Below are 56,447 nucleotides of genomic sequence, written 5' to 3'. Positions count from 1 at the left end.
CCTCGGCGGCGGTCTCAGCACCGTCCACCAGTTTGTCGGTACTGGCATGCATCAGACGCAGATAGCCGTCAGGATTGATTTCGCCGGCCAGAATAAGGCTGCCGCTCGCTTCATCAATACCGAGAATGGTACGGATCAGACCGATCGCCGTGTGATCTTCGCCGAGCATGGCGAACGGGAAAAGCAGGCCCGATGCCGGCAGGCCCTTGGCGTGTTCGCCGAGATAGCGGCGGTATATTTCGAGGGCCGGTTCGCCATCCAGTTCGTACAGGATATTGCCCTCGCTGCGGGTCACCTTGCGGGCTGGGCCGAAAGGCTCCCAGCCGCCAAACGAGCCGTGGCTGAAGCAGAGTCCCTCGCCACTCAGTCCAACGGCGATGATCTGGTCGCTGGCGACGCCATCCGGGCCGATGGTGAAGGTTTCCTTGAAGGCGCCACCATCACCGGCCAGTCCGCCGGTAATGGGTATGTTGTCGCCAATGACGCTGCTAATGCCATTGACCAGCGCACTGCCATTGATCTGTACGCCGGGGCCGAAGACGAGAACGGCTTTGAGCGGGTCGGCGGCTAGCTGTTTCCCCAGCCGTTCGCCAGCAGCAAACGATTCGTCCATGCTGGCCAGACGGGTGCTCGCCTGCTTCAGGCGGGTCTGGTCGAACTTGATGGCAGTGACCGTGCAGGTTCCGTCATCGACGCCGTTTGCCGTGATTTCGCCCGCACTGGTACAGCCGAGCAACAAGGCATCCGGAAAGGCCTGGCGCAAGGATGCGTGAAACCCCGGGGCAGTGAAATGGGCGATGTCACCAAAAACCAGCAGGAGGTCTGCCGTGCTATTTTGCAGGGTGGCCAGCGTAGTATCGAGATCGGCCGGCTTGCGATTGACTAGTTGTTTGACGTACAAGGGGTGTCTCCTTCGTCGATGCAGAGTTCAAAAATAGCACAGGCAGCCAGTAATTTATCGCTTTAACCTTAAAATTGACAGTTTTTGCACTTGAAATGAATAACCTTCCGATTCCCGCACCTGAAGCGCTGGCGCACAGTCAATGCCTGCACGCTGCACTTGTCGACGAAATTTCTGCGGCCGGGGGCTGGCTATCCTTTGCGCGATTCATGGAACAGGTGCTCTATGCGCCGGGTCTGGGTTATTACACTGCCGGAGCGCGTAAGTTCGGGGCGGCGGGTGACTTCATCACGGCGCCTGAAATGACCGGATTGTTCGGCATGGCGCTGGCTCGCCAGATCGCCCAGATCATGTCCGCATCGCGACCGGTGATCCTTGAAGTAGGTGCCGGCTCCGGACGTCTGGCAGCCGATCTGCTGTTGGCTCTGGAAAAGGCCCAGGCCTTGCCGGAGCGCTATTACATTCTCGATCTATCGGCCGATCTAAGGCAGCGCCAGCAGGAAACCATCGCCGCCGCCGTGCCGCACCTGTTGGCTCGGGTGGAATGGCTGGATCACCTGCCGGAAGAGTTTTCCGGGGTGGTCGTCGCCAATGAATTGCTCGATGCCTTGCCCGCCCATGTCGTTGCCTGGCGGGAGGGTGGGATCTTTGAGCGAGGTGTCACCGTGGACGAGGCTGGCGGTTTCGCGTGGAATGAGCGCCCGGCCAGCGGCGCCCTGCTTGCAGCGGCCGAGGAAATCGGCTCCCAATGCAGCCTGCCGCCCGGTTTCGAGAGTGAAATCAGTATGGCAGTCCGGTCCTGGGCCGCGGAATGGGGACATCGTCTGGTCAAGGGCGCCTTGTTGCTGATCGACTATGGCTTCCCCCGTCGCGAGTTCTATCACCAGCAGCGCGGCCGGGGCACCCTGATGTGTCACTACCGTCACCATGCCCATCCCGACCCCTTCTATTTGCCCGGCTTGCAGGATGTCACGGTGCATGTTGATTTCACCTCGGTGATCGCTGCTGCCCACGCGACCGGGCTGGACTTACTCGGTTACGCGAGCCAGGGTCAATTTCTCCTCAACTGCGGGATTCTCGATAGCCTGGCGGCGATTCCCCAGGCGACCCCCGACTACCTCCGGGCCGCAGGTGCCGTCGGCAAGTTGCTGATGCCGCACGAAATGGGTGAGTTATTCAAGGTGATCGCCATGGGTCGTGGCATCGACCAGCCCCTGATTGGCTTCCTCACGGGGGACCAGGGCCACCGCCTGTAATTTCTATCGTTTCGCCAGATCGCGAAAACGGTTGGGCTGACCGAGGACGAGGCGGCCGAATTCTTCAAGGAGTGTCTTGTCCACGAGTTGTGGACGGATGTTGTAGAGGCCGCTGCCCAGGCGCTCCAGATTGCGGGTTTCGAGGACGATGAGGCCCTGCGAGAAATCGGCACGCCAGCGAGCACTGACACTGACTTCGCTGCGAATCTCGAATTCGGCCCTTTCCACATAATTGCGCTGGTTCTTGAATTCCTTGCAGGAGAACGGCAGGCCGAAGTCGAACAGCATGCATCGGAAACGCTCGACGGAAGGGCCGTCACGCTCGACGCGCAGAATACTGTCGGCGTTCAGGCGGTAAGTGAAGGTTACCAACTCGACCAGAGCACCGGCGCTCTGCGATTGGGTCCGGTAGTCAGCGAAGCCCTCCAGCCAGCTCAGCTGATTGAGTTGAAGCTGTTCGAGCAAGGTGTATTCGCGTGGCACTTCCGGCTTGATGATGTTCAGTTGCTGGATCAGCTCATGCAGGTAGAAAAAAATCCGTTTCAGCGACTGGTCGATGGCATCGTTGATCGAACTATGTTCAGCCATCGCGCTGTGGATTTCGCGCTGTCGCTGCTCGGCTTGCTGGCGTAGCTGGTCAAGGAGATTGCCGCTGGTGGCTGGTGGCGATTCCTTGCTTTCAGTTTTGGCGACGGGTTCAGCCGGGCTAACCTGGGCCGGCGTCGCTTTGGCCGGGGTTGCAGCGGGTCTGGCCGGAACGATCTCGGGGAAAACATGCAGCGGGTCGGTCATACCCTCCCCGGAGTTCGCCAGGTATTCGCGACGCGCCCGCCGTTCGGCCGCATCAAGGTCGAACGCCTCGATGTCAGCCAGCAGGGAGGCTTCCAGTTCGGCTATCGCCTTGCTCGTGTCGGTCTTTCGCTGATGTTTGGCTCGCATGGCTTCGACGGTGACAGATAGTTATCCGAGTTTTTCGGATTTTGTCATTGATTTGGCAAACAGTTCGACTACAGTAGAGTAATAATGTGTCCGAATCGGAGCGAAAGCAAGATGGAAGTATCTTCTTTAGGTGGTTTGAGTTCTGCGCTGTCGCAAGTGGATTCGAGAGATGCCGTGGGTACGGCGGTGCTCAAGAAGGCGATGGACATTCAGGCTCAGAACGCGATGCAGTTGCTGGAAGCCTTGCCGAAAATACCGAGCAACCCGCCCAATCTCGGTAATTCGGTAGACGTCAGGGTTTGATTTCTTCCAGCCAGTCGCGTAAGTGAGCAACGACGAGCGGCCATTCTTTCTCATGGGTCACGGCGTGGCCCATGTGGCGGAAAATGTGCACGGGCTCGCGATAGCTGTGTCCGGTTGACTGGACCAGAAAGGCTGGTACCAGTACGTCTTCCTCCGCCCCCAGGATGAGCATCGGCGGGCGGTGCATGGCGTAGAGATTGGGCAGGCTGAACATTGACATGTCCCATAGCGCGCGGTGCGACTCGGGTTGCATCCGGCTTAGCCAGGCGGCCAGCATGGTTTCATCGACCTCGCCGGCGAACAGCGCTTCGCGCAAGGTGCCGGTATCGGTGTATTTGCCGTCCATGATCTGATTGATTTCCTGGAACAACTGCGGCTTGTTGAACATCAGATGAAACTGTGACGCAATCAGGCCTTGTGGCGGCACGGAGCAGATCAGTGCGACGCCCGGTGCTTCCCGATGTTCCAGATATTTCTGGACGATAAAGCCACCCATCGAATGGCCGATCAGAATCGGTGGCTCGCCGAGCCAGTCGACGATCGTTTTGACGTCATCGACATAATCCGCGACGGAATGCCAGTTGATCTGCTCACGTCCGGCGCTCCCCCCGTGGCCGCGCAGCGATAGCGCGTAGCAGGGAAATCCGGCCTTGGCCAGAACCGGCATGAAGGTTTCGGTCCACATCCAGCCGCCGGCAAAAGCGCCGTGGACGAAGAGCAATGCCGGCTTGGTGGTCTTCCGTGAGGGCAGGCAGGAGTAGACTTCAAGTCCGTCGACAATTTGTGTTTTTAGCATGGGGCTCAGTTCAGGGTGAGGCGTGATTTAATGCGGCTTTCACCCTGCGGTGCAAGGCAAATGCTGAAGTGGATTCTGACGCTGGTGGTGGCCATTTTTCTGCTGGGCATCATCGGCCCGCATCTGGCGCGTTTTATACGGTTCGGCAAACTGCCGGGAGACTTTGCATGCCGCTTTCGTGGCCGAAATTACACCTTTCCGGTGGCCAGCACGATCATTTTTTCATTGTTGCTCTGGCTGCTCTCCCGGATCATTTAACAATACCCTGAGGGCATTGACCCGCGCCGCGTGAACGCGTTCGGGAATCTTCGCCTTGTCGGTACAGGCGAGCGCTATCTTGCCAGCCTCTACGGCATTTACGGCAGCCAGTGCGGCGAGCAGGTAATGCGGGCTGGCGTATGGGCGCTCCTCCCAGCCGAGACGGCCGGTAAAGTCGCACAGGCAGGCCTCAAGCAGTTGCCGAAAACGTTCCGGCCGGCGCAATGCATCGGTCTTTTCGAACAGGCTAACGATGGTGTTTGCCTTGAGGTCGGCCGAGCGATGGACGTTGCCGTGATAGCGGGCCATGAGTAAGGCCAGATCGCGACAGTCGCCGGGGACGCGCAGGCGGGCGCAGAGCTTTTCGCTGAGATCGACGCTACGCTCTTCATGGCCGATATGCCGGGGCAGGATGTCAGCGGGGGTCGTCCCTTTGCCAAGGTCATGGGTCAGGGCCGCAAAGCGTACGGGCAGGGTAAAGCCCCGTTTGGCGGACTGGTCGACGACCATCATGGTGTGAATGCCGGTATCGATTTCCGGGTGGTAATCGGCTCGTTGCGGCACGCCGAAAAGGGCATCGACCTCAGGTAACAGGCGGGCCAGCGCCCCGCAGTCGCGCAGCACGTCGAACATGCGGGATGGCGTTGCTTCCATCAGGCCGGTCGCCAGCTCCTGCCAGACGCGCTCGGCGACCAGATGGTCAACCTCGCCACTGGCGACCATGTGGCGCATCAAGGACAGGGTTTCCGGGGCCACCGTAAAATCGCTGAAGCGGGCGGCAAATCGGGCGATGCGCAGAATCCGTACGGGATCTTCAGCGAAGGCCGGTCCGACATGGCGGAATATTTTGGCGGCCAAATCCTGTTGGCCGGCGAAGGGGTCGATCAGGCTGCCATCTTCTGCCTTGGCCATGGCATTGATAGTCAGGTCGCGACGGGCAAGATCCTCTTCCAGCGTGACATCGGGTGCCGCGTGAAAGGTAAAGCCATGATAGCCGTGCCCGCTCTTGCGCTCGGTACGGGCCAGGGCGTATTCCTCCTGGGTCTGCGGATGAAGGAATACCGGGAAATCCTTGCCGACCGGACGGAAACCCTGTTTCAGCAGAGCTTCCGGGGTGGCACCGACGACCACGTAGTCGCGGTCGGCGTTAGGCCGACCGAGCAGTTCGTCACGGACTGCTCCGCCGACGATGAATATCTGCACGGTCGCGGACTGCGCCGCCTTAACGACCGGCGCGATAGCGGAAGCTGTCGAGCTTGCCCTTGGGCGTGTTGAGCGCGATGTAGGTCGGGGCAATGGCTTCGACAGCCGTCGGACGCCAGTTGGCGGGCTGCTTGCTGCCGGCTTCGGCCACACTGTCCTTCTCCATCGAGCGCAGGTTGTCCGGCGAGAGCATCGGGCTGGGGGCCAGCCACATCAGACCGGCCTGCAGGTAGGCCCAACCTTCGGAGAGCGGCAGGATGGTGGCAGAGCTGCCGGCCAGTTTCTTGGTGTAGTCGACCAGCTCGCGTAGCGAATAGGTCTTCGGACCGACCAGTTCATAGGTCTGACCGTAGGTCGACACATCGTGCAGGCAATCGACAAAGGCATCGGCGACGTCGGCCGCCCATACAGGCTGGAAGCGGGCGTGGCCGAAACCGAGCGGGAAGACCGGGAGTTTCTTGAGGAGGCTGGCGAACATCGACAGGAAAGAGTCGCCCAGACCGAAGATGACGGAAGGACGGAAGACCGTGACATCGAGTTCTCCCTGGGCTGCCAGCACGATGGCTTCGCCGTCGCCCTTGGAGCGTAGGTATTCGGACGGGCCCTTGGGGTCGGCGTTGAGGGCACTCATGTGCACCAGACGGCGGACACCGGTGGCCTTGCAGGCGGCGACGATCTTTTTCGGCAGTTCGACGTGGGCTTCAGCGAAATCCTTGCTGTAGGGCAGAATTACGTCGCGGCTGTGGAGGACGCCGACCAGGTTGATCACGACATCGTGACCGCGCATCAGTTCGGCCAGGGTCTTTTCGCAGCTGATATCGGCTTCCGGCATGGTAACGCCCGGCTGCATGATCAGCGCCTTGGTGCGCTCACGGCGACGTGTCGGTACGGTCACCTCGATGCCGTGTTGCGACAGACGGTTGACGATATAGGTACCGACGAAACCGCTACCCCCCAGCAGCAAGACCTTTTTGATGTCCATTTTGAACCCCGGAAACTGGATACGTAAAACTCGGATTTTAAGGCAATTTGCCCGTTTTCGGGCAGACCTCTGCCGTCAGTTCGCTGTTGTTTGTCGCAGGGCGAGGCTGGCAGCTCTTTCGAACAAGGATCTGGCCGAGGCAATGTGGGCCTCTCCGGCCCGTAACTGGCGGTCGAGAATGGCCGGATGGATGGCGATGACCAGACCAGAACCGACATCCGGGTTGAGCAGCAAGAGGCGTCGGCTGATCGGCCCGATGTAGCAGAGCCGGGCGACCCGCAACGTGCCATCGGCCAGTGCAAACTCGACCCAGTCGCCCTCCTTGCAAGGCAGCGAGCGGCTAGGGGCGGGCTGGAAATGGAGGTAATCGAGGGTGGTCAGCGTCTGCTCACCCAGTGTGAGCTCACCACTGAGCGGCGCCCCGGCATCGCCGGCAAAGCTGCCGGCGAACAGGTCGGTGCCCTGCTCTTCGCTGGCGGCGGGCGTTGCGGTAGCGCGTAGCGCCCGGGTTTGTAGCTCAAAACATTTGTCGAGGAAGTCCGTTTCGGCTTCCGGCGATACGCTGACGCGATCCATGCCGGTCTTCAGGCGTTTCAGGATGTCGGGAAGCCGGCGGGCCAGGGTTTTGCGTTCATCCGGGTCGGCTTTTGGTTGTATCGTCCACAACAGGTCGGTGATGATGGCCAGGCTTTCCTGCCACTCGCTGCTGGCTTCCCCGTGTTCCAGCCAGATCGTCTGGAGGAGTTGGCTCCAGGTGTTTTCGAGAAAGTTGCGGATAGCCAGGGGCGGCCTGGTCATGATGAACTTTTCCACGGCCAGCCCTGCTGCAATGGCCGCCGCGTCGCGCCGTTCGAGTGCATCGATTAGCGGCAGATAGGGGCTTGCGGCGGCGGCTATGGTGGCATTGCGCTCAGTGATCAGGGCATCCAGTTCAGCCTGAGCAGTGTCGAACGCACTCATCGCGCCACTGTGTTCGCTGCGCAGTTCGGCGGCGATTTCAAACAGGCGGGCGCACACCGCGTGGCGACCCGGCACGTCGCTGGGCAGGCCGAGAACAGCCAGCCCCATGCGGTCAATGACCAGGCGGGCCGGGTGCTGCTCATTGGCGAACAGCGAACTGTCCTTCATGGCGACCTTGAGCAGGGTAATTTGGAGGCTGGAGATGACGGCCTTCAGGGCATCGGGCAAGGCGGGATCGGCGAAAATTTCCTCGAAGATCATGGCCAGGGTGTCGATGGCCAGACCTTCGCTGGCGGTGCTGGGTATGCCCAGCTCGCTCGATTTGAGAACTTTGGGCTGGCTGATCGTTCCGTCTGCATCGAACAACCCGGGAATCAGGCTTTCCAGGGCCATGGCGGGTTGTGGCGAAGCAGGGCTACGGCGATCGAGTTCATCGAGGCGCTGCATGACGCGTTCAAGCATGGCCTGATTGAGGAGCGAGGCCGCCGCCCCACCGCTTCCACCACCACTCGGCTGAAACTGGATCGCCTCGCTCATGCCGGGGATTCGGGCGAGTAGTGTCTGCTGCAGCGCGAGCAGGGCATTTTCGCGAATTGTTGGGGCATCGGTTGTGACCGGGCCTTCCTGGCTACCGATAATGGTCGGCTGGGCCGGTTCGACGCCACCCCGGTCAAGAAAATCGTTGATTTCGGCATAGAGTGCCGGCAGTCCTTCGATCAGGCAGGCTTCGATACGGTCGAGCAACTCGAGTTTCTTGTCGATCGCGGCGGCCCCGGCTGCCTCGAACATGGCATTCAGGCCCTGAGCGATGCCTTTGGGCCCAATCGGGTTGGCGATTTTCGGCAGATCCGGGCGGCGCAGCAGGGTCACGAAGCGCAAATGGGTGCGCCACAGGCTGCCACCGGTCGATTCGTACAGCCGGGCACTCAGGTTGTCGAGGCGGATACCGAGTTCGAGATCGTCCTCGCCGACCAGGGTGATACGCGACGAGGTGAGTCCGTCGGCTTCTTCGGCAAAGGTGCCACGCCGGTCAGTGGTGGTCATTTCGTCGAAATAAGCCGCCGCGCCATCTTGAATGGCCTGGACGGCTCGGCCGGAGACCAGGCCGCTGTGTTGCAGCAAGGAGCCGAGATGCTTCAGGAAGAGCGCCCGAGTATCTTTCAGGAGATGGAAAGAGTCCGCTACCACTGCCATATCAGTTTCCTAGGGTAAGTCCGCATCCTTCATGCCGTCGGCGGTCTTGGCGCCGACCACGCCGAGGCGCGTTTTCAGGGAGTCTGCCTTGCCGTTGAATTGAGCCGAATAATAAACCGCATTGCTCATGACTTTCTTGACGTAGTCGCGGGTTTCGCTGAACGGGATGGTTTCCGCGTAGATTGCCCCTTCGAGCGGCCGGTCGGCCCGCCACTTCTTGGCCCGGCCAGGGCCGGCGTTATAGGCAGCCGAGGCAAGGACCGGATGGTTGTCGAGGTTTTCCATGACCAGGCGCATGTAACTGGTGCCAAGAAGGACATTGGTTTCGGTGTCGTGGACTTTGCCCTGGCTGAAATCACGCAGCCCGATCTTGCGGGCGACCCATTTGGCGGTGGCCGGCATCAGCTGCATCAGGCCAGAGGCACCGACATTCGACTTGGCGCTGGTGATGAACCGGCTTTCCTGGCGCATCAGCCCGTATACCCAGGCGTCATCGAGCGACTGGTTCTGGGCGGCCGGGCGAACGTGTTCACCGTAGGGGGCGAGAAAACGCAGTGAGAAATCGTGCTCCGCTTTCGTCTTGTCGGCAGTGTTGATGGCCCGGTCCCAGATCTGGTTCCGCTTGGCCAAGTTGGCAGCGGCCAGCAATTCACGGTCGTCCATGCCGCGTAGCGACCAGTTCCATTCCTTGACTGCTTCGGTGCGCAGGTCGATGCGGAAGAAAGCCAGAGAGCGACGGATGCCCGGGTTGTCGCGGGCGGCTTTTTCTTCGTCGGCTGTCGGTGCTTTGGCCTTCGGCGGGGGCAAGACTTCCCGGCCTAGTTCCTCGTCAGCGAGATTGCCGTAGAAATTAGTCTGGCCGGCGATTTTTTCAAACAGCGCATCGGCTTCTGTCGTCCGTCCTCCGGCCTTCAGTGACCGGCCGAGCCAGTAGGTCCACTCGGGTTTCGCGGCGAGTTCGACCGGCATGGCCAGGATGGTGTCGCGGACAACGCCCCACGCCTGGGCGCGAAGGGCGGCACGAACCTTCCATTGGGCCCCTTCATCCGATAAAAGTGTCTTGCCGGCACTGGCGTACCACTCGCCTGCTTCTGTCATGTGCTTTTTTGCGCCTTGCAGGGCAATCTGGCTGGACGCCCATTGGCGTTCGGAATCCTGCAACTTGCCCTTGATCTTTTCCAGCTCGTCGGCGGCAACGCGGGGATCGTTGGCGGCCAGACGGGCGATGGCGAAGGCGGCCAGTTCGCGCCCGGGCCGGCTGGCGGACCAGCCGTTGGGCAGGCGGGCAAGGTGGCTGGTTGCGCTGCTGATGGCGCTGTCAAAAGCACGGCTGTCGGGAATCTGGCTGTCCGGCAGGTAATTCAGCGTGGTTTTGGCCCAGCCGGGGCGGTTGGCTTCTACCTGGCGGCGGGCGCGGGCCCAGATTTCCTCTGGCGTGATCAGTGTGCTGGCAGCTAGTGCATCGATGATCGGCCGACAGGTTTCCGGTGGCTCGAGCATGGTTAGCCAGAGCTTTTCGGCTTCGGTCAGGACGTTACGGTCATCACGGGCAATCCGCGCCTGTTGGCCGAGGCAGATGATGTCCGGCTCGGGAGCGAGCATTTTCGGAAACTCGGCGTCGACCTCGGCCCACATCGAACGTCTGGCCAGCCAGCGAATCCATTCGGCCCGCAGCTTTTCGGCGACAAAGCTACCTTCATTGCGTTGCAGGAAGTCGCGCAGGTTGTTGGCGTTTCCCTGGTCCATCCACATGCGTAGCCGGTAGTTTTCGACATACGGTGCCAGTTCATGGTTGCCGAGCTGGCTGGAAGCACGCTCCAGCTTGTTGATGTCGCCGGCGCGGAAAGCATCGCGGGCGGTCAGGAAAGCGTTGTCGCCACCACCTGCCGCGACGAGTGAAAAGGGAAGCGCGAGGCAGACGAGGAAGATGCGAAACTTCATGCTAGATTAAGGCCATGGTTGAACCTGTTGAGGATAACACGGGCTGGCGCCGGGCATTGCGGCGTGAAATGGTGATGCGGCGCTCAACGCTGAGCGATGCCGCACATGCTGGCTTGTCGGCGCGCATCGTTGCCCATCTGCAGGCCGCTTTGCCGCGGCCCCGTATTGTCGCTTTTTGCTGGCCGATCAAACACGAGCCCGATGTCCGGGCGGTCATTGATGACTGGACCCGACTCGGGGCAATGGCGGCGCTACCGGTCGTGGTCGCCGAGAATTTGCCGCTGGCCTTTCGTGCCTGGACATCTGAAACACCGCTGGAACCGGATCGCTACGGAATCCCGACCCCAGTTGCTGGTGATTTCCTGCAACCCGACCTGATCCTGTTACCGCTTAATGGTTTCGATCGGGCGGGGTATCGCCTCGGCTATGGCGGCGGCTATTTTGACCGGACCCTGGCCGCGCTATCCCCTCGCCCGCTGGCTGTCGGCGTCGGTTTCGAGATTAATCGTCTCGACAGCATCCGTCCGGAAAGCCACGATCAGCGACTCGACTGGATCGTCACTGAGGCTGGTTGTTTCAGGGTTTCTGGCAGCTGAGCAGGTACACGGCGAAAGCCGTAGCCAGCCCGCCGAGCAAGGCCAGAACGGCCTGGCTAAAATCATAAAGTCCCGTTTTCGCCGCCAAACTGAGCGTATTGCTGTGGTGCAGGGCGAGGAGCAGTGCCCCGATGCTGAAGGCGATCCACATGCGCCGGCGGTTGCCGGGCAATTGCTGCTGCAGCGACCATTTCAGGGCAAATCCCCCGATCAGTGTCTGGCACAAGGCGGCAGCGAAGAGAAGGACAATGCTCAGGAGGTAGGTATTCATGCGGCCCGGCAGGCGATGCTGAAGCGTTTAAGTGCTTCTTCAAGGGTGCTGCGCGGGCAGCCGAAGTTCATTCGCAGCCAGCCCGGTGCCCCGAAGTCGGCACCATCGGAGAGGCCCAGGCCATGGGCTTCGAAATGCTCGGCGGGCTTGACCAGCCCGAGTTCGCGAACATCGATCCAGGCCAGGTAGGTGGCTTCGACCGGGGTCATTTTCACGCCTTTTTCCTGGCTGACCGTGGCAAATACCAGATCGCGGTTGGCGCGCAGATAATCAATCAATTCATGGTGCCAGTCCCCGCTGTCGCGGTAGGCGACTTCGCAGGCGGCCAGCCCGAGCACATTGACGTGCGGCACGATGCCGGCCATGGCGCGCTCAAAGCGGTGACGCAGTTTGGCGTCGGGAATGACAGCGAAAGCGCAACCGAGGCCGGGGATATTGAAGGTTTTTGACGGTGCCATTAACGTGATGCTCCGTTTGGCGGCCTGCGCCGACAGACTGGCAAACGGAATATGGCGCTTGTCCGCATCAAGGACCAGGCCGCAATGGATTTCGTCGGAGCAGACGACAAGGTCGTTGGCTTCGGCAAAGGCGGCGAGGTCGAGCAGTTCATCCCGGTTCCAGCAGCGGCCAACCGGATTATGCGGGTGGCACAGGAGGAAAAGCCGGGTTGCTGCGGTCAGTGCCGATTTGAGGGCGGCATGATCGAAACGCCAGCCGTTCTCGGTGCGAACCAGTTCGGCGCGGTGGAGTGGGCGGCCGGAAAAATAGGGTGCGGACAGGAAAGGCGGGTAGATCGGCGTCGCCGTCAAAACCTCGCCATCGACGGCCCGGCAGGCGATGTTAAGTCCGCTGACCAGACCCGGCAACCAGACGATCCATTCTGGCTCGATACGCCAGCTGTATTCAGTTTCAAGGTGAGCGAGTACTGACTCCGTTAACGATGGCCAGGGGCCGCCATAACCGAATACGCCATGTTCGATGCGCCGCTGCAGGGCCGCGATGACCGGCGGCGGGGCAGCGAAATCCATATCCGCCACCCACAGTGGCAGGATATCACGACCGGCGTACTTGCCCCATTTGATGGAGTCGGAGTCGCGCCGGTCGATCGGCGTGTCGAAGGTGCTCAAACCTCTAGATGCTGGAACAGCACGGTCGACAGATAGCGTTCGCCGCAGGACGGAATGATGACCACGATGTTCTTGCCGGCATTTTCAGGGCGGGCGGCCACTTCCCGGGCTGCCCAGCTTGCCGCTCCGGACGAGATGCCGACGAGCAGGCCTTCCTCGGTCGCCATGCGGCGGGCCATGGTCAGGGCGTCGTCATTCTTGACGCGGATCACTTCGTCGTAAATGGCTGTATTGAGCACGGCCGGGACGAAACCGGCGCCGATGCCCTGAATCGGATGTGGTCCCTTCTGGCCACCCGACAGCACTGGCGAGGCATCGGGTTCGACCGCGATGACCTGCACCTTCGGATTCTTGGCCTTGAGGGCCTCACCGACCCCGGTCACTGTGCCGCCTGTGCCGACGCCAGCGATGAAGATATCAACCTGACCATCGGTGTCGCGCCAGATTTCCTCGGCTGTCGTGCTGCGGTGCACGGCCGGGTTGGCCGGGTTTTCGAATTGCTGTGGAATGAAATAGCGGCTGTCGGTGGCAGCCAGTTCCTTCGCCTTGTTGATGGCCCCGCCCATACCGTCCGGGCCGGGGGTCAGAATCAACTCGGCACCGTAGGCCTTGAGCAGCAGCTTGCGTTCGCGGCTCATGGTTTCCGGCATGGTAAAGGCACATTTGACGCCGCGCGCCGCGCAAACCATGGCCAGTCCGATGCCGGTATTGCCGGAAGTCGGTTCAAGCACTACGGTATCCGCTCCGATTTTGCCGGCGGCCAGCGCCGCGTCAAGCATGGCGACCGCGATACGGTCCTTGACGCTGCTCCCCGGGTTAAAGAATTCCAGCTTGGCGAGCACGGTAGCATTACAGCCGTTGGTGACGCGGTTAAGGCGAACCAGCGGCGTATTGCCGACCAGCCCGGTGACATCATTGGCGATTTTCATGGGGGGCTCCGAAAGGCGATGCGTGATTGTAGGCGAGTCTGCGCTTGCCGTGGGTGGGGCGGCAATCCGGTTCGGGTGAGCCGAATAAGCTGCCTTGGCCAAGATCAACGCCGGCGGCACAGGCTTGTTCGTACTGTCGACCGCTGTCGATGCCCGTCAGTTCGAGCAGGATGCCGGCCGGTTGGGCTGACGGTAATGAATGGCGTGCCTCAACCGAGTCGCGTTGCACGATATCCGGTGCCAGCGCCAGCAGCGTCTCGGCCGGTAGTGGCCCGCTCAGGGCTAGCCGGTAGCCGCGCTGACGGTAACTGGTCAGCGCATTGGTCAGCCGGGTTCGTTCACCGCAGGCTGTGGTGTTGATCTGCAGCACGATGTCCTCGGGTGCCAGACCGCAGCGTTTCAAAATCGCCTCATAAACCAGCCCGTGCTGGTTTTGTACGGCGAGCAGGTGGCGTGGATGGACCGCCATCTGCAGGTAACCGCCGGCGACCTGCTGTTGGGCGAGAAAATTGAGGGCGTGGAGGGTGCGGCAGAGGCGGTCGAGATGGATGACCGAGGCGGGTGTTTCGCAGGCTGCATAGACCTCGGCTGCGCTGATCGCGCGGCCATCTTCGCGCCGGACGAGCAGGTGGGCCTGATGTCCGACGACGCGCTCCTGCCGCAGATCGACAATCGGCTGGAACAGCGAGCTCAGTCGGTAGCCATGGTGCCAGGCTGCTGCCCGCGGACCATCCAGATACAGGGTGCTTTCCCCGGTGGTGTCAGCGACATTGAAGTAGCGGATCAAGTCGGTCAGCGGCATGGCGCCTCCCTATTTTTTCAGATAAATCTGGTCGAAGGTGCCGCCGTCGGCGAAATGTGTCTTTTGCGCCTTCTGCCAGCCGCCAAAAGTATCGTCGATGGTGACCAGCTTTATCTTCGGGAACTGTGCTGCGTACTTCGCGGCCACCTTCGCATCACGCGGGCGGTAGTAGTGTTTGGCAGCGATATTCTGGCCTTCATCGGAATACAGGTAATCGAGATAGGCCTGGGCGGTGAGCCGCGTACCGTGCTTCTCGACCACCTTGTCGACCACGGCGACCGGCGGTTCGGCGAGAATCGACAGACTGGGGGCGATGATCTCGAACTTGTCCTTGCCGATTTCATTGACCGCCAGTTGTGCCTCGTTCTCCCAGGCGATCAGCACGTCACCGAGGCCCCGTTCGACGAAGGTGGTGGTCGAGCCGCGGGCGCCCGAATCAAGCACCGGGACGTTTTTGAAGATGGCGGCGACCAGTTCCTTCGCCTTCTGCTCGTTGCCACCCGGCTGCTTGAGCGCCCAGGCCCACGCGGCGAGATAATTCCAGCGCGCCCCACCGGATGTCTTGGGATTCGGCGTGATGACGCCGACGCCGGGCCTGGCCAGATCCCCCCAATCCTTGATGGCTTTTGGATTGCCCTTGCGGACAAGAAAGACGACGGTCGAGGTGTAAGGCGAGGAATTGTTCGGGAAGCGCGTCTGCCAGTCGGCCGGGATCAGCTTGCGCTCAACCAGCGCATCAATGTCGTAAGCCAGGGCCAGGGTAACGACATCAGCTTCCAGGCCATCGCGCACTGCCATCGCCTGTTTGCCCGAGCCGCCATGCGACTGGCGAAAATTGATCGCCTGCCCGGTCTTGGCCTGCCAATGTTTGGCAAAGGCAGCGTTGTAATCCTTGTAGAGCTCGCGCGTCGGGTCGTAGGAGACGTTGAGCAGGGCGGTCTGGGCGACGGCACTGGTGATGCCGAGGATCAACGACAACCCGAAAAAGCGGCCAAATTTCAACATTTCAAACTCCAGTCAATCGAGAAAAATCTCGGAGGACTGGAGTCTAGGTAGTGCGAGTTATTCTGTAAAAGAATCAATAATCACAAAATTATAACCAAAAAGAATTAGCCGAGAAAAAGCTTGTAGGCCGGGTTCTGGCTTTCATCCCAGTGCGCGTAGCCGAGGTTCTTCAGGAATTCCTTGAACTGTCCCATGTCGCTCGGCGGCACTTGCATGCCGACCAGTACCCGGCCGTAGTCGGCACCGTGGTTGCGGTAATGGAAGAGGCTGATGTTCCAGCCGGCACTCATCTGGGTCAGAAAATTCATCAGCGCACCCGGCTTTTCGGGGAACTCGAAGCGGTAGAGCAGTTCGTGCAGGCCCTTTTCGCAGACCGCCGGGGCGTGTCCACCGACCATGTGCCGGATGTGATTCTTGGCCATTTCGTCGTCGGTCAGGTCGAGCGTCGGGTAGCCGTGCTTTTGCAGGCTGTCGACGAGCTTCAGCGATTCCTTGCGGTCGGCGACCTGGACGCCGACGAAGACGTGGGCTTCGCGCGCCGTGTGGTAGCGGTAATTGAATTCGGTGACATTGCGCTTGCCGATCAGGGACAGGAATTTCTTGTAGGCCCCCGGCTTCTCCGGCAGCGTCACGGCAAAGACGGCCTCGCGCTGTTCGCCAAATTCGGCGCGCTCGGCGACAAAGCGCAGGCGGTCGAAATTCATGTTGGCACCGGAGGTGACGGCGATCAGGTTCTTGTCTTTCAGCTTGTGCTGACGGGCGTACTCCTTCGCGCCGGCAACGGCCAGCGCACCGGCTGGTTCGAGAATCGACCGGGTGTCTTCGAAAACGTCCTTGATCGCGGCGCAGATGGCATCGGTGTCAACGAGGATGACTTCGTCGAGATATTCCTTGCACAGGCGAAAGGTTTCCTCGCCGACATATTTGACGGCAGTGCCGTCGGCGAACAGACCGACCTGTTCGAGGCGGACGCGATGGCCCTTGGCCAGCGACTGCTTCATGGCATCGGCGTCAAAGGTTTCGACGCCGATCACCTTGATTTCCGGACGCAGGCGCTTGATGTAGGCGGCGACCCCGGCAGCCAGGCCGCCGCCACCGATGGCGCAGAAGACAGCGGTGATCGGGCCGTTGTGGCGCGAGTGCTGACGGAGGATTTCCATGGCGACGGTGCCCTGCCCGGCAATGACCTCGGGATCGTCGAAGGGGTGCACGAAGGTCAGCTTTTCGCTCTTTTCCAGCTCGACGGCGTGGGCATAGGCTTCATCAAAGGAGTCGCCATGCAGGACGACTTCGCCGCCACGTGATTTAACGGCATCGATCTTGATGCCAGGTGTCGAGGTCGGCATGACGATTACGGCCCGGCAGCCCAGCTTCTTGGCCGACAGGGCGACGCCCTGCGCATGATTGCCGGCCGAGGCGCAGATGACGCCGCGTTTCATTTTTTCAGCCGACAGGCTGGCGATCTTGTTATAGGCGCCACGTAGCTTGAATGAAAACACCGGCTGCATGTCTTCGCGTTTAAGTATGATCTTGTTGCCGACCCGGGCGGAAAGGTTGCTGGCCAGGTCGAGCGGCGTTTCAATCGCCACATCGTAAACCTGAGCATTGAGAACTTTTTCGAGATAATCCGGGTGCATTGGGCGCAACTCATTAAGGCAAAAGGGAGATTCTACGGGTGGAGTGGCTAAACGTCACGGCAGAAAGCGGCCTTTGGGGCCTGCTGGCCGCCAGTTTTCTTTCTGCCACCGTGTTACCCGGTGGTTCAGAGGGCCTTTTGTGGGGATTTTTAAAACTCCATCCGGGTGATTACGGCCCGGCCCTGATGTTGACGACGCTGGGCAATACCGCCGGGGGGATGACGTCATGGTGGTGTGGCCGATTTTTACCCGACTGGAAGCGACTGGAGAGTCTGCCCCATCGCGACAAGCTCGAACGCTGGGGTAGCCCAGCCCTGCTGTTTGCTTGGGCGCCGCTGATTGGCGATGCGTTGTGCCTTGCTGCCGGCTGGTTGCGTCTGCACTGGTTGCCCTGCTGTCTGTTCATGGCCATCGGCAAGTTCACCCGCTATTGGCTGGTAGCCCAAACAGCGCTGGCTGCCTGATGCCCGAATTTTCTCCGCCTGCCAAAGTCACTTTCCGCGAAGCCTTCATCTTCTGGCTGAAGCTTGGTTTCGTCAGTTTTGGTGGGCCGGCCGGGCAGATCGCGATGATGCATCAGGAACTGGTTGAGAGGCGGCGCTGGTTGTCGGAGGGCCGCTTCCTGCATGCCCTCAATTTCTGCATGGTGCTGCCCGGACCGGAAGCCCAGCAACTGGCTACCTATATCGGCTGGCTGATGCATAGGACCTGGGGCGGCATCGTCGCCGGTACGCTGTTCGTGCTGCCGTCCTTGTTCATCCTGATCATCTTGTCGTGGCTATACATCGCCTATGGTGAAACGACCCTGGTCGCCGGTCTGTTTTTCGGCATCAAGCCGGCGGTTACGGCGATCGTGTTGCAGGCGGCGTGGCGCATCGGCTCGCGGGCGCTCAGAAACAAGTTGTTGTGGGTGATTGCCGGGGCAGCCCTGGTCGCCATTTTTGTTTTCGCCACCCCATTTCCGGCGATTGTGACTGCTGCTGCCCTGATCGGTTATCTCGGGGGGCGGTGGCGACCGGGTTATTTCAAGGCGGGCGGCCAACACGGTGGAAATGGCAAAACCTGGGGGCCGGCGCTGATCGATGATGGCACGCCGACACCCGAGCACGCCTTGTTCGCCTGGCCCCGCCTGCTGACCGTGGTCGTCATCGGTGCCGGGCTGTGGGCGTTACCGATGGGCTTGCTCACCGCCCTGTTCGGCTGGTCGCATACGCTGACCCAGATGGGCTGGTTCTTTACCAAGGCTGCCCTGCTCACCTTCGGCGGGGCCTACGCTGTGTTGCCTTACGTCTATCAGGGGGCGATGACGCATTATGGCTGGCTGACACCGACCCAAATGATCGACGGACTGGCGCTCGGGGAAACGACGCCGGGGCCGCTGATTATGGTCGTTGCCTTCGTTGGTTTTATCGGCGGCTACCAGACGCCACAGATGCAGGCGCTGTTCGGGCCGGACCATCTGTTCCTGGCCGGTGCGGTGGCCGCTGTTCTGGTGACGTGGTTCACCTTTCTGCCCTCCTTCGTGTTTATCCTGCTGGGTGGACCGCTGGTGGAAACGACGCATGGCAATCTGAATTTCACTGCGCCGCTCACCGCGATAACGGCTGCCGTGGTTGGGGTTATCGTCAACCTGGCGCTGTTTTTCGCTTGGCACGTGCTCTGGCCACAGGGTTTCTCCGGCGGTTTTGCGCTGGTTCCGGCCATCATCATGACGCTCGCCGGTATCGCCCTTTTCCGCTATCAGCAAAGCGTCATGCGGGTGATCGTCGTTTGTGCGCTGGGTGGACTGTTGCTCAAGATGGCCGGCGTGTAAGGAAGCTGAACCTTTGGCGGGCTGATCACGTCTACCTGTGCCCGCGTCCTGCCCCGCAATACGCTAAAATTCACCTTTTGACGGACCCCGGCTGCTTCCATGACTGCCCGCCTGCGCGAAATACCCTACAACTACACCTCGTTTTCCGATCGCGAGATCGTTATCCGCCTGCTTGGCGCCGACAATTGGGCAGTGCTCGACGAGCTTCGCTCCGAACGCGTTACCGGCCGTTCGGCCCGCATGCTCTACGAGGTGCTGGGCGACATCTGGGTCGTGCAGCGCAATCCCTATCTCGAAGATGACCTGCTTGATAATCGCGAACGTCGCGATGCGCTGGTCAACGCCCTGCACCACCGCTTGTCGGAAGTCGAAAAGCGCCGTGCGGCGACGGAAGGCGAGGATATGGAACGGGCTGCCAAGGTCAAGCGCCTGGTCGATGCAGCCCGCAATGCGGTCAATCTTTTCGCCGAGCGTTTTGGCGAGACCTGGGATCTGCGCCGCAAGGTGACGCGTATCCTGAGCAAGCATACGCGCAAGGACAATATCGCTTTTGATGGCCTGGCCCGTGTTTCGCACGTCACCGATGCGACCGACTGGCGCGTCGAATATCCCTTCGTCGTGCTCAACCCGGATACCGAGGAAGAAATTGGTCATCTCGTGCGTGGCTGTATCGAAGCCGGCCTGACCATCATTGCCCGTGGCGGCGGCACCGGCTATACCGGCGGCGCTGTGCCGCTGACCCGTTATGCGGCGGTGATAAATACCGAAAAGCTGATCGATATCGGTCCGGTTGAAGAACTGGTCCTGGCCGGTCATGAAACGCCGTATGCGACCATCCGCACTGGCGCCGGCGTCGTCACCGACCGCGTTTCGGAAGCCGCCTCGCTTGCCGGGCGTGTCTTCGCAGTGGACCCGACCTCGGCCTCGGCCTCGTGTATCGGCGGCAACATTGCCATGAATGCGGGCGGCAAAAAGGCCGTGTTGTGGGGCACTGCGCTGGATAACCTGGCCTGGTGGAAGATGGTCGATCCGGACGGCAACTGGCTGGAAGTCGAACGAGTCAATCACAACTACGGCAAGATCCACGAACAGGAAAACGTCGAATTCCGTCTGAAGCGTTTCGACCCGAGCGGCAAGAAGCTGATTGGTGAGGAAATCCTCACCATGCCGGGCGCGGCCTGCCGCAAGATCGGCTTGGGCAAGGATGTGACTGACAAGTTCCTCGGCGGCATTCCCGGCGTCCAGAAGGAAGGCACTGACGGCATCATCGTCGCCGCCCGCTGGGTGCTGCACAAGATGCCGCCGGTGGCGCGCACGGTTTGTCTCGAGTTTTTCGGCCAGGTCCGCGAAGCGGTGCCGGCCATCGTTGAGATCACCGATTATTTCAAGCCGGGTGGCGCCGGCCATGCCGCCGGCGTCCAGTTGGCGGGGTTGGAACATCTCGACGAACGCTACGTCAAGGCCGTTGGCTACGCGACCAAGGCCAAGCGCCACGGTCGGCCGAAGATGGTGCTGATTGGCGATCTCGTCGGCCACGACGAAAACGCCGTCATGGCTGCGGCTTCGGAAGTCGTGCGCATGTGCAACCTGCGGGCAGCCGAGGGTTTCATCGCGGTCAATGCTGAAACGCGCAAGAAATTCTGGCTCGATCGTTCGCGCACGGCGGCCATTTCCCGCCATACCAATGCTTTCAAGCTCAATGAAGACGTCGTTATCCCGTTGCCGCGCATGGGGGACTACTGCGACGGCATTGAGCGCATCAACATCGAATTGTCGACGCAGAACAAGCTGGCGTTGTGCGATGCCCTGAGTGCTTTCCTCAAGGGCGACCTGCCGCTACATCGGGGCGACACGACGCTCGACACCGATGTGTTGATCGGCGATCGCCGGCAGGCCGCCATCGATTATGTCGAGGCTGTCCGCCTGCGCTGGGAATGGCTGCTGGAAAATCTCGACCTGCCGTTGGCCGAGGCCGAGTCGCGCTTCGCCTCGTATGGCGTGCAGGCCGGTGAACTGACCAACCGGGCAGAAAATCCGACACTGTTCCACCGCCTGCAGGATTACTCCGTGCGGGTGTCGTGGAAGCAGGAGTTGCATTCACGGCTGGCCAAGATTTTCGACGGTGGCGTTTATCGCCCGATCATCGAGCGCATTGAAGCTATACACAAGGAAGTTCTGCGCGGCCGCGTTTTCGTCGCTCTGCATATGCACGCCGGCGATGGCAATGTGCACACCAACCTGCCGGTTAACTCCGACAATTACGAGATGTTGCAGACCGCCAACAAGGCGGTCGAGCGCATCATGCATATTGCCCGCTCGCTCGATGGCGTCATCTCCGGCGAACACGGCATTGGCATCACCAAGCTGGAGTTTTTGACCGAAGCCGAACTCGGCCCCTTCCGTGCCTACAAGCAGAAGGTGGACCCGGAAGGCCGCTTCAACAAGGGCAAGCTGATGCCCGGCGGCGATCTCGGCAATGCCTACACGCCCTCCTTCAGCCTGCTCGGCACCGAGTCGCTGATCATGGAACAGTCGGAGATCGGCAAGATTTCCGACATGGTCAAGGACTGCCTGCGCTGCGGCAAGTGCAAGCCGGTGTGCTCGACCCATGTGCCGCGTGCCAACCTGCTCTACAGCCCGCGTAACAAGATTCTCGCTACTTCGCTGCTGGTTGAAGCCTTCCTTTATGAAGAGCAGACCCGGCGTGGCATTTCGCTCAAGCATTTCGACGAATTCAACGATGTGGCCGACCATTGCACGGTCTGCCACCGCTGCGTCAAACCCTGCCCGGTCGATATCGACTTTGGCGATGTCTCGGTTGCCATGCGCAACTTCCTGCGCAAGCAGGACAAGAAGCGTTTCAGCCCCGGCACCATGGCCGCGATGACCTATCTGAACCTCAAGGACCCGGCGACCATCAAGCTGATGCGCGGCGTCATGATGGACTTCGGTTTCAAGGCCCAGCGCCTCGCCCACAAGGCGGCCAAGGCGATCGGCCTCGTTCAGGACAGCCGCGCCCACCCACCGGCCACGGTCGGTGCGCCCAGCGTCAAGACGCAGGTCATTCACTTCCTTAACCGCCCGATGCCGGGCAACCTGCCCAAACGCACCTCGCGCGCCCTGCTCGACATCGAGGACGACAAGGTCATCCCGGTCATCCGCAATCCGCACAAGACAACCGAAGAATCCGATGCCGTGTTCTATTTCCCGGGCTGCGGGTCCGAGCGCCTGTTCTCGCAGGTTGGTCTGGCCACGCAGGCGATGCTCTACGAAGCCGGCGCCACGACCGTGCTGCCACCGGGCTACCTGTGCTGCGGTTACCCGCAAACCTCGTCGGGTGATGAGGACAAGGGCCAGAAGATCACCACGGACAACCGCGTGCTCTTCCACCGGGTGGCCAATACACTGAATTATCTCGACATCAAGACGGTGATTGTTTCATGCGGAACGTGCATGGATCAGTTGCAGAAATACCAGTTCGAGAAAATCTTCCCCGGCTGCCGCCTGCTTGATATCCACGAGTACCTGATGGAAAAGGGAATCAAACTTGATGGCGTCAGCGGTACGCGCTACATGTACCACGATCCCTGCCATACGCCGATGAAGGTCTATGCCCCGCTCGCCGTGACCAAGTCGCTGATGGGCCAGGAAGTGCCCCTGACCGACCGCTGCTGCGGTGATGCCGGTTCCTTCGCCTATTCGCGCCCGGATGTCGCAACCCAAGTCAAATTCCGCAAGCAGCAGGAAATCGAATCGGGGGCGGCCAAGTTGCGGGCCGACGGGTTTACCGGTGACGTCAAGATTCTGACGTCCTGCCCGGCCTGTTTGCAGGGGCTCTCGCGTTACGACGATGATGCCGGAACCAAGGCCGATTACATTGTGGTCGAACTGGCCAAGCATCTGCTCGGTGAGAACTGGATGGCCGATTATGTCGGCAAGGCCAATACGGGTGGCATTGAGCGCGTATTGCTTTAAATTTTGACAGTTTTAGTCACCGACTGTGAATTTGTTCTTTTTTCTGGTCGGTGACTTGTGGTATTTAACTACGGTGACTAACTTTTAATCTCACCGGAGTGACATCGCGTGGAACTCGGCAGTCAGCCCTGCGAATTGTGCAGCATGCCCGGCGGCGCCCTTTTGTGGCAGTCGGCCCATTGTCGCGTCGTCAGGGTCGATGATCCCCACTATCCGGGCTTTTGCCGCGTCATCTGGAATGATCACGTGCGCGAGATGACCGATCTTGCGCCCGCCGATCAAGCCTTGCTGATGCGCATTGTCTTCGCCGTCGAAACGGTGGTGCGTCAATTGTTTACGCCGGACAAGATCAATCTGGCGAGTTTTGGCAATATGGTGCCGCATGTACATTGGCATGTCATTCCGCGCTGGCGGGATGACCGGCATTTTCCTGAACCGGTCTGGGGTAGCGTCCGGCGGGAAGGTTTGGTGACCCGCCCAGCGGTAAGCGATGTAGTTCTGGCCGAGGCGGTGTCTGTTGCGCTGGCAAAATTGAATCAGTCTGGATGAATCATGACTACGACCCATATTGAATTGCCTGTTGTATCCGATCTGCGCAGCGGGATGGATTTTCTCGCGCAGTTGTCGCTGGCCAACCCGGTCGTTGCCGAGCAGCAGTTGATGGCCTTCATTGACGCCCTGCTCGATACCCAGCCTGACCCCGCCATCCTCCTTGCCTTGCTCGAACAGGCACGGGTGCCGATGAGCTTCGTCGAAGAGGAAATGGCCCGGCGTTATCACAACAAGGCAATTCCGCTGGGGGACGAGGAAGAGTCCTATTTCCAGCAAGTGGTTGCGGCCTGGCGCAAAATGGGCAAGGCCTATGCGTTGTGTGCCCGCCTTGAAAAGCCGGCGTCGGCCGATCCGGAATTTGTCGCGACAATGGCGCTCATTCTGCATCGCTGCCTCTATTACACCGGTATGGTCATCCTTGAGCACTATCGTGCCCGCCGTGATCTGCCGCCGGGCATCTGGCTGGATTTGCATGGCTACTACGAGACAGCCGAAGAATGGGGTATTGCCCATACCCCGGTTGAGGATGTCCTCGAAAACAGTCTGCAGGCAACCCATTGTGCCGCCGCATACATAACCCTGCTGCTCATCGATATTGCCAGTCCCTACAGCAATAGCGTCCGTAATCTCAACCTGATCCGCCGCTGGGCCGGCATGTGGGCACCCCTGGTTTCGATTCATCGGCTGGAAGATGACCTTGAGGCACCGGCCTACGTCATCGAGTTGATGAAGGATCTGCCGCTGCATCCAGCCGGCGTCGCCGACGATCCGTCAACGGACACCAGGCGTCTCGATACGACCCGCCTGAGCCTGCAGATCAATCACATGCTAAGCCAGCTTCGCCAACGGATCACGCCATCGCAACTGGGTCTTGGCGAGGAAACCGGTGGCCATGTCATCGCGCTGCTTGATCACCTTTCCCGGCCCTGGAGCCAGTCGGCGTCGCCGCGTCGGTTCCGTCGATTCAACACGGCGGGGATAGCCAAAGTGGCGGTTGGTTTCGATGCCATGCATTTTTGTGTGACCGGCAAGGAGTTCACCCAGCCGGATTCTGCCGCTGCCTTTTCGCGCGGCGAGTTTGATCAGTTGTTCACCTTCGGCGAACGAGCGGAGCCGGGGCAGACACTGGCCATCAAGCCACAGGTCACCTTTCCGATTGACGAGTGGTCGGTCATCAATCATTCCGCCAATGGATTCCGCCTGGCCCGTAGCTGCGCAGGGATGCGCGTATCGCATGGCGAACTGATGGTTGTCTGTCCGCATGATGGCGAGCAATTCCTTCTCGCCCAGACGACCTGGCTGATGCAGGAAGATGATGGCGGGCTGATTGTTGGCGTCGCCACCCTGCCCGGCCTGCCAACCGGCATTGCCGTCCGCGTGGCCGGGGCCAAGGAGGGAAATCACGAACGCTTCGTTCGGGCTTTCCTCTTGCCGGCCTTGCCGGCGATCAGGGAAGAGGGGTCTATTGTGCTGCCGCCGGGCATGTATCAGGCAAGCCGGATACTGGATGTTTTTTCCGGTGATGAAGCGCCCTGGCAACTCCGTATGAACCATATTCTGCAGCGTGGTGGTGATTACGACAGGATCAGCTATCAGGTGGTTTGACTTATCCCGGTAACGCTCGGGGGCGAGTGCGCTAAACTAGCGTTCTCACTCAGGAGAACACTATGGCTGGTATTGATCGGGACACCCCGATACCGAGCGAAATCAAGCTGCACAAGAAATCCCGTCGGCTGGAGCTGATTTACGGCGAGGCCCAGCGCTATTCGCTGGATTTCGAGTTTCTGCGCGTCTATACGCCATCGGCCGAGGCGCGTGGGCACGGTGCCGGGCAAGAGACCTTGCAGACCGGCAAGCGCAATGTCGATGTTGATGCGATCGAGCCGGTGGGTACCTATGCCCTGCGCCTGATTTTTTCTGACGGCCATGATAGCGGTCTCTATTCATGGGATCTGCTGTACAACCTGGGCAAGCATCATGATGAACTCTGGCAGGAATACCTGAAGCAAATCGAAACACAGGGGTTGTCGCGGGATATCGACACCTCATCACGTCCGGCGGCGGGAAGCTGCGGCCATCATCACTGAAATCATGAACAACGACAAAACCCATTTTGGCTACGAAACCGTAGCCGAGCAGGAAAAAGCTCGTCGCGTCGCCGACGTCTTCGACTCGGTGGCCAGCCGCTACGACCTGATGAACGATCTGATGTCGGGCGGTATGCACCGTCTGTGGAAGTCTTTTACCATTCAGCGCAGCGGTGTGCGTGAGGGATCACGCGTTCTCGACGTTGCTGGTGGCACCGGCGACCTCTCCCTGGCTTTTTCCAAGCGGGTTGGCAAAAGTGGCCAGGTCTGGCTGACCGATATCAACAATGCGATGCTGGCCCGCGGCCGCGACCGCCTGCTCGACAAGGGCTACATGCTGCCCGTGGCCCAGTGCGATGCCGAGAAGCTTCCCTTCCCTGACGATTGGTTTGATTGCGTTACGGTAGCCTTTGGCCTGCGTAACATGACGCACAAGGATGCTGCCCTGGCCGAAATGCGGCGGGTACTGCGTCCCGGTGGGCGCCTGCTGGTCCTCGAGTTTTCTCAAGTGTGGAAGCCGCTGGCGCCGCTCTATGACTTTTATTCGTTCAAGGTGATTCCACGGGTCGGTCAGATGGTGACCAATGACTCGGATAGCTACCGCTATCTATCCGAATCGATTCGCATGCATCCCGGCCAGGAAGAACTGAAGTCGATGATGGAACAGGTGGGCCTGGAAAAGGTTGAGTACTTCAATCTGGCGCTCGGTGTCGTCGCCCTGCATCGCGGTTTCAAGTTCTAGGCAGTAGTAGCCATGCAAGCGCTCGAATTGCTCGCCTGTCGCGCCCTGAATCATTTGATTCTCGGTGAAAGCTGGGCGCAGGCCCGGCTGGTCGGGCATTCGGGAGCCCACATCCGGATCAATGCCGGGCCATTTGTGTTGCGTCTGGGCATCGATCACCAGGGCCTGTTCCAGGCCGGTGACATCCGACATGAGCCGGATGTCCGCATTGGCTTGCCTTCCGATGTGCTGTTCCGCCTGCTGGTCGACCGCGATGCCTTGTTCACCTCGGTGAAACTAGGTGGCTCGGCCGATATCGCCGAAAGCCTGGCCTTTGTTCTGCGTAATCTACGCTGGGATGCCGAGGCTGATCTGGCCCAACTGGTCGGTGACATTCCGGCCCGGCGTCTGGTCCTTCTGGCCAAGTCTCTGGCTGCCGGGATGCAAAGTGCCCTGGGAAGGGCGGCCGACAACTTTGCCGAATACGCTGTTGAAGAATCCCGGCTGCTCGCGGCCAGCCGTGATACCAACGCCTTCGGCCAGGCGGTCAATCAATTGCGGGATGACGTGGCCAGACTTGAGAAACGGATATCCCGGGTCTAGTTTTGGCGGGATGTAAAATAAAAAGGCAGCCGAGGCTGCCTTTTTTTGGGTCCGGAATTTCCGGAATTAGTGCGTGTGCTTGCGCAGACGCTGGATTGCTTGCAACTGGGCAACAGCTTGTGCCAGTTCTGCTTCAGCAGCAGCGTAATCCATCTCAGCATTCCGATTGGCAAGAGCTTCTTCGGCGCGCTTCTTGGCTTCCAGTGCCTTGGCTTCGTCCAGATCGTGCGCACGAATCGCCGTATCAGCCAACACGGTGATCATGTCGGGCTGAACTTCCAGCATGCCACCGGAAACATACACCAGTTCAAAATCGCTCTGGTTCGGCACCTTCAAACGAATGGTGCCGGGCTTGATGCGAGTCAGAAGCGGTGTGTGCCGCGGCAGAATGCCGAGTTCCCCGGCTTCGCCGGGAAACACTGCGATTTCCACCAGGCCGGAGAAGATCGATTCTTCAGCACTGACGACATCACAATGAACAGTCATAGCCATAACTAGCTCCTATACGACGTTGCGTAATTACAGCGTCTTGGCCTTCTCGAGCACTTCCTCGATGCCGCCAACCATGTAAAACGCCTGTTCCGGCAGGTGATCGTACTCGCCGGCGCAGATGCCCTTGAAGCCCTTGATCGTGTCCTTGAGGGAAACGAACTTGCCCGGCGAACCGGTGAAGACTTCAGCAACGTGGAAAGGCTGCGACAGGAAACGCTGAATCTTACGAGCGCGGGAAACGGCCAGCTTGTCTTCAGGAGACAGTTCGTCCATACCCAGAATCGCGATGATGTCGCGCAGTTCCTTGTAGCGCTGCAGATTCATCTGCACGGCACGGGCAACAGCGTAATGCTCTTCACCGACAACCTGCGGGTCAAGCTGGCGCGAGGTGGAGTCGAGCGGATCGACGGCCGGGTAGATACCCAGCGAGGCGATGTCACGCGACAGCACGACGGTGGAGTCGAGGTGCAGGAAGGTGGTAGCCGGGGACGGGTCGGTCAAGTCATCGGCAGGCACGTAAACGGCCTGGATGGAGGTGATCGAGCCAACCTTGGTGGAGGTAATACGCTCCTGCAGACGGCCCATTTCTTCAGCCAGCGTCGGCTGATAGCCCACGGCGGAAGGCATACGGCCGAGCAGTGCGGAAACTTCCGTACCAGCCAGGGTGTAGCGGTAGATGTTGTCGACGAAGAACAGGATGTCACGACCGTCGTCACGGAAACGTTCGGCCATGGTCAGGCCGGTCAGGGCAACGCGCAGACGGTTGCCCGGCGGCTCGTTCATCTGACCGAACACCATCGCAACCTTGTCGAGAACGTTGGAGTCCTTCATTTCGTGATAGAAGTCGTTACCTTCACGGGTACGCTCACCAACGCCGGCAAACACGGACAGACCCGAGTGTTGCTTGGCGATGTTGTTGATGAGTTCCATCATGTTAACCGTCTTGCCGACGCCGGCGCCGCCGAACAGGCCGACCTTGCCGCCCTTGGCGAACGGGCAGATCAGGTCGATAACCTTGATGCCGGTTTCGAGCAGATCAACAGAAGAAGACAGTTCGTCGAACTTCGGAGCCGGCTGGTGAATCACGCGCAGCTCGTTGGAGTCGATCGGACCGGCTTCGTCGATCGGGCGACCGAGAACGTCCATGATGCGACCGAGGGTGCCCATACCGACCGGCACAGAGATGCCGGCGCCGGTGTTGTTCACCTTCATGCCACGACGCAGACCGTCGGAGGAACCCATGGCGATGGTACGAACGACGCCGTCACCGAGTTGTTGTTGTACTTCGAAGGTCAGGCCGTCTTCTGCCATGCCGTTTGCTTCGGAAGCATCCAGCTTGAGGGCGTCGTAGACCTTCGGCATCGCGTCGCGCGGGAAGTGGATGTCCACAACGGCGCCGATGCACTGAACGATTGAACCTTGACTCATATTCAAATCCCCAAAATTAAAAATCTACGCGTCACACCGCGGCGGCGCCGCTGACGATTTCCGAGAGTTCCTTGGTAATCGCAGCCTGACGGGCCTTATTGTAAACCAGCTTCAAATCGCCGATAACGGTCTTGGCGTTGTCCGAGGCAGACTTCATGGCAACCATCCGGGCAGACTGCTCGGAGGCCATGTTTTCCGCAACGGCCTGATAAATCAATGCTTCAACATAACGGATCAGCAGATCGTCGATCACGGCCTTGGCATCGGGTTCGTAGACATAGTCCCACTTGGTCTTGGCGGAACCGACGGTTCCTCCAGACAGCGGAAGCAGTTGCTCGAACACCGGTTCCTGCTTCATCGTGTTGATGAAGCGGGTGTAGCCGATATACAGCGCATCGATTTCACCGTTCATGTAGGCATCAAGTTGAACCTTGACCGGCCCGATCAGCTTCTCCAGGTGGGGCGTATCGCCCAGCCCGGTGACGTGAGAGACGACCTTGGCGCCTGCGCGCTGCATGAAACCGAGACCCTTGTTGCCGATGCAGGTAGCCTGCAGTTTCTTGCCCGCGGACTCGAATTCCTTCATCTTCGTGACAGCCAGACGAAGAAGGTTCGAGTTCAGACCGCCGCACAGACCCTTGTCGGAGGTGATCAGAACGATGCCGACAGCGGCTTGTTCACGATTCACCAGGAACGGGTGACGGTACTCGGTCAGAGCATGAGACAGATTGCCTGCAACGCGCCGGATCTTCTCGCCATAGGGACGGGCAGCCCGCATCCGGTCCTGCGCCTTGCGCATTTTGGATGCGGCCACCATTTCCATGGCCTTGGTGATCTTGCGCGTGTTTTCGACGCTCTTGATCTTGTTGCGAATTTCCTTGCCGCTAGCCATGTAATTCTCCTAGCTAATCAGGCCCAGCTGCTCTTGAAAGCGACGATGCCTGCGGCAAGTTGCTTCTCGGAATCGGCGCTCAGGTCGGCCGTGGACTCCATGGTGTTCATGAGGTCGGCACAGTTGGCCTTGAGGTAACCAATCATGGCCTTTTCGCATTCCAGGGCACGCTTGACTTCGACATCGTCAAAATAGCCCTTGTCAGCTGCGTACAGCGTGACGGCCATTTCAGAGATGCTCATCGGCGAGTACTGTTGCTGCTTCATCAGCTCGGTCACCAGACGGCCACGCTCCAGCTGCTTGCGGGTGGCTTCGTCGAGATCGGAAGCGAATTGGGCAAAAGCGGCCAGTTCGCGGTACTGGGCCAGGGCCAGACGGACACCGCCGCCGAGCTTCTTGATAAGCTTGGTCTGGGCAGCACCACCGACGCGGGACACGGAGATACCGGCATTGATAGCAGGACGGATACCGGCGTTGAAGAGGTCGGTTTCCAGGAAGATCTGGCCGTCAGTAATGGAGATCACGTTGGTCGGAACGAAGGCGGAAACGTCGCCGGCTTGCGTTTCGATAACCGGCAGAGCGGTCAGAGAACCGGTCTTGCCCTTGATTGCGCCATTGCTGACCTTCTCGACCCATTCTTCGGAAACGCGAGCAGCGCGCTCCAGCAGACGGGAGTGGAGATAGAAAACGTCGCCCGGATAGGCTTCACGGCCCGGCGGACGGCGCAGCAGCAGGGAAACCTGACGGTAGCCCCAGGCTTGCTTGGTCAAATCGTCATAAACGATCAGTGCATCTTCACCGATGTCGCGGAAGTACTCGCCCATCGTGCAACCGGCGTACGGTGCAAGATACTGCAGGGCAGCCGATTCGGAAGCCGGTGCAGCAACGACGATGGTGTTGGCCATGGCGCCATGCTCTTCGAGCTTGCGCACGACGTTGGCGATGGTCGAAGCCTTCTGGCCGATAGCAACATAAACGCAGAAGAGACCCTTGTCCTTCTGGTTGATGATGGCGTCGACAGCAACGGCGGTCTTGCCGGTCTGACGGTCGCCAATGATCAGCTCGCGCTGGCCACGGCCAACCGGCACCATGGAGTCAACGCACTTGAGACCGGTTTGTACCGGCTGCGAAACCGACTTACGCCAAATAACGCCCGGCGCAACCTTTTCGAGCTTGTCGGTCAGCTTGGCATTGATCGGGCCCTTGCCGTCGATCGGCTGACCGAGGGAATTGACCACGCGGCCGAGCAATTCGCGGCCAACGGGAACTTCCAGAATGCGACCGGTGGTCTTGACCACGTCGCCTTCGGAAATGTGTTCGTAAGCACCAAGAACCACGGCACCGACGGAATCACGCTCGAGGTTGAGCGCCATGCCAAAGGTGTTGCCGGGGAATTCCAGCATTTCGCCCTGCATAACGTCTTGCAGGCCGTGCACACGGCAGATACCGTCGGTGACGGATACCACGGTGCCCTGCGTGCGCACTTCCGATGCGCCTTGCAGGTTCTGGATCTTGCTCTTGATCAGTTCAGAAATTTCGGAAGGATTCAACTGCATGAAATTCTCCTAGTTGTTCAGCGCCGTAGCCATGGCGTCGAGCTTGCCGCGGACTGAAGCATCCAGCATCTGGTCGCCAACGATTACCTTGATGCCACCGATCAGGGTCGGATCAACCGACACCGAGGTCTCGAGTTTGGTCTTGAAGACCGTTTCGAGTTGGGGCACCAGGGCTTTCACCTGGTTATCATCGATCGGGAAAGCCGAAATGATTTCGGCTTGCTTGGTGCCTTCTTCGTCGCGCTTGTAGTTTTCGTACAAGCCGGCGATTTCCGGCAACAGCCCCAGGCGGTCATTGTTGGACAGCAGCTGGATGAAGTTCGCCAGCTCCGTATCTACCGCCGTACCGCAGGCAGACCGGAAGAGGTCGACCAGTTGCGGGGCCGCCACATTGGGATCACCGATAGCCGCACGGACTTCGGGACTGGCGGCCACCTGGGCGAGCGTTGCTGCCTGCTCGGCCCACTTGGCCAGATTGCCGCTTTCCTTGGCCGTCCGGAACAGGGCTTCGGCGTAAGGGCGGGCGATAGTGACGGATTCAGCCATTGCTTACAGGTCCTGTTTCAGGGCGACCAGCATGTCGGCATGCGCGGACGCGTTGATTTCCTTGCGCAGGATCTTCTCGGCACCGGCAACTGCCAGTTCGGCGACGCGCTCACGCAAAGCTTGCTTGGCACGTTCGACTTCCTGGTCAATTTCCGCTTTGGCACCGGCGACGACCTTATCGGCCTCAACCTTGGCAGTGCCCTTGGCTTCTTCGACGATCTGCTGCGCACGCTTTTCGGCTTGAGCGATGAGGTCCGAGGATTTCTCCTTGGCTTCACGCAACGCATCGGCGGAACGCTTGGCGGCGAGCTCTTGCTCGTGCTTGCCACGTTCTGCTGCAGCCAGGCCATCAGCGATCTGTGCTTGACGGTCTGCCATCGCTTTTTGGAGCGGCGGCCAGACGTACTTCATCGTAATCCAGATGAAGAGACCAAACCAGATTGCCTGGCCAATCAGTGTAGCGTTGATGTTCACGCTAACCTCCTGGTTATAAGGGTTTCAGGGGCGCGGTTAATTACTTCAGCAGAGCCAGGAACGGATTTGCGAAGAGCAGGAACAGAGCGATACCAACACCGATCATGGTCACGGCGTCGAGCAGACCGGCGACGATGAACATCTTGACTTGCAGCGTGGGGATCATTTCCGGCTGGCGAGCGGCGCCTTCCAGGAAGCGGCCACCCAGGATACCAAAGCCGATGGCGGTACCGAGAGCGCCGGCGCCGATCAGGATGGCAACAGCGATAGCGGTGTTGGAGAGAACGGTTGCGAGTTCCATGTTTACTCCTCAGTAAGGTTGGTTTATTGCGGGGTTAAAGTAAAAAGTAAAAACGACAAGTAAAGCGGTACAGATTAGTGCGATTCAGCAGCCATCGACATATACACGATGGTCAGCATCATGAAGACGAAGGCTTGCAGGGTAATGATCAGGATGTGGAACAGTTCCCAAGGCAGTGCCAGCGGCAGCTGATAGATGCCGAGCAGGGCGATCAGGATGAAGACCATTTCACCGGCGTACATGTTGCCGAAGAGTCGCAGGGACAAGGAGATCGGCCGGGCGATTTCTTCAACGATACGGAACAGCAGGTTGATCGGGGCGAGCTTGAGACCAAACGGCACGGCGAAGACTTCATGCATGAAGTGGCCGAAACCCTTGACCTTGAGGCCCATGACGATCGAGATGACGAACACGGTGAGCGACATGGCGAAGGTCAGGTTGGGGTCGGTGGTCGGCACGAACTTGAAGGGCAGGTGATGATTGCCGGTGGCAGCTTGCAGCGCGACGGGCAGGAAATCGACCGGAATCAAGTCCATGGCGTTCATGACGAACACCCAGACGAAAATGGTAATGGCCAGCGGGGTAACCAGGGCGCTCTTGCCATGGAAGGTATCGCGAACCTGCTGGTCGACGAGGCCGACCACCATTTCAACGAAGTTCTGGCCGCCTGACGGGACGCCCGCGGTGGCCTTGCTAGCCAGCATGGCCATCAGGCCGAAAACCACCAGACCCAGAATGCCGGAAACCAGCAGGGTGTCGAGGTGGAAAGTCCAGAAACCGGTACAGACTCCATCGACCTTGGCGCTGTCTGCACAGACAGCGAGATTGGTCAGGTGGTGTTGAATGTAACCAGTGGTGCCGCCTTCTGCGCTCATGTTTTCTCCAGTCAGCCTAGCGTTGCTTCAGCAGTGCCATCCAGTAGATGACGAAGGTTGATGCGTATCCAAGAAAAAGCGGTAGTACCGCCACATCCTTGTACCCTAAAAACACTAGCGCAAAGCCGATGAGAGTGAGCAGAAACTTGAACCCCTCTCCAGCGGCTTGCGCCCGATATGCTTTGACCGGGTCGGCGCCTGGACTCAATCGCAGGGCTCTCAGAACGTATCCGAGATTGGCGATGAATCCGATTGATCCCCCGATCAGAACCGAGACTGCCGCATTTGCACTAAGGAACAAACCCGCCGTAATGGCCAGGGCTGCAGTTAGCGCCGCCTGGCGGCTGAGAATCCAGCTCACTTGCGGATGCAAGACATGCCTCGATCAATAACCGTGCGAGTGTACCGGAGTCTTATAGAGGAGTCAATTTCCGAAGCGTGAAAAGTGAGGGTTTTCCCGTATTTGGGGCTAATTTCGATTAGTGACATCGCTTATCCATTGAGCCGCGAAATGAGCCCGTCGAGCTGGTCCAGACTCGAGAAATCGATGGTGACCTTGCCGGCACCCTTTTTATTGGAGCGGATGGCGACCGTGGTGCCCAATCCGTCGGAGAGGCGCTCTTGCAGGCTCAGGAGGTCGCGGTCGATAGCTTTTTCCGGCGAGTGCTTCGGCGGATTCAGGAGTTGCTGGACCAGGCGTTCGGTATCGCGAACCGATAGCCCTTTCTGGACGATGCGCTGGGCCAGGCCGACCTGCTGGCCGCTCGATACGGGCAGGAGGGCGCGGGCATGGCCCATATCGATCTGGCCGCTCATGAGGAATTCCTGAACGGGCGGGGTAAGCTGCAGCAAGCGCAACAGGTTGCTGGCGGCGGGGCGGGAGCGGCCAACGGCATCGGCTGCCTGCTGGTGGGTGAGGCCGAATTCGTCGATCAGGCGCTGCAGGCCCTGGGCCTCTTCCAGCGGGTTGAGATTTTCGCGCTGGATATTTTCGATGAGCGCCATGGCCAGTGCCTGCTCGTCCGGGATGCTGCGGACAAGGACCGGCACTTCCTTCAGACCGGCTAGTTGAGAGGCGCGCCAGCGGCGCTCGCCGGCAACGATTTCGTAGCGCTCGGCGCCCGGCGTGCTGTCCACGGCGCGGACGAGGATAGGCTGCATGATGCCCTGCGCCTTGATCGAGGCGGCCAATTCGGCCAGCGAATCCTGATCCATGTGGGTGCGCGGCTGGTATTTGCCTGGTTTCAGGCGCTCCACCGGCAGGTTACGTTGTTCATCGCCCTGCGGCTTGTCGCTGCCGGAAAGCAGCGCGTCGAGGCCACGGCCGAGTCCTTTCATCTTGATCATTGGGCGACCCTTTCAAGAATTTCTTTGGCCAGTGCGCTGTAGGCCTGCGCGCCCCTGGAGTTTTTGTCGAAGGCGATGACCGGCTTGCCGTAGGACGGCGCTTCAGCCAGCCGGACATTGCGCGGCACGATGGTTTTGTAAACCTTGTCGCCGAAATGGCTTTCGAGTTCGCTCGACACCTGTTGGGTCAGCGTGCTCTGGCCGTTGTACATGGTGCGCAGCAAGCCTTCGATTTCAAGGCGGGAGTTCAGGTGGTGGCGTACCTTGCGCAGCGTTTCGACAAGATCGGACAGGCCTTCCAGCGCGTAGTACTCGCACTGCATGGGAATAAGCACCGAATCGGCAGCAACCAGCGCATTGACGGTCAGCATGTTGAGGGCTGGCGGACAGTCGATGAGCACGAAATCGTACTCGGCGTGATTCTGCTGCAGGGCATTTTTCAGGCGGTATTCGCGCTGGTCGAGGTCGATCATTTCGACTTCTGCGCCGGCCAGTTCGCGATTGGCCGGCAGGATGTCGAAGTCGAAATCGGTCCGGATGCAGACTTCGAGCAGCGTGGCGGCGCCGATCAACAACTGATAAACGGTCGGCAACGCTTCCTTCTTGGTGATGCCGGCGCCGGTCGTGGCATTGCCCTGCGGGTCCATGTCGATGAGCAGGACGCGCTTGCCCTCGGCGGCCAGTGAGGCGGCCAGATTGACAGCGGTCGTCGTCTTGCCGACGCCGCCCTTCTGGTTGGTAATGGCGAGTACTTTCATGACCCGGCTTTCAGGATAATCAAATGTCGTTCGGCATCCAGCCCCGGCACGGTGAGCGGAATGATCGCTTCAACCATGATGTCGGCTGGGAGTGCCTGGAGTTCGTCGTCCGGCCGCACGCCCTTCATGGCCAGCCAGCGACCGTCCGGCGCCAGCAGGTGACGGGTCAGGCTGATGAACAGGCCAATTTCGGCAAAGGCGCGCGAGCTGATCTGGGCGTATTGCCCCGGCATTTCCTCTACCCGGGCATGGTGCACCGTAACATTCTTCAGTGCCAGTTCGATGACGGCTTGCTGCAGGAAAGTGGTTTTCTTCTGCACCGTGTCGACCATGCTGACTGCCAGATCAGATCGGGCAATGGCCAGCGGAATGCCGGGCAGACCGCCGCCGCTGCCGACGTCAAGCAGATTGCCGGGGCCGACATGAGGCAGGATGGCGAGCGAATCGAGCAGGTGGTGCGAGATGGCTTGGGCCGGATCGCGCAGTGCCGTCAGGTTGTAGGTCTTGTTCCACTTGAGGAGCAGGTCACGGAAGGCCATCAGTTTTTGCTGCGCCTCCGGCGGCAGGGCGATGTCGAGGGCGGCCAGGCCGCCGGCAAGTGCGTTCTGGCTCATGCGGTGGAGGACAGGCTGTGGCGTTTGAGGTGGATCAGCAGGAGCGACACTGCGGCCGGTGTGATGCCCTGAAGGCGCGAGGCCTGGCCAATGGTCTGCGGCCGATGCTGGGCGAGTTTCTGGCGGACCTCGTTGGACAGTCCGGCCACCGTGCTGTAGTCGAGGTCAGCCGACAGGGTGATGTTTTCGTAGCTGGCGGACTTGGCAACCTCCTCTGCCTGACGGTCGATATAGCCCTGGTACTTGGCTGAAATTTCGAGTTGCTCGACGACAGCGGGGTCGGATTGCGCCTCGCCAGCGCCGGGCAGGGTGAGCAATGCGGCGTAGCTGACTTCCGGGCGGCGGAGCAGTTCGAACAGGTTGTATTCGTGTTCGATTGCTTTACCCAGGACGCGGATGCAGTCGTCGGCCGGCGTCAGTTTGGGATTGACCCAGGTCGACTTCAGGCGTTCCTGCTCGGCGGCGATGCTATCGCGTTTCCGGCAGAAGGTCGCCCAGCGGACATCATCGACCAGGCCGAGCGCCCTGCCCTGCTCGGTCAGGCGCAGGTCGGCATTGTCCTCGCGCAGGCTCAGGCGGTATTCGGCGCGGCTGGTGAACATCCGGTAGGGGTCGGAGACGCCACGGGTGATCAGGTCGTCGACCAGAACACCGAGGTAGGCTTCGTTGCGCTTCGGGCACCAGCCATTATCGCCACGGACATGGCGAACCGCATTGATGCCAGCGAGCAGCCCCTGGGCGGCAGCTTCTTCGTATCCCGTGGTGCCGTTGATCTGGCCGGCGAAAAACAGGCCGTTGATGGCTTTCGATTCGAGCGTGTCCTTGAGGCCGCGCGGATCGTAGAAGTCGTATTCGATGGCGTAGCCGGGGCGCAGAATGTGGCAGTTTTCCATGCCACGGATCGAGCGTACCAAGGCCAGCTGGATGTCGAAGGGCAGGCTGGTGGATACGCCGTTCGGGTAGATTTCGTGCGTCGTGAGGCCTTCCGGTTCGAGGAAGACGTTGTGCTGGTTCTTGTCGGCGAAGCGATGGATCTTGTCTTCGATCGACGGGCAATAGCGCGGGCCGACACCTTCGATGACGCCGGTGTACATCGGGGAGCGATCCAGCCCGCTGCGGATGATGTCGTGGGTACGCTCGTTGGTTTCGGTGATCCAGCATGGTAGCTGGCGGGGGTGCTGGGCGGCGTTGCCGAGGAAGGAGAAGACCGGCATCGGGTTATCCGAATGCTGTTCTTCCATGACCGAGAAATCGATGGTCTTGCCGTCGAGTCGCGGCGGTGTGCCGGTCTTCAGGCGGCCCTGCGGCAGCTTCAGTTCCTTGAGGCGGGCGGCCAGCGAATTCGATGGTGGATCGCCCATGCGGCCACCGGTGTAATTTTCCAGCCCGACGTGAATCTTGCCATTGAGGAAGGTGCCGGCGGTCAGCACGACGGCGTCGGCCATGAAACGGATACCCAGTTGGGTGACGGCGCCGGTGACGCGATCACCGTCGACCAAGAGATCGTCGCAGGCTTCGGCAAAAATGGTCAGATTGGGCTGATTTTCCAGACGGCTGCGAATCGCCTGCTTGTACAGCACCCGGTCGGCCTGAGCGCGCGTGGCGCGGACGGCTGGACCTTTCGAGGCGTTCAGAATGCGGAACTGGATGCCCGCTTCGTCAGTGGCTGCCGCCATCGCCCCGCCCAGGGCATCAACTTCACGGACCAGATGGCCTTTGCCAATGCCGCCGATCGATGGATTGCAGCTCATCGCCCCGAGCGTATCGAGGTTATGCGTCAGCAGCAGCGTGTTCGCACCGGCCCGTGCCGCGGCAAGCGCAGCCTCGGTGCCGGCGTGGCCGCCGCCGACGATGATCACATCGAAACGGGTGGGGTAGAGCATGGGATCGGGTATGTTGCAGTGCAATGGCGGACCGCGGATTTTACTTCAGGGCGCTGAAATATCACAGGTTTTTGCCAATTCCTTGCCCTGTCTGGCGAACTCAAGTAAGTTGGCGAAATGAGCACACGCCAAGCCAAGGGGAAAAACCCTCTCGACAACGACGAAATGCTGCTGATTTTGCAGCAATCGCTGACTAAAAAGCGCGTTCTGATTGTTGATCGACACTCGCCGGCCCGTGATTCCCTGCGCCTGATGCTGGGGGCACTGGGGGTGACGCAGGTCCATGGGGCGGGCAATTCGGCCGAAGTGATCCGGCAGGTCAAGGCCAATCGTTTCGATATTGTGCTCTCGGATTTCGTCCTCGACGACGGTCGGGATGGCCAGCAGTTGCTCGAAGAACTTCGTCATGCCCACCTTATCCCCTTATCGACGGTGTACATGATCATTACCAGCGAACGGGGTCATACCAATGTGGTGGCGCTGGCCGAGCTGACTCCGGACGATTACCTGATCAAGCCGTTTACGGCGGATCAGCTGCAGATACGCCTGATCCGGGCGATTTACCGCAAGCACGTGCTGCGCAAGATGTACGAGCATATCGAAGGCGGTGCGTTGCAGGAAGCCATCGCCGCCTGCGACCGGGTGATCCAGCAGCAACCGCAATACGGCTACGACGCCCTGCGTTTCAAGGGCGATCTGCTGCATGCTTTGGGCAAGACGCGTGAGGCGGAAGAAGTCTTCCGCCATGTCCTCGAAGGGCGGGTTGTGCCTTGGGCCAAGATGGGACTGGCAACGGCGCTGCGTGATCGCGGGGCCCTGAGCGAAGCCGAGAAGCTCGCGGAACAGGTCATCGACGAAGCACCGGACTACCTGTCAGCCTACGATTTCCTGGCATCCGTGCACGAAGCCCAGGGCAAACTGGAGGCAGCCCAGCAGACCCTGCAGCGGGCCGCCGACGTGTCGCCGCACAACACTGTGCGACAACGCCTGGTTGGCGATGTGGCAGCCCGCAACAAGGATCTCTTGGCAGCCGAAAAGGCTTATATCAAGGTGATCGAGCGAGGCCGGGGGTCGAGTCTGCGGACGGTTGACGATTTTGCCAACCTGGCCCGTGTTCTGATCGATCGCGGCAATGTCGAAGGGACGCGAAAAGTCGCCGCCGACATGAAGCGTGAGTTGCGTGGCGACAAGCAGGCCGAAGTGGCGGCACTGGTGACTGAAAGTCTCTGCCTGAATAGCGAGGGGGCTGTGGACAAGGCCAGGCATCTCGTCGATCAGGCGCTGGCGCTGCAAAAGTCCCTTAGAAGCGAAGCGGCCGAACAGGGCAAACACGTGTCGCAGCGCCTTGCGGTCGATCTGGCTCACGCCTGCTACACCATCGGCAAGGAGGGCGAGGCGACCAAAATCATGCGTCAGGTGGCGGCCGAAAACCACGAGGACAAGACCCTTATCGACCACATCACCAGCGTTTTTGCCCAGACCGGACAGCACGATGCCGGCAAGGATCTGCTCGAACAGGTCGGCAAGGAAATCGTCGACCTCAACAACAAGGGCGTCATGGCGGCGCGCGAGGGCGACCTTGAAGGGTCGGTCGCGTTTCTCATGCAGGCAGTCGAACAGATGCCCAACCTGCAATTCCTGGTGAATGCCACCAAGGCGATCTGTGCGCTAATGGACAAGAAGGGCTGGAATGAAGAACTGGCCGCCCGCGCTCATGATTATCTCCAGCGCGCCCAGCGCAAGGATCGCAAGAGCTCCAAGGTGGCCTCGGCCCGCGAGTTCTATGTCACCGTCGCGAGGAAGTACGGTATCGCCACTGACAAGGCCTGAGCGATCAGTCCGGCAACATTTTGAAACCATTTAATTGGCCGGCTGACTCATCCTTTCTCGATCTGGCGCGTTGATTACCCATCGGCCCGACTTTTCGTGCGGGCGAAGCTTTCCCTTCGGGAGTCCTCGATGCTGCAATGTATTAAAAATATCCTGCTCACGCTGACCATGACGCTGGCCCTGCCGGCGGTGGCGCAGAGCGACCCGCCGGCGCGTGTCGGGCGTCTGGCCCATATCGAACATCAGGTCGATTTTCGGGTTGACCGTAACGAACAGGCGGGACCGGCAACGCTCAACTGGCCGGTCAGCAGTGGTGCGGTGCTGGAAACCGGGCAGCGTGGCCGGGCCGAAGTGTGGATTGGATCCACGGCCTATCGACTGGCCGATGACAGCCAGCTTGAGTTTTCCGTTATTGACGATGCGCAGGTCGATGTCCGCCTGAATGGCGGCAGCCTGGCTGTCAGCATCCTCGATCGCGATCAGGTCGAGGATGTGGTGGTGGCGACGCCGGATGGCAATGTTCGTTTCCTGACGCCGGGACGCTATCGCATCAACGTTTTTGCTGATCATAGCGAACTGAGCGTGCAGGCCGGCCGTGCCACGTTCGATGACGGCCAGCGCATGATGCCGGTGGCTGCCGGCCAGCGGGCCAGTCGCTGGAGTGATGGCAACGTCCAGATGGATGGTGGGCGTGCCTACGACGGGTTCGATCAGTGGGTGGCCCATCGTGAAAATGCGACCCTGGCCGGTCAGTCGCGTCGTCTGGTTTCACCACGCATGACGGGCTATCAGGATCTTGATGCTTATGGTGACTGGCAGACGGCACCCGATTACGGTTCGGTGTGGTATCCCCGGGCGGTGGCCGATGACTGGGCGCCGTACCGCGATGGCCGCTGGGCCTGGGTTGCCCCCTGGGGCTGGACTTGGGTTGACCAGGCGCCCTGGGGCTTTGCTCCCTTCCACTATGGTCGCTGGGCAATCATTGGCGGTCGCTGGGGCTGGGTTCCCGGTCGTCTCGTCGCCCGCCCTGTTTACGCCCCGGCCCTCGTCGCCTGGATCGGCAATCCCGGCTGGAATGTCGGCTTCCGCTCCGGTTCAGCACCTGCTGTCGGCTGGTTTCCGCTCGCCCCGCGCGAGGTTTATGTACCTAGCCATCGCCACAGCCCGAATTACGTCCGTCAGATCAACGTTACCCATATTCGTGACGTGAGCGTTATTGATCGGGCTGTCCGTGGGGTGCCACAAGCCCCGTTTGCTCACCATGACTTGCCGCGTGCAGTCACTGTTGTACCAGCCAATCTGATGCGCGAGGGTAGTGTGATTTCGGCCCGTCAGATACAGCATCCAGAGCGTCAGGATCTGCGGCGTGCGCCGCTTGCCGGCCCTGCCCCGAATGCCGAGTGGCTGGCCCCGACGCCGGCCGCCACTGGCTCCCACAATGGTGCAAGACATGAACCACCGAACCGGCCGCGCCGCGAGCTCGAGGCTGCGAGGCCCAACGTCCCGGCGACGAGCCAACTCTTGTCCGAAGCGCAGCTGCGCAATGGGGATCGGCCAATTGTTCGCCAGCCGATCCTGGATGCTCCTGGCAGCCAGAGTTTTGAGCCGCGTCGTGAAGGCTGGCGTAACGCCCCCGAGATGCGTCCAGGAATAGAGCGACAGGCCCGCCCCGTTGACCTTGCCCCAGGCCCGGTTGGGTCTCGCCGCGAGGCCGCTCTGCCGGAAACACGTATACCTGCACCTGCGCCACTACCTGAGACCGGTCGGGCACGTCCGGCGGATGTTGTGCCGATGCCGGGGCGCGATGTCTTGCGTCGTCCGGAAGTTGTTGATCCGCGTGGTCGCCTCCCAGAGCCGCTCAGCGCCCCGCTACGACGTGACCAGCCAATGCCCGAGGCGCGGCCGGAGGGTCATCAGATACGCCCGGTGATGCCGCCGGAAGTCCAGCGACTGGAGCGGCCGATGCAGCAACCTCGTGAACGTGAAAATCCACCGCTTGTGCGTCAGCCCGAAATGCCCAGACCGACACCGGAAGTCAGGATGTCAGCCCCGCCGCCGGTGCGAGAAATGCCGCAAGTGCGGGTTGAGCCGCCCCGGCCGGTCATTCAATCTCCGGTCCCCGCCCCGGCACCAGTTCCCCAGCAGCGGATCGAGCCGCCGCGTCAGGCAGCGCCGCAAGGCGGAGGTCCGGCTGAACCGCGCCGACAACATGGCAGGGACGACGAGCGGGGTGCGCGCTAAAGCCGGGTGGTCAATCGACCGTGATAAAGTCTGACTTTTGCGCAACGCAGGATTAGTCATGTTTTCAGGAATTGTCGCGGCAGTTGGCCACATTACTCACCTTACGCCACGCGAAGTTGGCTTTCGACTTCATGTCAATGCGGGTGGCCTTGATCTGGATGACGTCGCGCTGGGCGATTCGATTGCCCACAATGGCGTCTGTCTGACCGTTGTCGCCAGGCAGGGCGATGAGTTCATGGTCGATGTCTCGCCGGAAACGCTGTCCTGCACTGTTGGTCTCGATGCGCCCGGCCCGGTTAATCTGGAAAAAGCCTTGCGGCTGTCTGATGTTATTGGTGGGCACCTGGTTTCAGGGCATGTCGACGGTGTTGGCGAGGTCCTCCGTTTTGACCCTGTCGGTGATAATCGACTGCTCGAAATCCGTGCCCCGAAAGGTATTGCCAAGTTCATCGCACGCAAGGGCTCGATCGTCGTCAATGGCACTAGCCTGACAACCAACGACGTCAATGGCACCGACTTCACCATCAACCTGATCCCGCATACCCTTGAAAATACCACGCTCCACTTGCTTAAGCCGGGCAGCACGGTCAATCTCGAAGTCGACCTAATCGCCCGCTATTGCGAGCGACTGCTCAGTGCAGAGCGCGAGTAAGCCCCAACCATGCATTGGCGAGGCATTGTCGGTGCGCTGGTTGGTGGCCTGTTGGCTGGTTGTGCCGCCTATGACGGGTTCAGTCTGCAAGCGGGTGGGGGGCGGATCGAAGCGTTAGAGCGGATCATGGGGCAACCGGCCATGCGCTGGAATGACGCGGATGGAGGACAGACGCTGGTCTATCCTCGGGGGCCAATGGGTTTTCATACCTTCTTTGTACGCAGTGATGCCCTCGGTAATTTTGTGGGTAGGGAGAATGTTCTCGATACCGGGCACTTTTCCCGTATTCAGGTCGGCATGACGCAAGATCAGGTGTTGCGCATCCTGGGGCCGTCAGTTGCGGAGTGGACTACTTATTTCAAGGCACGTGACGAGCTCGTCTGGGAATGGCGTTTCTGTGACGACTGGAACGAGCCGGCGCGCTTCAATGTGTTATTTGATGGCAGCTCGCGGCAGGTACGGTCGACGCTGTCCGCTCCCGAAAGCTCCCGCGCAATGTCCATTAGTGACGATCGCCGGGGATGGTGCGGTCACTGATTTTTGTCGGCGACGAGGCCTCGCTTGTAAAACCCCCACCCCGCCCCCATAATTGAAAGCATGGTTGTAATTCCGGCAATCTGGAGGCGTTCTGGACAGGGGTTCGATTCCCCTCACCTCCACCCAAGCACATCGATATCGGTGTTTTTGGTTGGGGGTGTACTGGTTTCGACAGGGCGGGCAAAGGTGAGCAGGCAACTCGTCAGGCGATCGACGTTAATGAAGCAAATCCATAAATGCCAATGATGAGCATTTCGCTATTGCCGCCTAAAAACGGTTAGCCGGGGCTGCTAGAGCCTTGTTACCAAAGATAGCCGGCGGGGACTTCGGTCCCCGTCGTCACGTCTGTTTCCCGGCATTGCCCGATTAATTGTCCAGTTTGAAGACAATCGGTACGATGACCGACGCTTCGATGGTTTCGTCGCCGCGCTTGGCCGGGACGAAGTGCCAGCGGCTGACGACACGGCGGGCGGCGTTGTCTAGGCGCTCAAACGTGCTGGTTTTTTCGATCTCGATACTGGCTGGCAAACCGTCCGGCATGACCCTTACCCTGAGCAGTACTCTGCCTTCCTCTCCCATGCGGCGAGATAGCAACGGATATTCGGGGAGCGGGTTGTGCAGGTAGGCGGCATCGAAACGGGGTGCTGAAGTGGGTGCAGGGCCGGCAGTGAGGGGGGTTGATGCGGCCGGAACCGTGGGTACGGCTGGGACTGTGAAGGTGACAGGGGGGCTGGTCGGTTCGACGGCTAGAGCGAGTACCGGTTGTGGGCTCGGGGAGGGTTTTTCTCGTTGCGGAGTGGGTGTCGGCGATGGCTTCGGGGCAATCGCCGGGGGCGCTGTCCTGGTTGCCGAAATGTGCTCGGTTAGCTTCACCTGCACTGAAGCGGGAGGCGTCGTTTCGAGCAGGTCGATGCTCGGTGTAAGCGGGTAGAACAAGATCAGCCCGTGCAGCACCAGCGCGATCAGGAAGTAGCGAGCGCTGTGCCGCCATTCGGACGTTTTCAGCTGGGGAAGACGGGCACCGGCAGACATCCGTCCATTATATCCGGGGGGATGTGACAATTTGCCACATGGGCAAGCTGTGTATATCTGCATAGAATCCAAATCCCCGTAAGTTTCTGTTTTTCAATATTTTTGACATGGATCGAGCGCCTCCGGTGACTGCGGTTGTATTGCCTCCTCTCGATTTCGCGGAAGCACCCTTGTCGCCAGGCGAACGCATGGCGAATGTGGTGCTGGTTGTCCTGCTGCATGCCTTCCTGGCTTACGGCATGCTCTACCTTTCGGTCAAAAACGAACTGATTGCTTTGCCGCAAAGCATCAGCGCGCGTCTGTTGCCGATGATCGAAGAGAAGCCGGAGCCAGCCAAGCCCTTGCCACCTCCCAAGTCGCCGCCACGTAAGCAGCCCGTCGCCCAGCCACAGCCGGTGCTCGCGGTGGCCAGCCCGGCGGTGACGAGCAGCTTCGCCGTGGCGCCACAGCCGCCTGCGCCGCCACCCCAGCCGGTGGTGGCTGCCCCTCCTGCCCCGCTGGCTGTGGTAGCTGCCCGATTCGATGCGGATTATCTGCACAATCCGAAACCGGTTTATCCCGCCCTTTCGCGACGCATGAACGAGGAAGGCAAGGTTTTGCTGAAAGTACGTGTCAGTGCGCAAGGGACTGCGCTCGACGTGGCCATTTCAAAATCAAGCGGCTTTCCGCGGCTTGACGCTGCAGCGGTCGATGCCGTTGGCCGCTGGCGCTTCGTGCCGGCGAGGCGGGGCGACGAAGCGGTCGATTCTTCGGTGATCGTTCCAATCACCTTTGCATTTGAGTAGGAAAGGGAAAACATGCATTCACCAATGGGCCTCGCCCACTTCTGGGACCAGGGCGATCTGGTAACCCACGTCACGGCTTTGATCCTTGCCGTGCTGTCATTGGTTTCGTGGTCGCTGATATTCAGCAAGCTGATGTCGACCTGGCGTGCGTCGCGTTCGCAGGAGCGCGCATTGGCTGCCTTCTGGGATGCCAATTCCCTGCCCGAGGCGCTCGAAATCCTGCGCCGTGAGGATCCCTCGGGGATTTTTGCCGGGCTCGCATTGACTGGCGCCCATTCGGCTCAGGCGCACCAGCAGAATGCCGCCCGAGGCATCGGCGCGGGCGTCAATGCCAGCGAGTTTGTGACGCGCTCGATGCGTTCCCATATCGTCAATACGCAAGCGCGGATCGAACGTGGTCTGACCTTTCTTGCCTCGGTCGGTTCGACTGCTCCCTTCATTGGCCTGTTCGGCACGGTATGGGGTATCTACCACGCGTTGGTCGGCCTCTCCGGGGCAACGCAGGTGGTCCTCGACAAGGTTGCCGGCCCGGTTGGTGAAGCGCTGATCATGACCGCCGCCGGACTCTTCGTGGCGATACCTGCCGTACTCGCTTACAACGCCTTCACCCGGGCCAATCGTCTGGTTGCCGTTCAGCTCGACGGCTTCGCCCATGACCTTCACGCCTATCTGACGACTGGCGTACGGGTTGGCGGCAATGTCAATCTGGTTGATATCGGTGCCGCCCGCACCAGCCGGCAGGCCTGATCATGGCATTCGGAAGCTTCGACGAAGCGGGTGTCACCCAGCCGATGGCCGAAATCAACACGACGCCGCTGGTCGACGTAATGCTCGTGTTGCTGGTCATCTTCATCATTACCGCACCGCTCTTTCATCAGGCAGTGCCGATCGACCTGCCGCAGGTCAATGCCACGAAGCTCGACGACAAGCCGGAAGTGATCCAACTTGCCATTGATGCTGCAGGCAAGGTTTTCTGGAATGGCGAGGCCATTGAGCGCGACGGGCTGGAGGCACGTTTCGCGGCGGCCAGCGCTCGCCAGCCTGAGCTGCACCTGCGCGCCGACCGCAAGGTCGCGTACGAAAAGGTGGCCGATGTCATGGCAGCGGCCCAGCGCGCCAGTATTGTAAAAATTGCTTTTCTGACCGAATCGGCGCGTTAGACGCCGTCATTTTCGCCTTTATCGGGCGCACGATTTTTTGGGGCTATCGCGTGAAGCACAGTACTTTCAGATTCAACGGCATTTTCCTGGCCGTCATTGCTGCCATTTCGCAGCTTCCGGCAGCCCATGCTGCCGAGCAGGAAATCGACAAGCAGCTCGGCGAAATGGTGATCAAGAGCGACAAGCCGGCTATCCCGGCCAATGTGCCATCGACCACCGAAAGTGTGACGGCGCAGCAAATTGCCGAAAGCGTTAATTCGGTATCCTCGGCCGGTGCCCTGCAATATGTGCCTAGCGTTCATGTCCGTGAGCGGTTCATCGGCGACGTCAATGGTGGCTTGGCCATGCGCATGTACGGTGTCAATTCCAGCGCCCAGACGATTGTTTACGCTGATGGTCTGCTCCTGTCGAATTTCCTCAACAACAGCTGCTGCCCAGGCCCGCGCTGGGGTGTGGTGTCACAGCATTCGATCGACCGGGTCGACGTCATGTACGGCCCTTTCTCCGCCCTGTATCCAGGCAACTCGATCGGTGGCGTCGTACTGATGACCACGCACATGCCGAGCAAGCTGGAAGCGCATGCCCAGATTGATGTCTTCAACGAGCGTTTCAAGCTCTACGGGACGGATGACAATTTTTCCGGCAATCACCTTGCCGCCACGGTTGGCAACAAGGTCGGCGACTGGTCATTCTGGTTGAGTGCTGATCGTCTGGATAATCACAGTCATCCGACGGATTTCACGGCGGCGACGCTGAGAAAATCAACCGAACCTGCTGTTGTTGCTTCGGGACCAGGAAGAAACACGACAACTGTTACGGGCGCCTATTTTGATCAGGATATCGCCAATAAGCAGAGGGTCAATACGGCGTCTATTAGCGCCGATCACACGGTCAAGAATGACGGCACGCTGAAAGTGGCCTACGACTTTTCACCCAGCGTTCGCGCGACTTACACCTTCAATGTCTGGCAGAACACGTCCGACAAGGCGGTGGAAAGCTATTTACGGGATGCTGCGGGGAGCACAGTCTATGGCACCAGCACGTCGGCAACTAACCCGTATCGTTTCGTACGGATCAATGGCCAGGATTATTCCGTGACAGCACCCAGCGTCAGCTATTCGGAAGCTGAGTATTTCATGCATGGCCTGTCGGTCAAATCGCAGACTGGCGGCACCTGGGACTGGGAGCTGACCGCCAGCCTCTTTGACCAGAGCAAGGATGTGACGCGCGCTTCGTCAGGCAATTCCGGTACGACCCCCAGCACATCGGCAACAGCCGGGACAATTACGATTCTCGATGGCACCGGCTGGCAGACCCTTGATTTGCGTGGCGAATGGCGTCCTGGCGGCAACCGGCAGAGCGAACACCAAGTCAGTTTTGGCTATCACAACGACAGCTACACAACCAAATCAGATCAATACAATCTTGGTGCCGGCAACTGGCAAACCAGCAATGCTGGTGCATTGAATACCAATTCCAGAGGCGTGACCTCGACTGATGCCATTTACCTGCAGGATGCCTGGCAGATTGCTCCAGCCGTCAAGCTGGTGGTCGGTGGCCGGGCTGAAAAGTGGACGGCATCGGATGGCAGCAACTACGCCAGTGGCACCAATGTTACCTATCAGGACAAGACCGTTCAGGCTTTCTCACCCAAGGCCTCGCTGACGTTGCTGCTGACCGACGACTGGTCGCTGCGCAGTTCCTACGGCCGTGGCGTGCGCTTCCCGACAGTCAATGAACTGTTCAAGAATGTCGGTATCAAGACGGCCAGCGGTGGCAACCCGACGCCCGCCGAAATCGCTGCCTTTCCCGCCCCATACAATGTGGCACTGACGAACAACCCGAACCTCAAGCCGGAAACCGCCGAGTCATGGGAATTCGCCCTTGAGCGCTTCCTGCCCAGTGGCTTGTGGCGGACCTCGGTGTTCGGAGAGGAAAGGCGCAATGCCCTGGTTTCCCAGTCAGATGTCACGACTCTGCCAGGATTCAGCATCAGCAGCGTACAAAACGTTGATCGGGTGCGCACCTACGGTGTCGAAACGTCACTACAGTCGCGCGACCTCCTGATAAATGGTCTCGACCTGTCCGGCAGCATTGCCTACATTCATTCCCGGATTGCCGAGAACCGAGCCAACCCGGGGCTGGAGAACACCGAACTGCCGCTCGTTCCTGACTGGCGTGCCTCGATGCTGGCGGTTTACCATGCTTCCGATGCCCTGTCGTACAGCCTCGGCTGGCGTTACAGCGGACGGCAGCACAGTGGGCTGGCCAATGCCACGACCGGAGCCTATCCCGATCCTAATCCCAATACCTATGGTGGGCGCAGCAGTTTCAGTGTCTTCGATGCCAAGGTGCTCTACCGGGTATCCAGGCAGTGGTCTGCCTCCGTCGGCGTCGACAACATCACCAACGTCAAGTACTACACGCTGTATCCTTATTCGCAGCGAACCATTTTTGCCGGGGTCAAGTTTGATCTTTGATCATTGCGAGGTGACATGAAGCCATCAGCCAGCATCCGGCCTGCCGGAAATTTCCTGCGCACGGCGGCCCGAACGTTTGTCTTGGGGATGAGTCTGTTCGCAACGTCTGGCTTCGCAGCAGAGGCCATGCCCGGCATGGCCAGGGCGGCGCGGCCGGAACTCGGTTCTTCCGCCGTGTTCGCACCGGACGGCAATCTCCTGGTGGCGGCCAAGCAGGGTGAGCATGTAGTCATTTACCGCAGTGCCGACGAGGGTAAGACCTGGTCGGCATTGTCTGTGGTCAACGCCCAGCCGGAGGCGATTTCTGCCGATGGCGAGAACCGCCCGAAAATAGCTGTCGCGGCGGATGGCGGTTTGCTCGTCTCATGGACGCATCCCTTTCCGAAGCCGAACACCGGGTCGGTGCGATTTGCCCGGGCCAGCGATGGCATCAATTTTTCGCAGCCGCTGACCGTTCATCAGGACACGGCCATCATTACCCACCGTTTCGAGTCGATGCTGACCCTGCCGGACAACCGGGTCATCCTGGCGTGGATCGACAAGCGCGATCTGGAATTGGCCAAGGTTGCCAAGACGGCTTACCGTGGTGCGGCGATCTACGCCGCCCTATCGACCGATGGCGGACGCAGCTTCCAGCCCGAATACAAGCTTGCCGACTACTCCTGCGAATGCTGTCGGGTGACCAGTGCCATCGACCGTGATGGAGCACCGGTCTTTATGTGGCGCCATGTCTATGCACCAAATGAGCGGGACCACGCGATGACTCGCCTGAACCCCGACGGTACGGCAGAGAACGTGCAGCGTGCCACCTTCGACCGCTGGAAAGTCGATGGCTGCCCGCATCACGGTCCATCGCTGGTCGTTGATGACAAGGGTGTCCGTCATGCCGTCTGGTTCAACCAGAAGGATGGCGAAGGTCGGGTTTTCTATGGTCGGCTGGCATCCGGGGCAGAAATTAAACTGACAGGTCAGCGCACGGTCGGTGGTCCTCGGGCAGCCCATGCCGACATGGCCACTGCTGGAGACCAGTTACTGATCGCCTGGAAGGAGTTCGATGGCGAGCGGACCCAATTGCGCGCCATGTTGTCCGGCGACGGTGGCAACAGCTTTACCGATTTTGCCCTTGCGACGACCGAGGGCGCGTCCGATCAGCCCCGGGTCATTCGCCGCAAGGACAAGCTTTTCACCTTCTGGCGGACGGAAAAAGAAGGTTTTCGCCTATTCCCGACACCATGATCCGACGAGTTATTGCCCTTTGTTTCCTGGTCGTGGCCGGGCCGCTGGTCGCTGCTGACTTTACGCCGCTCGATCGCGTGGCTGCGAAGCGCCTGCTCGATCCTGAGAGTCACCGCCAACCGACGGTGATCGCCCTGTGGTCTTCCGACTGCAACTATTGCAAGAAAAATCTGGATCTACTGTCGCGCCTGGCCAAGGGGAACAAGAAACTGCACGTTATCACCGTCGCCGCGGAACCCGAATCGCCGCAACTGTGGCCAATGTTGAAACCATACGCGCTGAGCGGGGCTCGCTATGTCTACGGCTCCGATAACCCGGAGGCTATCGCCTATGCCATCGATCCAAAGTGGGGTGGCGAATTGCCTCGCACTTTCTTGTTCGATGGACGGGGCGGAAAGGCGGTCGTTGCCGGCGTTATTTCAACAAGCGCGGTCGAGAAATTGACCGCCCTTCGGTTCTAAGCGCGCGTCACGCCGTAGCGGCCAGATTGACCTGAAAACTACGTGTGGCGTGGATGCCGGCTAGCTTGATCGGCGCCAGCACCTTGCTCCGTTCCAGTCCCTTGATGATGCGCGAAATGGTTTCAAAGCGAAGGTCGGTGATGTCGGCGATATCCTGTCGCGTCGGCAGCACGGCCAGCCCGGAATCGTTTGAAAACAGGCGGATCAATCCAAGCACCCGGTCTACCGCCTGACCGCCGCGAAGTGCTACGATCTCGGCCGCCCGCGTTTGGGCCTGGGCTAGGGAGGCGATCAGTGATTCTCCGGCCATCGCCGCTGCGCCTTCCGGCCAGGGTGAAAGCTCACACCGGGTCAGCGCCGTGGCTGAAAAGGTATAGGCACCGAATAGAAGCGTTTCACAACCGAGAATGTCGCCAGGGACGGCGAGGCTGGCAAATGACATTTCGCCGGAAGGGGTGCCACTGTTCAGGCGGACTATGCCATTCTGAAGCCGCCAGGCGCTACCGCCTGTTCCCGCACTGTAGATGCTCTGGTCGGCAAGATAGACCCGGGCGTTCCGCGGAGTGGCCGGACTGCTACGGTCTGCGGAGAAGTACGGGGCCATGGCGAGCTTCCTTGATGACAAAGAAAAACCCCGGCTGGTGCGGGGGTTGCTGATGTGAGTTGACCTCAGAACTTCAGGTTGAGCCCCGCGTAGAACGAGCGGCCCATGCCGGGGACGGCAACGCCCCAAGTCATTCCGGTCTGCATCATCGTAGTTCCCTGGCCGGTATACGCACCACCTAGCGGCATGTAGTAGAACTTGTCAAAGAGATTTTCAACGCCGAAGTCGACGCGGACCTTGCTCCAAGTGTAGCTGGCGCGCAGGTTGGTCAGGCTATACCCGGAAGTCTCGATCTCGTTCCGGACTGCCGAGGTGTCGTGCTTGCCTGTGACGCCGATGACTTCGATGGCATTGTTCCAGCCTCCGAGCTGATGGGTGATAGCCAGTTTGGCGTTGAGCGGCATGATGTTGTACAGGTTGCCACCGGTATCGCGGTTTTCGCCACGAGTGTAGCCGAGCAGGCCGGTCAGGCCGAAAGCCCCGAGGTTGGTGCTGGCCAGCGGCATGCGGCCGGAAAGATCGAGGCCGTAGAGGCGTGCCGATTGGTTGGCATATTGCAGCGTGACGAACCGGGTCGTGCCGGTGGCATTGGTGCCGGCACAGGTTGTTGTATTGCTACAGCGCACGGCGTCAATATAGTCGTCAACATAGGTGAAATACGGCGTGGCCTTGATTTCCCACGAACGGTCGGCGGCATGCCAGTCAAAGGTGGAGGAGACGGTGTAGGCCTTTTCCGGCTTCAGGTCCAAGTTGCCGACGTAGCCGTTGCCATCCCCGACGAAGTTGTTCATGACCGCGGCCATCGACCATGTAGACCAGGTATAGCGCTCGTACAGATTGGGCGAGCGGACCTTGCGGGCCAGGCCGAATTCAATGTCTGTGGTGGTGCTTGGCGTGTAACGGGCGATCGCCGTCAGGTCCAGGTTGTTGTCGGCACGGTCGTGGCTGCGGGCGTTGAAGGCTGCAGCGTCCGACTGCTGGTTGTTCCACATGGGGGCCATGCCGTTTGTGCTCGGGTTGTACCCTTGAACGTTGCCGGCATCGCTGGTAACCCGCTCAAATCGAGCGCCAAGCTGTGTGGTCCACTGTTTGCCGAAACGAGCTTCCCATTCAGCAAATACGCCCAGACGATTGCGCTCACCATCCTTGATGTTGTCAAAGGTGCCAGGCCACATACCGGAACCTGAGGGCGGCCACCAGTCGTTCAGCGTGTAGTGCTGGTAGAGGGCGCCGATGCGCAGCAGGTCGTTGGCACTCAAGTCGATGTCAGCCTTCAGATTGACGCCGGTGGTTTTGCTGGCTGAGTACATCGGCATGCCGGCTGCACAGGTGGCGCTGATCGGGGAGCAGGGGGTGCCATTGACCGCTCCCGGGCCTCCGGATGCGGTGCCATACCAAAACCGCTTGTCAGCGCCGAAATCCATGAAATGATCGACATCTTCATAATAAGCGCGCGCTTCCAGCATGCCCCAGTCGAACTGGCCGAGATAACGCAGATTCACGCGCTTCTGCTCGTTGCCCAGCATGTCCATGCGCTGGTTCGGGTAAAGCTGCTCGGGGACGTCCTGATAGGCGAACTTGGCTTCGACGAGGTGATTGCCGCCGCGCATGGCAAAGCCGAGGGTATGCGTTTGCGACTCATAGGCACTTGAGCCGACTTCATCCAGCGGCAGCGTATGACCAACGCGGCCTGTCGCCGTGGTCGTCTTGAAATTGCCGCCGGCCGTGTAGTTGTCGGCCTTGGTCATGGCGCCGGTGTAGCTGACGCTGAAGTTTTCAGTGGCGACCGTAGCGCCGACATTACCGCCGACGGCGTTGTTGTTGCTGCGATAGAAGGTACCGATTTCGCCCTTGGTCAGCAGGCCTTGGCCGGGAGCGGCAAAGGCGGGGGCGGCGGTTTCGGCGACGATACTGCCGCCGATGCTGTCGCCACCAACGCTGACCGGTGTGATGCCGGCGTAGACCTTGATCTTGCTGACCGCATTGGGGTCAAGGTAAGAAAGCGGCGGATTCATGTGGTTGGGACAGGTGGCGATGAAGTCCATGCCATCGACGGAGATACGCAGACGGTCATCGGCCAGGCCGTGGATGGCCGGCAGGCTGGAAACGCCCCCGGCACCGTACAGCGAAATGCCCGGTACATCCTGGAGCAGGCTGGCGGTGTCCCGTGTCACCGCATGTTTGGCGGCGATCTCGGCTTGTCCGATCTGGCGTGGCGAACTGGCTTCCGGAATCTTGCCGGCACTGACCACCACCTCGTTCAAGGTGGTCTGGGCATAGGCTGCCGGTGCGGCAAAGGCGACGGCCAGCGCAGCGGCCAGCGGACGAATCGGATACCCCATGAAATCCTCCCTGATTCTTGCTATTTAAGTGGGGGCTGATTTTCAGGGAATTTATATGTCAGAGGAATGCGACAAATTGTCGCGTGACAAATTGTCGCAGGCGGGAGGCGCTGCTCAGCGTTGGGGATTTCGGGCAAAGAAAAAGGCACCTGCCGGTAACCGGAGATGCCTTCGGAAATGCCGGGTGAAGTGGATCAGGCGCTCAGCTTCTTGCACTCCTTGAGGCACGAAGCACAGGCTTCAGCGCAGGCCTTGCACTCTTCGTGTTTCTTTTCGTGCTTGCGGCATTCCTTTTCGCACTCGGCGCACACATCTGCCGCGACCTTGGCCATTGCCTTGGTATGTTTGGAGTTCTGGCCAGCAAGCCGCCCCAGCGTACTGCACACGGCGAGCAAACCATTGACCGACTGGGCGCAGCTGGCCATTTCCTTATCTCCCTCTCCCAAAAGGATGAGGCAGTGTGCCAAACATGCTTCGCCCGTTTTCAGACAGTCGCTGCTCGAAGCGATGAGAGCAGCATAAGGATTGGATGGGTGATTGTGATGATGGCTATGGTCGTGATTGTGATCGGCCGCCAGGGCGGAACTGGCAACTGCTGCCGCCATCGCTGCGCCAACAGTCTTCAACATTTCGCGTCGTTCCATGACTTCTCCTTGGTCTGTGAAATTGAATTGGCGTATTCCGCCAGAATTGACAGTGTGCCTCAATGTTGTCTGCGATTCCAGCCGGGCACCGATTCAGCCGCCTGTTGCGCCGTTCAGTTTGTCGAGGGCTTCGCGCAGTTTGCCCGGTTCGTCGAGGCGCAACATCTTGCGGACGTTGGGGGCGATCTCGTTTACCTCGGACTTCAGCACCCGGTTCTTGACCTTGAGAATCTGCGATGGGTGCATCGAGAAAATGCGCAGGCCCATGCCGAGCAATAGCCGGGTCAATTCCGGGTCGCCCGCCATTTCACCGCAGACGGAAACCGGGATATCGACTTTTTCGGCCATCGACAGCGTGTGGGCCAGCAGCATCAGGACGGCCGGGTGGAGGGGATCGTAGAGAGCAGCGACCTGTTCGTCGGAACGGTCGATGGCCAGGGTGTACTGGATCAGGTCGTTGGTGCCGATCGACAGGAAGTCGAGCCGGCGCAGGAACAAGCCGACGGCCAGCGCGGCAGCGGGGATTTCGATCATGCCGCCGACCTGGATATTCTCGTCGAAGGCGACCTTCTCGCCACGCAGGCTGGACTTGGCCTGCTCCAGCGCGGCCAGGGTCTGGTCGATCTCGTGGGCATGCGCCAGCATCGGGATGAGCAGCTTGATCGGACCGTGTTTGGAGGCGCGCAGGATGGCCCGCAACTGCGTCTGGAACATGCGGGGTTCGGCCAGCGACAGGCGGATGGCGCGCCGCCCAAGCGCCGGGTTGGTCTGGACACGGTCGCCGTTGCTGCTGTTGGGGCGCAGATCCTTATCGTTGCCAAGGTCGAAGGTGCGGATGGTGACCGGCCGCCCGGCCATGCCCTTGACGACCTTTTTGTAGGCTTCGTATTGCTCACGCTCGTCGGGCATGTCGCCACGGTCGAGGAAGAGGAATTCGGTGCGGAACAGGCCGATGCCCTCGGCACCAGCCTCCAGCGCTACCGGTACATCGTTGGGCAGTTCGATGTTGGCGAACAACTGCACCGGCACGCCGTCGATGGTTTCCGACTTGGCGGTCTTGAGGCGCTTGAGCTTGTTCTTCTCCAGCTCGATCTGTTCCTTGCGGAGCTGATACTCGTCCAGCACGCGCTGGTCGGGATTGACGATGATGACGCCGCGCAGGCCGTCGACAATCAGTTGCTCGCCATCGCGGATCAGTCCACGGGCGTTTTCCAGGCCGAGGACGGCGGGAATCGCCATGCTGCGGGCGAGGATGGCAGTGTGCGAGGTGGCCCCGCCGACATCGGTGATGAAGGCGGCGAAGCGGTGATCCTTGAAGGCAATGGTGTCGGCCGGCGATAGATCGTGGGCAACGACGATGAGGACTTCTTCCTTCGATTTTTTCGCGGTTTTCAGCGCGGCGCGGCCGGGATGGCCAAGCAGTTCCTTGACGACGCGTTCAACCACCTGCACCACATCAAATTTGCGCTCGCGCAGGTAGAGGTCGTCGAACTGCTCGAACTGATCGACCAGGTGCTCCATCTGCTGGACCAGTGCCCACTCGGCGTTGCACCGGCGTTCGCGGATGATGTCGCGCGGCTTCTGCGCCAGTTCCGGGTCTTCGAGGAACATGGTGTGGATGTCGATGAAAGCATTGAGCTCGGCCGGCGCATGCTCGGTGCTTTCCTTCATCTGGATGAGTTCTTCCTTGACCGCCTTGATGGCCGCGTCGAAACGCTCGATTTCCTTGTCCACCATGCGCGGTGCCAAGGTCAGGTGAGCCACCTCGAGCGTCGCATGCGACATCAGCATGGCCCGCCCGATGGCGATGCCGCCCGAAACGCCGAGACCGTGCAGGATGAAGCTCATTGTGGCTTATTCCCCTTCGCCGAAATAATCGGCAATCAAGGCGAGCAGTGCCTCCATCGCCTCGGCCTCGTCGGCCCCGTTGGTTTCGAGGGTAACTTTCGAACCCTTGCCGGCGGCCAGCATCATGACGCCCATGATGCTTTTGGCGTTGATGCGGCGCGTGCCCTTGCTCATCCATACCTCGCACGTGTACTTGCCGGCCATCTGGGTCAGCTTGGCGGAGGCGCGGGCATGAAGGCCGAGCTTGTTGATGATTTCGGTTTCCTGGGTGAGCATATGGCTATCGATTCCGGTTGTTCAGTGGTCCAGCATGTTGATGATGCCGTCGCGGCCGCCATCGCGGGCGCGGATCAGCAGGGTATCCATGCCCTTGTCGCGATAGGTCAGGGCGCGCAACAGCATGGGCATATTGACGCCGGTCAGTCCTTCGACCCGGCCTCGTTCCAGCAACTTTAGCGCAAGGTTGGCCGGTGATGCACCGAAAATATCAGTAAGCACCAACGCACCATCACCCTTGTCGGCCAGGGCGAGCATCTCGCGGGCCATCGGCAGGAGGTCGAGCGGGTCATCCTGCGCCG

The 56,447-nt window shown here is 60.1% G+C and carries 55 protein-coding genes and 1 other RNA gene (2 of these 56 running past the window's edge); 23 read left to right on the top strand and 33 right to left on the bottom strand.

Annotated elements, in window-relative coordinates; translation table 11 throughout:
- Window positions 1-901, bottom strand: the 5' portion of a protein-coding gene (locus HYN24_RS15420) for an FIST signal transduction protein (protein ID WP_117610087.1). The gene continues 242 nt to the left of window position 1, outside the view; only the first 901 of its 1,143 coding nucleotides appear in the window; the start codon lies at window positions 899-901; its stop codon lies beyond the left edge, outside the window.
- Window positions 902-996: 95 nt separating this feature from the next.
- On the opposite strand from HYN24_RS15420, the gene HYN24_RS15415 reads away from it, so the two are divergent.
- A complete protein-coding gene (locus HYN24_RS15415; RefSeq protein WP_117610086.1) occupies window positions 997-2,157 on the top strand; it encodes a class I SAM-dependent methyltransferase in 1,161 nt (386 codons plus the stop codon).
- A gap of 3 nt (window positions 2,158-2,160) precedes the next feature.
- Here the strand turns inward: HYN24_RS15415 and HYN24_RS15410 are convergent, their stop codons facing one another.
- Window positions 2,161-3,096: a hypothetical protein gene (locus HYN24_RS15410; protein WP_117610085.1), complete on the bottom strand. Its 936-nt coding sequence runs from the start codon at window positions 3,094-3,096 to the stop codon at window positions 2,161-2,163.
- A 111-nt stretch (window positions 3,097-3,207) separates the two neighbouring features.
- Here HYN24_RS15410 and HYN24_RS15405 point away from each other — a divergent pair, with 111 nt between their 5' ends.
- Complete coding sequence (locus HYN24_RS15405; RefSeq protein ID WP_117610084.1) at window positions 3,208-3,399, top strand: YjfB family protein; 192 nt, start codon at window positions 3,208-3,210, stop codon at window positions 3,397-3,399.
- Here HYN24_RS15405 and HYN24_RS15400 read toward each other — a convergent pair.
- Complete coding sequence (locus HYN24_RS15400) at window positions 3,389-4,195, bottom strand: alpha/beta hydrolase (protein WP_117610083.1); 807 nt, start codon at window positions 4,193-4,195, stop codon at window positions 3,389-3,391. The two genes, HYN24_RS15405 and HYN24_RS15400, sit on opposite strands and share 11 nt — an antisense overlap.
- A 60-nt stretch (window positions 4,196-4,255) precedes the next feature.
- On the opposite strand from HYN24_RS15400, the gene HYN24_RS15395 reads away from it, so the two are divergent.
- Window positions 4,256-4,453, top strand: a complete 198-nt coding sequence (locus tag HYN24_RS15395; RefSeq protein ID WP_240327691.1) for a DUF2905 domain-containing protein — start codon at window positions 4,256-4,258, stop codon at window positions 4,451-4,453.
- Here HYN24_RS15395 and HYN24_RS15390 read toward each other — a convergent pair.
- The 4 genes from HYN24_RS15390 to HYN24_RS15375 all read right to left on the bottom strand — a co-directional run bounded on the left by HYN24_RS15390 (window position 4,418) and on the right by HYN24_RS15375 (window position 10,733).
- Window positions 4,418-5,656 (bottom strand): multifunctional CCA addition/repair protein, encoded by a 1,239-nt coding sequence (locus HYN24_RS15390; protein ID WP_117610081.1) that lies wholly within the window; start codon window positions 5,654-5,656, stop codon window positions 4,418-4,420. The genes HYN24_RS15395 and HYN24_RS15390 overlap by 36 nt on opposite strands.
- 19 nt (window positions 5,657-5,675) lie before the next feature.
- Window positions 5,676-6,638 carry a complex I NDUFA9 subunit family protein gene (locus tag HYN24_RS15385; protein ID WP_117610080.1) on the bottom strand — a complete coding sequence of 321 codons (963 nt, stop codon included), beginning with the start codon at window positions 6,636-6,638 and terminating at the stop codon, window positions 5,676-5,678.
- A gap of 75 nt (window positions 6,639-6,713) precedes the next feature.
- Entirely contained in the window at window positions 6,714-8,792 is a 2,079-nt protein-coding gene (locus HYN24_RS15380; RefSeq protein ID WP_117610079.1) for a DUF1631 family protein, read from the bottom strand.
- 9 nt (window positions 8,793-8,801) lie between these two features.
- Window positions 8,802-10,733, bottom strand: coding sequence for a lytic transglycosylase domain-containing protein (locus HYN24_RS15375; RefSeq protein WP_117610078.1), 1,932 nt, complete (start codon window positions 10,731-10,733; stop codon window positions 8,802-8,804).
- 14 nt (window positions 10,734-10,747) lie between these two features.
- Between HYN24_RS15375 and HYN24_RS15370 the strand changes: the two genes are divergently transcribed.
- Window positions 10,748-11,329 (top strand): 5-formyltetrahydrofolate cyclo-ligase, encoded by a 582-nt coding sequence (locus tag HYN24_RS15370; RefSeq protein ID WP_117610077.1) that lies wholly within the window; start codon window positions 10,748-10,750, stop codon window positions 11,327-11,329.
- Here HYN24_RS15370 and HYN24_RS15365 read toward each other — a convergent pair.
- The 6 genes from HYN24_RS15365 to ilvA form a co-directional block, all read right to left on the bottom strand.
- Window positions 11,310-11,600, bottom strand: a complete 291-nt coding sequence (locus HYN24_RS15365) for a hypothetical protein (RefSeq protein WP_117610076.1) — start codon at window positions 11,598-11,600, stop codon at window positions 11,310-11,312. The genes HYN24_RS15370 and HYN24_RS15365 overlap by 20 nt on opposite strands.
- A complete protein-coding gene (locus HYN24_RS15360; protein ID WP_117610075.1) occupies window positions 11,597-12,727 on the bottom strand; it encodes a MalY/PatB family protein in 1,131 nt (376 codons plus the stop codon). Before HYN24_RS15360 ends, HYN24_RS15365 begins: the two co-directional genes overlap by 4 nt.
- The gene (gene cysK, locus HYN24_RS15355; protein ID WP_117610074.1) at window positions 12,724-13,656 is read right to left on the bottom strand and encodes a cysteine synthase A; all 933 of its coding nucleotides are present in this window, start codon (window positions 13,654-13,656) and stop codon (window positions 12,724-12,726) included. Before cysK ends, HYN24_RS15360 begins: the two co-directional genes overlap by 4 nt.
- Window positions 13,640-14,458, bottom strand: a complete 819-nt coding sequence (locus tag HYN24_RS15350; RefSeq protein WP_117610073.1) for an EAL domain-containing protein — start codon at window positions 14,456-14,458, stop codon at window positions 13,640-13,642. The genes cysK and HYN24_RS15350 overlap by 17 nt, the downstream gene beginning before the upstream one ends.
- A gap of 9 nt (window positions 14,459-14,467) precedes the next feature.
- Window positions 14,468-15,463 carry a sulfate ABC transporter substrate-binding protein gene (locus tag HYN24_RS15345; protein ID WP_117610072.1) on the bottom strand — a complete coding sequence of 332 codons (996 nt, stop codon included), beginning with the start codon at window positions 15,461-15,463 and terminating at the stop codon, window positions 14,468-14,470.
- Window positions 15,464-15,567: 104 nt separating this feature from the next.
- Window positions 15,568-17,100 (bottom strand): threonine ammonia-lyase, biosynthetic, encoded by a 1,533-nt coding sequence (ilvA, locus tag HYN24_RS15340; RefSeq protein WP_205421404.1) that lies wholly within the window; start codon window positions 17,098-17,100, stop codon window positions 15,568-15,570.
- 38 nt (window positions 17,101-17,138) lie between these two features.
- Here ilvA and HYN24_RS15335 point away from each other — a divergent pair, with 38 nt between their 5' ends.
- From HYN24_RS15335 to HYN24_RS15300, 8 genes are all read left to right on the top strand, one after another.
- Window positions 17,139-17,564 carry a YqaA family protein gene (locus HYN24_RS15335; RefSeq protein ID WP_117610070.1) on the top strand — a complete coding sequence of 142 codons (426 nt, stop codon included), beginning with the start codon at window positions 17,139-17,141 and terminating at the stop codon, window positions 17,562-17,564.
- Window positions 17,564-18,913, top strand: coding sequence for a chromate efflux transporter (gene chrA, locus HYN24_RS15330; protein ID WP_117610069.1), 1,350 nt, complete (start codon window positions 17,564-17,566; stop codon window positions 18,911-18,913). Before HYN24_RS15335 ends, chrA begins: the two co-directional genes overlap by 1 nt.
- A gap of 99 nt (window positions 18,914-19,012) precedes the next feature.
- The gene (locus tag HYN24_RS15325) at window positions 19,013-22,888 is read left to right on the top strand and encodes a DUF3683 domain-containing protein (RefSeq protein WP_117610068.1); all 3,876 of its coding nucleotides are present in this window, start codon (window positions 19,013-19,015) and stop codon (window positions 22,886-22,888) included.
- A 108-nt stretch (window positions 22,889-22,996) separates the two neighbouring features.
- Window positions 22,997-23,437: an HIT family protein gene (locus HYN24_RS15320; RefSeq protein WP_371413215.1), complete on the top strand. Its 441-nt coding sequence runs from the start codon at window positions 22,997-22,999 to the stop codon at window positions 23,435-23,437.
- 3 nt (window positions 23,438-23,440) lie between these two features.
- Window positions 23,441-25,045 (top strand): hypothetical protein, encoded by a 1,605-nt coding sequence (locus HYN24_RS15315; RefSeq protein ID WP_117610067.1) that lies wholly within the window; start codon window positions 23,441-23,443, stop codon window positions 25,043-25,045.
- A 62-nt stretch (window positions 25,046-25,107) separates the two neighbouring features.
- Window positions 25,108-25,527, top strand: a complete 420-nt coding sequence (locus HYN24_RS15310) for a gamma-butyrobetaine hydroxylase-like domain-containing protein (RefSeq protein ID WP_117610066.1) — start codon at window positions 25,108-25,110, stop codon at window positions 25,525-25,527.
- A 4-nt stretch (window positions 25,528-25,531) separates the two neighbouring features.
- On the top strand, window positions 25,532-26,269 hold the full coding sequence (ubiE, locus tag HYN24_RS15305) for a bifunctional demethylmenaquinone methyltransferase/2-methoxy-6-polyprenyl-1,4-benzoquinol methylase UbiE (RefSeq protein ID WP_117610065.1): 738 nt from the start codon (window positions 25,532-25,534) through the stop codon (window positions 26,267-26,269).
- 12 nt (window positions 26,270-26,281) lie between these two features.
- Window positions 26,282-26,851 (top strand): SCP2 domain-containing protein, encoded by a 570-nt coding sequence (locus HYN24_RS15300; RefSeq protein WP_117610064.1) that lies wholly within the window; start codon window positions 26,282-26,284, stop codon window positions 26,849-26,851.
- A 66-nt stretch (window positions 26,852-26,917) separates the two neighbouring features.
- Here HYN24_RS15300 and HYN24_RS15295 read toward each other — a convergent pair whose 3' ends face one another.
- From HYN24_RS15295 to mnmG, 13 genes are all read right to left on the bottom strand, one after another.
- Entirely contained in the window at window positions 26,918-27,343 is a 426-nt protein-coding gene (locus tag HYN24_RS15295) for a F0F1 ATP synthase subunit epsilon (protein WP_117610063.1), read from the bottom strand.
- Between the two features lie 27 nt (window positions 27,344-27,370).
- The gene (gene atpD / locus HYN24_RS15290; protein WP_117610062.1) at window positions 27,371-28,771 is read right to left on the bottom strand and encodes a F0F1 ATP synthase subunit beta; all 1,401 of its coding nucleotides are present in this window, start codon (window positions 28,769-28,771) and stop codon (window positions 27,371-27,373) included.
- A 31-nt stretch (window positions 28,772-28,802) separates the two neighbouring features.
- Window positions 28,803-29,663, bottom strand: coding sequence for a F0F1 ATP synthase subunit gamma (atpG, locus tag HYN24_RS15285; protein WP_117610061.1), 861 nt, complete (start codon window positions 29,661-29,663; stop codon window positions 28,803-28,805).
- A 17-nt stretch (window positions 29,664-29,680) separates the two neighbouring features.
- Window positions 29,681-31,219, bottom strand: a complete 1,539-nt coding sequence (gene atpA, locus HYN24_RS15280; protein WP_117610060.1) for a F0F1 ATP synthase subunit alpha — start codon at window positions 31,217-31,219, stop codon at window positions 29,681-29,683.
- Window positions 31,220-31,228: 9 nt separating this feature from the next.
- Entirely contained in the window at window positions 31,229-31,765 is a 537-nt protein-coding gene (locus tag HYN24_RS15275; protein WP_117610059.1) for a F0F1 ATP synthase subunit delta, read from the bottom strand.
- 3 nt (window positions 31,766-31,768) lie between these two features.
- Window positions 31,769-32,239 (bottom strand): F0F1 ATP synthase subunit B, encoded by a 471-nt coding sequence (locus HYN24_RS15270; RefSeq protein WP_117610058.1) that lies wholly within the window; start codon window positions 32,237-32,239, stop codon window positions 31,769-31,771.
- 40 nt (window positions 32,240-32,279) lie between these two features.
- Window positions 32,280-32,540 (bottom strand): F0F1 ATP synthase subunit C, encoded by a 261-nt coding sequence (gene atpE / locus HYN24_RS15265; RefSeq protein ID WP_117610057.1) that lies wholly within the window; start codon window positions 32,538-32,540, stop codon window positions 32,280-32,282.
- A gap of 74 nt (window positions 32,541-32,614) precedes the next feature.
- Complete coding sequence (atpB, locus tag HYN24_RS15260; RefSeq protein ID WP_117610056.1) at window positions 32,615-33,415, bottom strand: F0F1 ATP synthase subunit A; 801 nt, start codon at window positions 33,413-33,415, stop codon at window positions 32,615-32,617.
- A 16-nt stretch (window positions 33,416-33,431) separates the two neighbouring features.
- Window positions 33,432-33,776, bottom strand: coding sequence for an ATP synthase subunit I (locus HYN24_RS15255; RefSeq protein ID WP_162888759.1), 345 nt, complete (start codon window positions 33,774-33,776; stop codon window positions 33,432-33,434).
- 131 nt (window positions 33,777-33,907) lie between these two features.
- Window positions 33,908-34,762 carry a ParB/RepB/Spo0J family partition protein gene (locus tag HYN24_RS15250; protein WP_117610054.1) on the bottom strand — a complete coding sequence of 285 codons (855 nt, stop codon included), beginning with the start codon at window positions 34,760-34,762 and terminating at the stop codon, window positions 33,908-33,910.
- Window positions 34,759-35,520 carry a ParA family protein gene (locus HYN24_RS15245; RefSeq protein WP_117610053.1) on the bottom strand — a complete coding sequence of 254 codons (762 nt, stop codon included), beginning with the start codon at window positions 35,518-35,520 and terminating at the stop codon, window positions 34,759-34,761. The genes HYN24_RS15250 and HYN24_RS15245 overlap by 4 nt, the downstream gene beginning before the upstream one ends.
- Complete coding sequence (gene rsmG, locus HYN24_RS15240; protein WP_117610052.1) at window positions 35,517-36,134, bottom strand: 16S rRNA (guanine(527)-N(7))-methyltransferase RsmG; 618 nt, start codon at window positions 36,132-36,134, stop codon at window positions 35,517-35,519. The genes HYN24_RS15245 and rsmG overlap by 4 nt, the downstream gene beginning before the upstream one ends.
- Entirely contained in the window at window positions 36,131-38,017 is a 1,887-nt protein-coding gene (gene mnmG, locus HYN24_RS15235; RefSeq protein WP_117610051.1) for a tRNA uridine-5-carboxymethylaminomethyl(34) synthesis enzyme MnmG, read from the bottom strand. Before mnmG ends, rsmG begins: the two co-directional genes overlap by 4 nt.
- Before the next feature lie 117 nt (window positions 38,018-38,134).
- Between mnmG and HYN24_RS15230 the strand changes: the two genes are divergently transcribed.
- From HYN24_RS15230 to ssrA, 5 genes are all read left to right on the top strand, one after another.
- The gene (locus HYN24_RS15230; protein ID WP_117610050.1) at window positions 38,135-39,847 is read left to right on the top strand and encodes a response regulator; all 1,713 of its coding nucleotides are present in this window, start codon (window positions 38,135-38,137) and stop codon (window positions 39,845-39,847) included.
- A 129-nt stretch (window positions 39,848-39,976) separates the two neighbouring features.
- Entirely contained in the window at window positions 39,977-42,088 is a 2,112-nt protein-coding gene (locus HYN24_RS15225) for a DUF6600 domain-containing protein (RefSeq protein ID WP_117610049.1), read from the top strand.
- Window positions 42,089-42,146: 58 nt separating this feature from the next.
- Window positions 42,147-42,740 carry a riboflavin synthase gene (locus HYN24_RS15220; RefSeq protein WP_117610048.1) on the top strand — a complete coding sequence of 198 codons (594 nt, stop codon included), beginning with the start codon at window positions 42,147-42,149 and terminating at the stop codon, window positions 42,738-42,740.
- Window positions 42,741-42,749: 9 nt separating this feature from the next.
- Window positions 42,750-43,277 carry a hypothetical protein gene (locus tag HYN24_RS15215; RefSeq protein WP_117610047.1) on the top strand — a complete coding sequence of 176 codons (528 nt, stop codon included), beginning with the start codon at window positions 42,750-42,752 and terminating at the stop codon, window positions 43,275-43,277.
- 10 nt (window positions 43,278-43,287) lie between these two features.
- Window positions 43,288-43,619: a transfer-messenger RNA gene (gene ssrA / locus HYN24_RS15210) on the top strand.
- Window positions 43,620-43,643: 24 nt separating this feature from the next.
- Here ssrA and HYN24_RS15205 read toward each other — a convergent pair.
- Entirely contained in the window at window positions 43,644-44,309 is a 666-nt protein-coding gene (locus HYN24_RS15205) for an energy transducer TonB (RefSeq protein WP_117610046.1), read from the bottom strand.
- 125 nt (window positions 44,310-44,434) lie between these two features.
- Between HYN24_RS15205 and HYN24_RS15200 the strand changes: the two genes are divergently transcribed.
- Genes HYN24_RS15200 through HYN24_RS15175 form a run of 6 tightly spaced genes read left to right on the top strand, consistent with a single transcriptional unit; the run spans window position 44,435 to window position 50,431 of the window.
- A complete protein-coding gene (locus HYN24_RS15200) occupies window positions 44,435-45,094 on the top strand; it encodes an energy transducer TonB (protein ID WP_240327690.1) in 660 nt (219 codons plus the stop codon).
- 12 nt (window positions 45,095-45,106) lie between these two features.
- Window positions 45,107-45,841, top strand: a complete 735-nt coding sequence (locus HYN24_RS16280) for a MotA/TolQ/ExbB proton channel family protein (protein ID WP_117610044.1) — start codon at window positions 45,107-45,109, stop codon at window positions 45,839-45,841.
- A 2-nt stretch (window positions 45,842-45,843) separates the two neighbouring features.
- Entirely contained in the window at window positions 45,844-46,254 is a 411-nt protein-coding gene (locus HYN24_RS15190; protein WP_117610043.1) for a biopolymer transporter ExbD, read from the top strand.
- A gap of 50 nt (window positions 46,255-46,304) precedes the next feature.
- Window positions 46,305-48,734: a TonB-dependent receptor gene (locus HYN24_RS15185; RefSeq protein ID WP_117610042.1), complete on the top strand. Its 2,430-nt coding sequence runs from the start codon at window positions 46,305-46,307 to the stop codon at window positions 48,732-48,734.
- Window positions 48,735-48,749: 15 nt separating this feature from the next.
- The gene (locus HYN24_RS15180) at window positions 48,750-49,970 is read left to right on the top strand and encodes an exo-alpha-sialidase (protein WP_240327689.1); all 1,221 of its coding nucleotides are present in this window, start codon (window positions 48,750-48,752) and stop codon (window positions 49,968-49,970) included.
- On the top strand, window positions 49,967-50,431 hold the full coding sequence (locus HYN24_RS15175; protein WP_117610040.1) for a redoxin domain-containing protein: 465 nt from the start codon (window positions 49,967-49,969) through the stop codon (window positions 50,429-50,431). Before HYN24_RS15180 ends, HYN24_RS15175 begins: the two co-directional genes overlap by 4 nt.
- 7 nt (window positions 50,432-50,438) lie before the next feature.
- On the opposite strand, the gene HYN24_RS15170 is transcribed toward HYN24_RS15175, so the two are convergent.
- The 6 genes from HYN24_RS15170 to HYN24_RS15145 form a co-directional block, all read right to left on the bottom strand.
- Complete coding sequence (locus tag HYN24_RS15170) at window positions 50,439-51,035, bottom strand: Crp/Fnr family transcriptional regulator (RefSeq protein WP_117610039.1); 597 nt, start codon at window positions 51,033-51,035, stop codon at window positions 50,439-50,441.
- A 65-nt stretch (window positions 51,036-51,100) separates the two neighbouring features.
- Window positions 51,101-53,377: a TonB-dependent siderophore receptor gene (locus tag HYN24_RS15165; protein WP_117610038.1), complete on the bottom strand. Its 2,277-nt coding sequence runs from the start codon at window positions 53,375-53,377 to the stop codon at window positions 51,101-51,103.
- A 194-nt stretch (window positions 53,378-53,571) separates the two neighbouring features.
- Window positions 53,572-54,021: a four-helix bundle copper-binding protein gene (locus tag HYN24_RS15160; RefSeq protein ID WP_117610037.1), complete on the bottom strand. Its 450-nt coding sequence runs from the start codon at window positions 54,019-54,021 to the stop codon at window positions 53,572-53,574.
- A gap of 93 nt (window positions 54,022-54,114) precedes the next feature.
- A complete protein-coding gene (gene ptsP / locus HYN24_RS15155) occupies window positions 54,115-55,869 on the bottom strand; it encodes a phosphoenolpyruvate--protein phosphotransferase (RefSeq protein ID WP_117610036.1) in 1,755 nt (584 codons plus the stop codon).
- 6 nt (window positions 55,870-55,875) lie between these two features.
- Window positions 55,876-56,145: an HPr family phosphocarrier protein gene (locus HYN24_RS15150; protein ID WP_117610035.1), complete on the bottom strand. Its 270-nt coding sequence runs from the start codon at window positions 56,143-56,145 to the stop codon at window positions 55,876-55,878.
- Window positions 56,146-56,166: 21 nt separating this feature from the next.
- Window positions 56,167-56,447 carry the 3' portion of a PTS sugar transporter subunit IIA gene (locus HYN24_RS15145; protein WP_117610034.1) on the bottom strand. Its footprint extends 109 nt past the window's final position, so the window shows 281 of its 390 coding nt (coding positions 110-390); its start codon lies beyond the right edge, outside the window — the gene reads right to left on this strand; the stop codon is at window positions 56,167-56,169.

This window comes from Dechloromonas sp. HYN0024 (assembly GCF_003441615.1).
In the GTDB taxonomy this organism is placed as follows: domain Bacteria; phylum Pseudomonadota; class Gammaproteobacteria; order Burkholderiales; family Rhodocyclaceae; genus Azonexus.
The sequence above is the reverse complement of the archived record's forward strand: the minus strand, read 5'-3'. Positions and strand labels throughout refer to the sequence as shown.

Excerpts from the sequence above, each read along its gene's own strand:
- HYN24_RS15225 (WP_117610049.1), top strand. The coding sequence starts at position 39,977 with ATGCTGCAATGTATTAAAAATATCCTGCTCACGCTGACCATGACGCTG.
- HYN24_RS15175 (WP_117610040.1), top strand. The coding sequence starts at position 49,967 with ATGATCCGACGAGTTATTGCCCTTTGTTTCCTGGTCGTGGCCGGGCCG.
- ptsP (WP_117610036.1), bottom strand. The coding sequence starts at position 55,869 with ATGAGCTTCATCCTGCACGGTCTCGGCGTTTCGGGCGGCATCGCCATC.
- HYN24_RS15365 (WP_117610076.1), bottom strand. The coding sequence starts at position 11,600 with ATGAATACCTACCTCCTGAGCATTGTCCTTCTCTTCGCTGCCGCCTTG.
- HYN24_RS15205 (WP_117610046.1), bottom strand. The coding sequence starts at position 44,309 with ATGTCTGCCGGTGCCCGTCTTCCCCAGCTGAAAACGTCCGAATGGCGG.
- HYN24_RS15410 (WP_117610085.1), bottom strand. The coding sequence starts at position 3,096 with ATGCGAGCCAAACATCAGCGAAAGACCGACACGAGCAAGGCGATAGCC.
- HYN24_RS15250 (WP_117610054.1), bottom strand. The coding sequence starts at position 34,762 with ATGATCAAGATGAAAGGACTCGGCCGTGGCCTCGACGCGCTGCTTTCC.
- HYN24_RS15150 (WP_117610035.1), bottom strand. The coding sequence starts at position 56,145 with ATGCTCACCCAGGAAACCGAAATCATCAACAAGCTCGGCCTTCATGCC.
- HYN24_RS15180 (WP_240327689.1), top strand. The coding sequence starts at position 48,750 with ATGAAGCCATCAGCCAGCATCCGGCCTGCCGGAAATTTCCTGCGCACG.
- atpD (WP_117610062.1), bottom strand. The coding sequence starts at position 28,771 with ATGAGTCAAGGTTCAATCGTTCAGTGCATCGGCGCCGTTGTGGACATC.
- ubiE (WP_117610065.1), top strand. The coding sequence starts at position 25,532 with ATGAACAACGACAAAACCCATTTTGGCTACGAAACCGTAGCCGAGCAG.
- HYN24_RS15245 (WP_117610053.1), bottom strand. The coding sequence starts at position 35,520 with ATGAAAGTACTCGCCATTACCAACCAGAAGGGCGGCGTCGGCAAGACG.
- HYN24_RS15345 (WP_117610072.1), bottom strand. The coding sequence starts at position 15,463 with ATGTTGAAATTTGGCCGCTTTTTCGGGTTGTCGTTGATCCTCGGCATC.
- cysK (WP_117610074.1), bottom strand. The coding sequence starts at position 13,656 with ATGAAAATCGCCAATGATGTCACCGGGCTGGTCGGCAATACGCCGCTG.
- rsmG (WP_117610052.1), bottom strand. The coding sequence starts at position 36,134 with ATGAGCCAGAACGCACTTGCCGGCGGCCTGGCCGCCCTCGACATCGCC.
- HYN24_RS15220 (WP_117610048.1), top strand. The coding sequence starts at position 42,147 with ATGTTTTCAGGAATTGTCGCGGCAGTTGGCCACATTACTCACCTTACG.
- HYN24_RS15375 (WP_117610078.1), bottom strand. The coding sequence starts at position 10,733 with ATGAAGTTTCGCATCTTCCTCGTCTGCCTCGCGCTTCCCTTTTCACTC.
- HYN24_RS15405 (WP_117610084.1), top strand. The coding sequence starts at position 3,208 with ATGGAAGTATCTTCTTTAGGTGGTTTGAGTTCTGCGCTGTCGCAAGTG.
- HYN24_RS15300 (WP_117610064.1), top strand. The coding sequence starts at position 26,282 with ATGCAAGCGCTCGAATTGCTCGCCTGTCGCGCCCTGAATCATTTGATT.
- HYN24_RS15165 (WP_117610038.1), bottom strand. The coding sequence starts at position 53,377 with ATGGGGTATCCGATTCGTCCGCTGGCCGCTGCGCTGGCCGTCGCCTTT.
- atpA (WP_117610060.1), bottom strand. The coding sequence starts at position 31,219 with ATGCAGTTGAATCCTTCCGAAATTTCTGAACTGATCAAGAGCAAGATC.
- HYN24_RS15160 (WP_117610037.1), bottom strand. The coding sequence starts at position 54,021 with ATGGAACGACGCGAAATGTTGAAGACTGTTGGCGCAGCGATGGCGGCA.
- HYN24_RS15295 (WP_117610063.1), bottom strand. The coding sequence starts at position 27,343 with ATGGCTATGACTGTTCATTGTGATGTCGTCAGTGCTGAAGAATCGATC.
- HYN24_RS15315 (WP_117610067.1), top strand. The coding sequence starts at position 23,441 with ATGACTACGACCCATATTGAATTGCCTGTTGTATCCGATCTGCGCAGC.
- atpG (WP_117610061.1), bottom strand. The coding sequence starts at position 29,663 with ATGGCTAGCGGCAAGGAAATTCGCAACAAGATCAAGAGCGTCGAAAAC.
- HYN24_RS15190 (WP_117610043.1), top strand. The coding sequence starts at position 45,844 with ATGGCATTCGGAAGCTTCGACGAAGCGGGTGTCACCCAGCCGATGGCC.
- HYN24_RS15275 (WP_117610059.1), bottom strand. The coding sequence starts at position 31,765 with ATGGCTGAATCCGTCACTATCGCCCGCCCTTACGCCGAAGCCCTGTTC.
- chrA (WP_117610069.1), top strand. The coding sequence starts at position 17,564 with ATGCCCGAATTTTCTCCGCCTGCCAAAGTCACTTTCCGCGAAGCCTTC.
- ilvA (WP_205421404.1), bottom strand. The coding sequence starts at position 17,100 with ATGCACCCGGATTATCTCGAAAAAGTTCTCAATGCTCAGGTTTACGAT.
- HYN24_RS15380 (WP_117610079.1), bottom strand. The coding sequence starts at position 8,792 with ATGGCAGTGGTAGCGGACTCTTTCCATCTCCTGAAAGATACTCGGGCG.
- HYN24_RS15400 (WP_117610083.1), bottom strand. The coding sequence starts at position 4,195 with ATGCTAAAAACACAAATTGTCGACGGACTTGAAGTCTACTCCTGCCTG.
- atpE (WP_117610057.1), bottom strand. The coding sequence starts at position 32,540 with ATGGAACTCGCAACCGTTCTCTCCAACACCGCTATCGCTGTTGCCATC.
- HYN24_RS15215 (WP_117610047.1), top strand. The coding sequence starts at position 42,750 with ATGCATTGGCGAGGCATTGTCGGTGCGCTGGTTGGTGGCCTGTTGGCT.
- HYN24_RS16280 (WP_117610044.1), top strand. The coding sequence starts at position 45,107 with ATGCATTCACCAATGGGCCTCGCCCACTTCTGGGACCAGGGCGATCTG.
- HYN24_RS15395 (WP_240327691.1), top strand. The coding sequence starts at position 4,256 with ATGCTGAAGTGGATTCTGACGCTGGTGGTGGCCATTTTTCTGCTGGGC.
- HYN24_RS15415 (WP_117610086.1), top strand. The coding sequence starts at position 997 with ATGAATAACCTTCCGATTCCCGCACCTGAAGCGCTGGCGCACAGTCAA.
- atpB (WP_117610056.1), bottom strand. The coding sequence starts at position 33,415 with ATGAGCGCAGAAGGCGGCACCACTGGTTACATTCAACACCACCTGACC.
- HYN24_RS15170 (WP_117610039.1), bottom strand. The coding sequence starts at position 51,035 with ATGGCCCCGTACTTCTCCGCAGACCGTAGCAGTCCGGCCACTCCGCGG.
- HYN24_RS15385 (WP_117610080.1), bottom strand. The coding sequence starts at position 6,638 with ATGGACATCAAAAAGGTCTTGCTGCTGGGGGGTAGCGGTTTCGTCGGT.
- HYN24_RS15230 (WP_117610050.1), top strand. The coding sequence starts at position 38,135 with ATGAGCACACGCCAAGCCAAGGGGAAAAACCCTCTCGACAACGACGAA.
- HYN24_RS15325 (WP_117610068.1), top strand. The coding sequence starts at position 19,013 with ATGACTGCCCGCCTGCGCGAAATACCCTACAACTACACCTCGTTTTCC.
- HYN24_RS15350 (WP_117610073.1), bottom strand. The coding sequence starts at position 14,458 with ATGCCGCTGACCGACTTGATCCGCTACTTCAATGTCGCTGACACCACC.
- HYN24_RS15370 (WP_117610077.1), top strand. The coding sequence starts at position 10,748 with ATGGTTGAACCTGTTGAGGATAACACGGGCTGGCGCCGGGCATTGCGG.
- HYN24_RS15310 (WP_117610066.1), top strand. The coding sequence starts at position 25,108 with ATGGCTGGTATTGATCGGGACACCCCGATACCGAGCGAAATCAAGCTG.
- mnmG (WP_117610051.1), bottom strand. The coding sequence starts at position 38,017 with ATGCTCTACCCCACCCGTTTCGATGTGATCATCGTCGGCGGCGGCCAC.